This is a genomic window from Stenotrophomonas sp. STEN020 (assembly GCF_056760195.1).
On the sequence record NZ_JBRREI010000028.1, the window covers coordinates 1 to 54,780 of the forward strand.

At 64.1% G+C, this 54,780-nt stretch carries 57 protein-coding genes (1 of these 57 only partly in view); 32 read left to right on the forward strand and 25 right to left on the reverse strand.

Features of this window, described 5'->3' with window-relative positions; translation table 11 throughout:
- Window positions 1-214 precede the first annotated feature (214 nt).
- The 3 genes from hemP (at window position 215) to ACVOLZ_RS12830 (ending at window position 3,779) form a co-directional block, all read left to right on the forward strand.
- Window positions 215-409 carry a hemin uptake protein HemP gene (gene hemP / locus ACVOLZ_RS12820; protein ID WP_282273037.1) on the forward strand — a complete coding sequence of 65 codons (195 nt, stop codon included), beginning with the start codon at window positions 215-217 and terminating at the stop codon, window positions 407-409.
- A 148-nt stretch (window positions 410-557) separates the two neighbouring features.
- A complete protein-coding gene (locus tag ACVOLZ_RS12825) occupies window positions 558-2,762 on the forward strand; it encodes a TonB-dependent hemoglobin/transferrin/lactoferrin family receptor (RefSeq protein ID WP_481516491.1) in 2,205 nt (734 codons plus the stop codon).
- A gap of 90 nt (window positions 2,763-2,852) precedes the next feature.
- Complete coding sequence (locus ACVOLZ_RS12830) at window positions 2,853-3,779, forward strand: DUF6607 family protein (RefSeq protein ID WP_481516492.1); 927 nt, start codon at window positions 2,853-2,855, stop codon at window positions 3,777-3,779.
- Window positions 3,780-3,921: 142 nt separating this feature from the next.
- Here the strand turns inward: ACVOLZ_RS12830 and ACVOLZ_RS12835 are convergent, their stop codons facing one another.
- Window positions 3,922-4,275, reverse strand: a complete 354-nt coding sequence (locus ACVOLZ_RS12835; RefSeq protein ID WP_481516493.1) for a DMT family protein — start codon at window positions 4,273-4,275, stop codon at window positions 3,922-3,924.
- 164 nt (window positions 4,276-4,439) lie between these two features.
- Between ACVOLZ_RS12835 and ACVOLZ_RS12840 the strand changes: the two genes are divergently transcribed.
- The 10 genes from ACVOLZ_RS12840 to ACVOLZ_RS12885 all read left to right on the forward strand — a co-directional run bounded on the left by ACVOLZ_RS12840 (window position 4,440) and on the right by ACVOLZ_RS12885 (window position 12,616).
- Window positions 4,440-5,153 carry a response regulator transcription factor gene (locus ACVOLZ_RS12840; protein ID WP_057630720.1) on the forward strand — a complete coding sequence of 238 codons (714 nt, stop codon included), beginning with the start codon at window positions 4,440-4,442 and terminating at the stop codon, window positions 5,151-5,153.
- 144 nt (window positions 5,154-5,297) lie between these two features.
- Window positions 5,298-6,560, forward strand: a complete 1,263-nt coding sequence (locus ACVOLZ_RS12845; protein WP_481516494.1) for a sensor histidine kinase — start codon at window positions 5,298-5,300, stop codon at window positions 6,558-6,560.
- A 148-nt stretch (window positions 6,561-6,708) separates the two neighbouring features.
- Window positions 6,709-7,089: a diacylglycerol kinase gene (locus ACVOLZ_RS12850; RefSeq protein WP_481516495.1), complete on the forward strand. Its 381-nt coding sequence runs from the start codon at window positions 6,709-6,711 to the stop codon at window positions 7,087-7,089.
- A gap of 54 nt (window positions 7,090-7,143) precedes the next feature.
- Entirely contained in the window at window positions 7,144-7,893 is a 750-nt protein-coding gene (locus ACVOLZ_RS12855) for a TerC family protein (RefSeq protein ID WP_481516496.1), read from the forward strand.
- 429 nt (window positions 7,894-8,322) lie between these two features.
- A complete protein-coding gene (locus ACVOLZ_RS12860; protein WP_481516497.1) occupies window positions 8,323-8,955 on the forward strand; it encodes a LemA family protein in 633 nt (210 codons plus the stop codon).
- A 10-nt stretch (window positions 8,956-8,965) separates the two neighbouring features.
- The gene (locus ACVOLZ_RS12865; RefSeq protein ID WP_481516498.1) at window positions 8,966-9,868 is read left to right on the forward strand and encodes a TPM domain-containing protein; all 903 of its coding nucleotides are present in this window, start codon (window positions 8,966-8,968) and stop codon (window positions 9,866-9,868) included.
- On the forward strand, window positions 9,868-10,359 hold the full coding sequence (locus tag ACVOLZ_RS12870; protein WP_481516499.1) for a TPM domain-containing protein: 492 nt from the start codon (window positions 9,868-9,870) through the stop codon (window positions 10,357-10,359). Before ACVOLZ_RS12865 ends, ACVOLZ_RS12870 begins: the two co-directional genes overlap by 1 nt.
- A 66-nt stretch (window positions 10,360-10,425) precedes the next feature.
- Complete coding sequence (lgt, locus tag ACVOLZ_RS12875; protein WP_481516500.1) at window positions 10,426-11,334, forward strand: prolipoprotein diacylglyceryl transferase; 909 nt, start codon at window positions 10,426-10,428, stop codon at window positions 11,332-11,334.
- Complete coding sequence (locus tag ACVOLZ_RS12880) at window positions 11,331-12,125, forward strand: thymidylate synthase (protein WP_481516501.1); 795 nt, start codon at window positions 11,331-11,333, stop codon at window positions 12,123-12,125. The genes lgt and ACVOLZ_RS12880 overlap by 4 nt, the downstream gene beginning before the upstream one ends.
- Window positions 12,125-12,616, forward strand: coding sequence for a dihydrofolate reductase (locus ACVOLZ_RS12885; RefSeq protein WP_481516502.1), 492 nt, complete (start codon window positions 12,125-12,127; stop codon window positions 12,614-12,616). The genes ACVOLZ_RS12880 and ACVOLZ_RS12885 overlap by 1 nt, the downstream gene beginning before the upstream one ends.
- Before the next feature lie 42 nt (window positions 12,617-12,658).
- On the opposite strand, the gene ACVOLZ_RS12890 is transcribed toward ACVOLZ_RS12885, so the two are convergent.
- The 12 genes from ACVOLZ_RS12890 to ACVOLZ_RS12945 all read right to left on the reverse strand — a co-directional run bounded on the left by ACVOLZ_RS12890 (window position 12,659) and on the right by ACVOLZ_RS12945 (window position 24,524).
- Complete coding sequence (locus tag ACVOLZ_RS12890; protein ID WP_481516503.1) at window positions 12,659-13,267, reverse strand: LysE/ArgO family amino acid transporter; 609 nt, start codon at window positions 13,265-13,267, stop codon at window positions 12,659-12,661.
- Window positions 13,264-14,202: a fatty acid desaturase family protein gene (locus ACVOLZ_RS12895; RefSeq protein WP_481516504.1), complete on the reverse strand. Its 939-nt coding sequence runs from the start codon at window positions 14,200-14,202 to the stop codon at window positions 13,264-13,266. Before ACVOLZ_RS12895 ends, ACVOLZ_RS12890 begins: the two co-directional genes overlap by 4 nt.
- A 387-nt stretch (window positions 14,203-14,589) precedes the next feature.
- Window positions 14,590-15,231, reverse strand: coding sequence for a DUF1287 domain-containing protein (locus tag ACVOLZ_RS12900; RefSeq protein ID WP_481516505.1), 642 nt, complete (start codon window positions 15,229-15,231; stop codon window positions 14,590-14,592).
- Complete coding sequence (locus ACVOLZ_RS12905) at window positions 15,228-16,283, reverse strand: symmetrical bis(5'-nucleosyl)-tetraphosphatase (RefSeq protein ID WP_481516506.1); 1,056 nt, start codon at window positions 16,281-16,283, stop codon at window positions 15,228-15,230. The genes ACVOLZ_RS12900 and ACVOLZ_RS12905 overlap by 4 nt, the downstream gene beginning before the upstream one ends.
- Window positions 16,283-16,666 carry a Co2+/Mg2+ efflux protein ApaG gene (gene apaG, locus ACVOLZ_RS12910; RefSeq protein ID WP_481514020.1) on the reverse strand — a complete coding sequence of 128 codons (384 nt, stop codon included), beginning with the start codon at window positions 16,664-16,666 and terminating at the stop codon, window positions 16,283-16,285. Before apaG ends, ACVOLZ_RS12905 begins: the two co-directional genes overlap by 1 nt.
- Before the next feature lie 49 nt (window positions 16,667-16,715).
- Window positions 16,716-17,522 carry a 16S rRNA (adenine(1518)-N(6)/adenine(1519)-N(6))-dimethyltransferase RsmA gene (gene rsmA / locus ACVOLZ_RS12915; RefSeq protein ID WP_481516507.1) on the reverse strand — a complete coding sequence of 269 codons (807 nt, stop codon included), beginning with the start codon at window positions 17,520-17,522 and terminating at the stop codon, window positions 16,716-16,718.
- Complete coding sequence (gene pdxA, locus ACVOLZ_RS12920) at window positions 17,519-18,499, reverse strand: 4-hydroxythreonine-4-phosphate dehydrogenase PdxA (protein WP_481516508.1); 981 nt, start codon at window positions 18,497-18,499, stop codon at window positions 17,519-17,521. Before pdxA ends, rsmA begins: the two co-directional genes overlap by 4 nt.
- Window positions 18,500-18,502: 3 nt before the next feature.
- Window positions 18,503-19,864: a peptidylprolyl isomerase gene (locus ACVOLZ_RS12925; RefSeq protein WP_481516509.1), complete on the reverse strand. Its 1,362-nt coding sequence runs from the start codon at window positions 19,862-19,864 to the stop codon at window positions 18,503-18,505.
- Window positions 19,861-22,296, reverse strand: coding sequence for an LPS-assembly protein LptD (lptD, locus tag ACVOLZ_RS12930; protein ID WP_481516510.1), 2,436 nt, complete (start codon window positions 22,294-22,296; stop codon window positions 19,861-19,863). The genes ACVOLZ_RS12925 and lptD overlap by 4 nt, the downstream gene beginning before the upstream one ends.
- Window positions 22,297-22,392: 96 nt before the next feature.
- Window positions 22,393-23,316 carry a histone deacetylase family protein gene (locus tag ACVOLZ_RS12935; RefSeq protein WP_481516511.1) on the reverse strand — a complete coding sequence of 308 codons (924 nt, stop codon included), beginning with the start codon at window positions 23,314-23,316 and terminating at the stop codon, window positions 22,393-22,395.
- A gap of 57 nt (window positions 23,317-23,373) precedes the next feature.
- A complete protein-coding gene (locus ACVOLZ_RS12940; protein WP_282270799.1) occupies window positions 23,374-23,928 on the reverse strand; it encodes a cob(I)yrinic acid a,c-diamide adenosyltransferase in 555 nt (184 codons plus the stop codon).
- 14 nt (window positions 23,929-23,942) lie between these two features.
- Complete coding sequence (locus ACVOLZ_RS12945; protein WP_481516512.1) at window positions 23,943-24,524, reverse strand: hypothetical protein; 582 nt, start codon at window positions 24,522-24,524, stop codon at window positions 23,943-23,945.
- A 114-nt stretch (window positions 24,525-24,638) separates the two neighbouring features.
- Here ACVOLZ_RS12945 and ubiH point away from each other — a divergent pair, with 114 nt between their 5' ends.
- Both ubiH and ACVOLZ_RS12955 read left to right on the forward strand, forming a co-directional pair.
- Window positions 24,639-25,850 (forward strand): 2-octaprenyl-6-methoxyphenyl hydroxylase, encoded by a 1,212-nt coding sequence (gene ubiH, locus ACVOLZ_RS12950; protein ID WP_481516513.1) that lies wholly within the window; start codon window positions 24,639-24,641, stop codon window positions 25,848-25,850.
- On the forward strand, window positions 25,847-27,025 hold the full coding sequence (locus tag ACVOLZ_RS12955; protein WP_481516514.1) for a UbiH/UbiF family hydroxylase: 1,179 nt from the start codon (window positions 25,847-25,849) through the stop codon (window positions 27,023-27,025). The genes ubiH and ACVOLZ_RS12955 overlap by 4 nt, the downstream gene beginning before the upstream one ends.
- 165 nt (window positions 27,026-27,190) lie before the next feature.
- Here ACVOLZ_RS12955 and ACVOLZ_RS12960 read toward each other — a convergent pair whose 3' ends face one another.
- From ACVOLZ_RS12960 to ACVOLZ_RS12980, 5 genes are all read right to left on the reverse strand, one after another.
- Window positions 27,191-27,592, reverse strand: a complete 402-nt coding sequence (locus ACVOLZ_RS12960) for an EF-hand domain-containing protein (RefSeq protein ID WP_481516515.1) — start codon at window positions 27,590-27,592, stop codon at window positions 27,191-27,193.
- A 90-nt stretch (window positions 27,593-27,682) separates the two neighbouring features.
- Window positions 27,683-28,405: a hypothetical protein gene (locus ACVOLZ_RS12965; RefSeq protein WP_481516516.1), complete on the reverse strand. Its 723-nt coding sequence runs from the start codon at window positions 28,403-28,405 to the stop codon at window positions 27,683-27,685.
- Window positions 28,406-28,467: 62 nt separating this feature from the next.
- On the reverse strand, window positions 28,468-29,466 hold the full coding sequence (locus tag ACVOLZ_RS12970; protein ID WP_481516517.1) for an SMP-30/gluconolactonase/LRE family protein: 999 nt from the start codon (window positions 29,464-29,466) through the stop codon (window positions 28,468-28,470).
- Window positions 29,467-29,608: 142 nt separating this feature from the next.
- Window positions 29,609-29,968: a hypothetical protein gene (locus ACVOLZ_RS12975; protein WP_481510610.1), complete on the reverse strand. Its 360-nt coding sequence runs from the start codon at window positions 29,966-29,968 to the stop codon at window positions 29,609-29,611.
- The gene (locus tag ACVOLZ_RS12980) at window positions 29,965-30,915 is read right to left on the reverse strand and encodes a hypothetical protein (protein WP_481516518.1); all 951 of its coding nucleotides are present in this window, start codon (window positions 30,913-30,915) and stop codon (window positions 29,965-29,967) included. Before ACVOLZ_RS12980 ends, ACVOLZ_RS12975 begins: the two co-directional genes overlap by 4 nt.
- A 147-nt stretch (window positions 30,916-31,062) precedes the next feature.
- On the opposite strand from ACVOLZ_RS12980, the gene prmA reads away from it, so the two are divergent.
- The 7 genes from prmA to purD all read left to right on the forward strand — a co-directional run bounded on the left by prmA (window position 31,063) and on the right by purD (window position 37,628).
- A complete protein-coding gene (gene prmA / locus ACVOLZ_RS12985; RefSeq protein WP_481516519.1) occupies window positions 31,063-31,977 on the forward strand; it encodes a 50S ribosomal protein L11 methyltransferase in 915 nt (304 codons plus the stop codon).
- A gap of 29 nt (window positions 31,978-32,006) precedes the next feature.
- Complete coding sequence (locus ACVOLZ_RS12990; protein ID WP_481516520.1) at window positions 32,007-32,888, forward strand: DUF3426 domain-containing protein; 882 nt, start codon at window positions 32,007-32,009, stop codon at window positions 32,886-32,888.
- Between the two features lie 99 nt (window positions 32,889-32,987).
- A complete protein-coding gene (fis, locus tag ACVOLZ_RS12995) occupies window positions 32,988-33,260 on the forward strand; it encodes a DNA-binding transcriptional regulator Fis (protein WP_481516521.1) in 273 nt (90 codons plus the stop codon).
- Window positions 33,261-33,476: 216 nt separating this feature from the next.
- A complete protein-coding gene (gene purH / locus ACVOLZ_RS13000; protein WP_481516522.1) occupies window positions 33,477-35,060 on the forward strand; it encodes a bifunctional phosphoribosylaminoimidazolecarboxamide formyltransferase/IMP cyclohydrolase in 1,584 nt (527 codons plus the stop codon).
- 22 nt (window positions 35,061-35,082) lie between these two features.
- Window positions 35,083-35,910, forward strand: a complete 828-nt coding sequence (locus ACVOLZ_RS13005) for a hypothetical protein (RefSeq protein WP_481516523.1) — start codon at window positions 35,083-35,085, stop codon at window positions 35,908-35,910.
- Entirely contained in the window at window positions 35,910-36,320 is a 411-nt protein-coding gene (locus tag ACVOLZ_RS13010; protein WP_481516524.1) for a hypothetical protein, read from the forward strand. Before ACVOLZ_RS13005 ends, ACVOLZ_RS13010 begins: the two co-directional genes overlap by 1 nt.
- Before the next feature lie 21 nt (window positions 36,321-36,341).
- A complete protein-coding gene (purD, locus tag ACVOLZ_RS13015; protein WP_481516525.1) occupies window positions 36,342-37,628 on the forward strand; it encodes a phosphoribosylamine--glycine ligase in 1,287 nt (428 codons plus the stop codon).
- 447 nt (window positions 37,629-38,075) lie between these two features.
- On the opposite strand, the gene ACVOLZ_RS13020 is transcribed toward purD, so the two are convergent.
- Window positions 38,076-39,071: an aldo/keto reductase gene (locus ACVOLZ_RS13020; protein ID WP_481516526.1), complete on the reverse strand. Its 996-nt coding sequence runs from the start codon at window positions 39,069-39,071 to the stop codon at window positions 38,076-38,078.
- Window positions 39,072-39,154: 83 nt separating this feature from the next.
- Here ACVOLZ_RS13020 and ACVOLZ_RS13025 point away from each other — a divergent pair, with 83 nt between their 5' ends.
- Both ACVOLZ_RS13025 and yccS read left to right on the forward strand, forming a co-directional pair.
- A complete protein-coding gene (locus ACVOLZ_RS13025) occupies window positions 39,155-40,075 on the forward strand; it encodes a LysR family transcriptional regulator (protein ID WP_481516527.1) in 921 nt (306 codons plus the stop codon).
- Between the two features lie 91 nt (window positions 40,076-40,166).
- A complete protein-coding gene (gene yccS / locus ACVOLZ_RS13030; protein ID WP_481516528.1) occupies window positions 40,167-42,335 on the forward strand; it encodes a YccS family putative transporter in 2,169 nt (722 codons plus the stop codon).
- 135 nt (window positions 42,336-42,470) lie between these two features.
- Here the strand turns inward: yccS and ACVOLZ_RS13035 are convergent, their stop codons facing one another.
- Entirely contained in the window at window positions 42,471-43,670 is a 1,200-nt protein-coding gene (locus ACVOLZ_RS13035; RefSeq protein WP_481516529.1) for an MFS transporter, read from the reverse strand.
- A gap of 97 nt (window positions 43,671-43,767) precedes the next feature.
- On the opposite strand from ACVOLZ_RS13035, the gene ACVOLZ_RS13040 reads away from it, so the two are divergent.
- The 5 genes from ACVOLZ_RS13040 (at window position 43,768) to ACVOLZ_RS13060 (ending at window position 47,833) form a co-directional block, all read left to right on the forward strand.
- Window positions 43,768-44,640, forward strand: a complete 873-nt coding sequence (locus ACVOLZ_RS13040; protein WP_481516530.1) for a LysR family transcriptional regulator — start codon at window positions 43,768-43,770, stop codon at window positions 44,638-44,640.
- A gap of 82 nt (window positions 44,641-44,722) precedes the next feature.
- Window positions 44,723-46,612, forward strand: a complete 1,890-nt coding sequence (locus ACVOLZ_RS13045; protein WP_481516531.1) for an MFS transporter — start codon at window positions 44,723-44,725, stop codon at window positions 46,610-46,612.
- Window positions 46,613-46,708: 96 nt separating this feature from the next.
- Window positions 46,709-47,041 (forward strand): hypothetical protein, encoded by a 333-nt coding sequence (locus ACVOLZ_RS13050; protein ID WP_481516532.1) that lies wholly within the window; start codon window positions 46,709-46,711, stop codon window positions 47,039-47,041.
- A 31-nt stretch (window positions 47,042-47,072) separates the two neighbouring features.
- Window positions 47,073-47,423 (forward strand): CD225/dispanin family protein, encoded by a 351-nt coding sequence (locus tag ACVOLZ_RS13055; protein ID WP_481516533.1) that lies wholly within the window; start codon window positions 47,073-47,075, stop codon window positions 47,421-47,423.
- On the forward strand, window positions 47,423-47,833 hold the full coding sequence (locus ACVOLZ_RS13060; protein WP_481516543.1) for a DUF2752 domain-containing protein: 411 nt from the start codon (window positions 47,423-47,425) through the stop codon (window positions 47,831-47,833). Before ACVOLZ_RS13055 ends, ACVOLZ_RS13060 begins: the two co-directional genes overlap by 1 nt.
- A 144-nt stretch (window positions 47,834-47,977) precedes the next feature.
- Here ACVOLZ_RS13060 and ampE read toward each other — a convergent pair whose 3' ends face one another.
- The 5 genes from ampE to ACVOLZ_RS13085 all read right to left on the reverse strand — a co-directional run bounded on the left by ampE (window position 47,978) and on the right by ACVOLZ_RS13085 (window position 51,498).
- Window positions 47,978-48,862 (reverse strand): regulatory signaling modulator protein AmpE, encoded by an 885-nt coding sequence (ampE, locus tag ACVOLZ_RS13065; RefSeq protein ID WP_481516534.1) that lies wholly within the window; start codon window positions 48,860-48,862, stop codon window positions 47,978-47,980.
- 66 nt (window positions 48,863-48,928) lie between these two features.
- Window positions 48,929-49,840 (reverse strand): NAD(+) diphosphatase, encoded by a 912-nt coding sequence (gene nudC, locus ACVOLZ_RS13070; RefSeq protein ID WP_481516535.1) that lies wholly within the window; start codon window positions 49,838-49,840, stop codon window positions 48,929-48,931.
- Between the two features lie 61 nt (window positions 49,841-49,901).
- Window positions 49,902-50,288: an iron-sulfur cluster insertion protein ErpA gene (gene erpA / locus ACVOLZ_RS13075; protein WP_282270651.1), complete on the reverse strand. Its 387-nt coding sequence runs from the start codon at window positions 50,286-50,288 to the stop codon at window positions 49,902-49,904.
- 32 nt (window positions 50,289-50,320) lie between these two features.
- A complete protein-coding gene (locus ACVOLZ_RS13080; protein WP_481516536.1) occupies window positions 50,321-50,755 on the reverse strand; it encodes a bactofilin family protein in 435 nt (144 codons plus the stop codon).
- A 2-nt stretch (window positions 50,756-50,757) separates the two neighbouring features.
- A complete protein-coding gene (locus tag ACVOLZ_RS13085; protein ID WP_481516537.1) occupies window positions 50,758-51,498 on the reverse strand; it encodes a DUF6776 family protein in 741 nt (246 codons plus the stop codon).
- A 168-nt stretch (window positions 51,499-51,666) separates the two neighbouring features.
- Here ACVOLZ_RS13085 and ACVOLZ_RS13090 point away from each other — a divergent pair, with 168 nt between their 5' ends.
- The 3 genes in view from ACVOLZ_RS13090 to ACVOLZ_RS13100 are tightly spaced (at most 17 nt apart) and all read left to right on the forward strand, a layout consistent with a single transcriptional unit that may run on beyond the window.
- Entirely contained in the window at window positions 51,667-52,308 is a 642-nt protein-coding gene (locus ACVOLZ_RS13090) for a DUF4126 domain-containing protein (RefSeq protein ID WP_481516538.1), read from the forward strand.
- A 17-nt stretch (window positions 52,309-52,325) separates the two neighbouring features.
- Window positions 52,326-54,146 (forward strand): EAL domain-containing protein, encoded by a 1,821-nt coding sequence (locus ACVOLZ_RS13095; protein ID WP_481516539.1) that lies wholly within the window; start codon window positions 52,326-52,328, stop codon window positions 54,144-54,146.
- On the forward strand, window positions 54,143-54,780 hold the start of the coding sequence (locus ACVOLZ_RS13100; RefSeq protein ID WP_481516540.1) for an ATP-binding protein. 1,786 nt of this gene lie beyond the right edge of the window; the window shows 638 of its 2,424 coding nt (coding positions 1-638); its start codon is at window positions 54,143-54,145; its stop codon lies off the right edge, out of view. The genes ACVOLZ_RS13095 and ACVOLZ_RS13100 overlap by 4 nt, the downstream gene beginning before the upstream one ends.

Below are 54,780 nucleotides of genomic sequence, written 5' to 3' on the forward strand. Positions count from 1 at the left end.
CCCCCCCCGCGCGCCGCGCCCCCCCCCCCCCTCCTCCACCGCGGCCCGGGGCCCCCGCCCCCCCCCCCCCGCCCCCCCCCCCCCCACTACAGGTGGAGCGAATGGCCCTGTCCGACAGGGTTTGGCTGCGGATTGTGGAGTTGTTGTAAATAGTTCTTGCATCGTTATTGAGAATCATTATCATCAACTCCGTCCCCAGCACGGAATCACGATGATGTCGGCCCAGCCCGTTATGCTTCGCCCCCGCACCCTCCACCTGCCGCAGCGCCCGGTCCAGTTGTTGCCGGTCGACGGCGTTGTCGATAGCGGTGCCCTGCTCAAGGGTCAGCGCGAGATCGTGATCCAGCATGGCGACAAGTTCTATCGCCTGCGGCATACCAGCAACGACAAGCTGATCCTCACCAAGTAAGCCGCAGCACGGCCGCATTCGCCGCAGCCAGCGTGCTCGCGCTTGGCCCCTGAGTGCACAGCTCTCTCCCCCCTTGACTGCAGTCTGGTTGCTCCGGCAACCGGGCTGTCTGTCAGGGGTTTTGTTCACTCCACGATTCCAGGCCTCCATGATCCGTCCAACTGTCTTGACTGCTGCCCTGTGGGCGGTGCTGTCGCCCGCGCATGCAGAAAACGCGGCCTTGCCCGTCGCCCATGAATTCGACCGCGTCCAGGTCACCGCCACTCGTACCGAGCGTGCACTCAGTGATGTCGCTGCCACGGTTGATGTGATCGACCGCGAGCAGCTGGACAAGCAGTTGGCCAACGACATCGCCGACCTGGTGCGTTACGAGCCGGGCGTGTCGGTCACCCGCAGCGCGACCCGTTTCGGCTTGGGTGGCTTCCGCATCCGTGGCCTGGACGCCAACCGCGTGCTGATCCAGACCGACGGCATCGCCATGCCGAAGAGCTTCAACATCGGCAGCTTCGCCAACAGCAACCGCAACTTCACTGATCTGGAAACGCTCAAGCGCGTGGAAATCGTGCGCGGCCCGGCCAGCTCGCTGTATGGCTCAGATGCACTCGGTGGCGTGGTGGCCTTCGTCACCAAGGATCCGGCGGACTACCTGAAGGACGGCAAGGACAGCTATGTCGGCCTGAAGTTTGGCTATGACGGTGAGTGGAAGGGCCTGCTGGCCGGTGCAACCGCTGCTTGGGGCGGTGAACATTGGAGCGGCATGGTCAACGTCAACCATCACCAGGGTCAGGAGACTGGCAACAAGGGTGATGTGCGCAGCATGGACTACACCCGCACCGCGCCGAATCCGCAGGAACGCGACGGCCGCAGCGTGCTGGCCAAGCTGGTCTATGCGCCGGATGAAAGCCAGCGCTTCCGCCTGACCGTTGAAGGTAACGAGGACAGCACCGATACCGACGTGTTTTCTTCAGTCAACAACAAGCATCCGGTGGCAGCGTCGCGTACCACCACCGACATGACCGCACACGACACCCAGAACCGCACGCGCCTGTCCTTCGCCCATGAAATGGATGCGCTGGACGCAGCCTTTGCCGACAGCATGAACTGGCAGATCTATCGCCAGAACAGCGAAACCAAGCAGGTCACCAACGAAGGCCGTACCAATGGCAGCCGCCGTCATCGCGCCTTCCATTTCGACCAGCTGGTGTACGGTGCGCAGCTGCAGTTCAACAAGGCCTTGCAGACCGGTTCGGTCGAGCACGCGCTGACCTGGGGCTTCGATGGCGCGCAGACCGACATCCGCCAGAAGCGCGATGGCTACCAGGTACTGGCCAACGGCACGATCAGCTCCAACATCTCGCCGGACAACTTCCCGGTGCGCGATTTCCCGATCAGCAAGACCACAGAACTCGGCCTGTATGTGCAGGACGAGATGCGTCTGGCCGATGGACGTCTGTCAGTTGTGCCTGGCCTGCGCGTTGACCACTACCGGCTCAAGCCCGAGCTGGATGCGATATTCAGGGAAGACAATCCGAACATGGCGGTCGCTTCGCTGACCAAGACCAGCGTATCGCCGAAGCTGGGCGTGGTGTGGCGTTTCGATGACCAGTGGTCGGTGTTTGCCGGTTACGCGCATGGCTTCCGTTCGCCGCCGTACAACGACGTCAACCTGGGTTTCACAAATCTGACCTTTCGTTACACCGCCATCCCCAATCCGGACCTGAAGCCGGAAACCAGCAATGGTGTGGAGCTGGGCGTGCGCTATGTCAGCCCGGTCGCTTACATGAGCGTCAGCGGCTACTGGAACGACTACCGCGACTTCATCGAATCGCAGCGCTATGTCGGCGTCAATGCGCAGGGTCTGATGGTGTTCCAGTCGCAGAACATCGCTGATGCGCGCATCTATGGTGCTGAGCTGAAGGCCGGTGTCGATTTCGGCCAGGTCAGTGATGCATTGAAGGGCTGGGGCCTCCGCAGCGCGGTGGCATGGGCGCATGGGCAGAACCGTACCGAAGACACTCCGCTGGATTCGGTGGATCCGCTGCGCGGCACCTTCGGCCTGATGTACGACCGAGATGATTGGGGCGTGGAACTAGCTGGCACCTTCGCCCGCCGCAAGGACCGCGTTGCAGTGGCCACGGCGTATCGTCCGGCCGGTTACGGCGTGATGGACCTGATGGCGCATTGGGACTTCGCACCGGGTGCCAAGTTCAATGTCGGTGTGTTCAACCTTACTGATCGCAACTACATCGACTGGTCCAGCATCACCTCGACGCTGGCTGGCAGCAGCACCGTGATTGATCGCTTCAGCAACCCGGGTCGCACCGTTTCGGCCAGCGTCTCGGTGTCCTGGTAAGCAACAACGTTAGCGGTTCCTCCAGGAGCCGGCGAAGGAGCGCATCGCGGCCACGGATGGCCATCCCTTCCATTCGCACAAGGAAAATCCATGAAACTGCTTTCCGCCAGCCTGCCGCTGCTGTTTTTCGTCAGCACCGCCGCCAGCGCCGCTACTGCCGATATCGCCCGTGACCACGACAGCATCCTGAAGATGCAGGGTGAGTACACGGTGGACTTCGCTTTCGATGAAACCGTGCTGCTCAAGCCCGGCTACGAACGCGCGTCGGCGATGCGCAGCGGTGGTGATGAAGTGGTGATCGTGGTTGAAGACACCCCGCAGCGCATCGTGCTGCAGCACCTGCTGGTCGATACCAAGAGCGGCCATGTCACCAAGCATTGGCGCCAGGATTGGGTCTACGAAGCAGCGCAGCGCTTCGAGTTCACTGCCGAGCAGACCTGGGCCGTGCGCGCGATTCCGGCCGCGTTGAACCAGGGTGCTTGGACGCAGTGCGTCTACGAAGTCAGCGATGCGCCGCGCTACTGCGGTACCGGCCGCTGGAGCTACAACAACAATGTGCCGACCTGGACCAGCGACCTGAGCTGGCGCCCGTTGCCGCGCCGCGAATACACCAAGCGCAGCGACTACAACGCGCTGGCGGTGGTGAACCAGCACACGCTGACCCCGAATGGCTGGACCCACGAACAGTTCAACACCAAGGTGCAGCGCAATGCGGACGGCAGCCAGGTGGAAATCGCGCGCGAGTTCGGTTTCAACGACTACATCAAGACCACCGAAGTGAACTTCAAGCCTGCACGCGATTACTGGGCTGCCACCGCACCGTTCTGGGCGCAGGTACGCCAGCGCTGGGATGGCTTCCTCGGCAAGGCACCGGGCGTGCATCTGAAGACCAAGCTCGATGGCATGGCGATGATCATGCCGCTGTTCCAGCAGGCCGAAGAGATCCAGGGCGGCGCGGCGCTGGACACCAGCAAGATCGATGCGGTGTTTGCCAAGTATGTGGAAGCCGCCAAGTAAGTTGGCCGTACCCGGCTTTTTTTGATCTTGTGGGAGCGGCGTAAGCCGCGAAAGCCACTGGTCTATCGGGTCACCGGCATGTCGGTGATTCTATTGATGCCAGCTTCGCGGCTGACGCCGCTCCCACATCACACTTCTGGGCCTATTCCTTGAACATCAGCAGCGCAGCCACCACGATCAGCGCGAACGCTGCCCAGTGGTTCCACTTCAGCGGTTGCCCCAGGTAGGTGGCAGAAAACACCGCGAACACCACCAGGGTAATCACTTCCTGCATGCCCTTGAGCTGCGGGGCCGAATACACCGCACTGCCCATGCGGTTGCCCGGAACCTGCAGGCAGTACTCGAAAAAGGCGATGCCCCAGCTGACCAGGATCACCGTCATCAACGGGGCTGTCTTGAACTTCAGGTGGCCATACCATGCGATGGTCATGAATACGTTGCTGGCAACCAGCAGCAGTACCGGGTAGAGATAGGCAGTAAAGGACGGGGCGGCCATATCCAGTTTCATTAAGGTGGGTCGATAGCATAGGGCGCGGACTGGCAAGCGCTTGTCTGTGCTGAATAAGTTTCAGTTGATACCAAAGATGCGTAAAGGCGTCTTCACACGAAATCCACCAGGAGTGCGGCATCTTTCACAAAGCTGAAGACTAAGGAGGCTCCATGCGACAGACCAAGGAATCGTCCGGGCTGGTATTGGTTGTCGAAGACAACCGCAACATCTCCGAGATGATTGGCGAATACCTGGAAGGCAAGGGGTTTGAGGTGGACTACGCAGCTGATGGCCTGGATGGCTACCGGTTGGCCGCCGAGAACAGTTACGACGTGGTGGTGCTGGACCTGATGCTGCCGCGCTTGGACGGCATCGAAGTATGCCGCCGCCTGCGTAACGAAGCACGCAAGTCCACGCCGGTGCTGATGCTGACCGCACGCGACACGCTGGACGACAAGCTCACCGGGCTTGGTTATGGCGCTGATGACTACCTGACCAAACCGTTCGCGATCCAGGAGCTGGAAGCACGCCTGCGTGCACTGATCCGCCGCGAGCGCCGTCAGGTGGGTGCTGAAGTGCTGAAGGTCGCCGATCTGGTGCTGGATCCGGTCAGCATGCGGGCCACCCGTGCCGGCAGCGAGCTGCAACTGTCGCCGATCGGCCTGCGCCTGCTCACCATCCTGATGCGCGAATCACCGCGTGTGGTGACCCGCCAGGAAATCGAGCGCGAGATCTGGGGCAATGGCCTGCCTGATTCGGATACCTTGCGCAGCCATCTGTACAACCTGCGCAAGATCATCGACAAGCCGTTTGACCGACCCTTGCTGCATACCGTGCAGAGTGCCGGTTACCGGATTGCCGACATCGGTCAGTCCATGGGCTGATCTGCAGGGGGCGTGTACTGGCACCTGTGTTTTGAAGAACCGCCGCAGAACATGAGTCGCGGCGGTTTTTTCATGTCAGGTATTTCTGTGGCTATGCCGCTCCAGTCCAGTCCCTATAATCACTCGGGCTTCTAGGGGGGGCGCATGTCGTACGGGTTACCGCGCAAGATCAAAATGGCGTTCATCCTGCAGGCCTTGCTGGCTAGTCTGGCGGTGTTGCTTGGTGGCTATCTGATGGCGCTGGTGATCAAGTACGGCCTGATCAATTCGGTCCTGCAGAACGAAGCGCAGTACTACTGGCAGCAGCGCGCGCAGGCGCCGGATATGGCGCCGCCCAATACTCTCCGTGTCCGTGGCTATCTGCAGCCTGCCGGGCAGCCCGCTGCGGTGGTGCCTGTGCAGCTGCGTGCACTGGCACTGGGCTTTCATGAGCTGGAGTCTTTCGATCAACTGGTGCTGGTGGATCAGCACCCGGAGGGGCGGCTGTATCTGGTGTTCCAGCGTTCGCCTGTGCACCGCGCGGCCGTCTGGGGAGGGGTGCTGCTGGTACTGCTGGCCATCCATGCGGCGTCCTGGCTGACCTATCGGTCCTCATCGCGGCTGGTTGCGCCAGTGAGCTGGCTGGCACGACGGGTATCGCTGTGGGATCCACGCCACCCCGATGCAAACGAGCTGGCACCGGAGCGCTTGCCGCCGGAGGTACAAGGCGAGACCCGGCAATTGGCGCTGGCCCTGCATGACATGGCCGGAAAGGTTGCCGACCACGTGGCACGCGAGCGCAATTTCACCCGCGATGCCAGTCATGAGCTGCGTACTCCGCTGACCGTGATCCGCATGGCCAGTGACATGGCCTTGGCCGATTCCGGGCTGACCCCACGATTGCAGCGCAGCCTGCAGCGCATTCAGCGCGCCGGGCGCGATATGGAGGCAGTGATCGATGCCTTCCTGCTGCTGGCCCGCGAGGTGGATGTGGAGCCGCAGTCGGAGCTGTTTGATGTCGGCGAGGTGGTGCGCTACGAGGCTGCCAACGTCGAAGAGCTGTTGCAGGGCAAGCAGGTACAGCTGCGGGTCGTGGTTGAAGGTAGCCAGATGCTGATGGCGCCGCCGCGGGTGATGCACGTGGTAGTGGCCAATCTGCTGCGCAATGCCTGTCTGTACACCGATGTGGGCGAGGTGGAGGTGCGGGTGATGCCGGGCCAGGTGGTGGTCCGCGATACCGGCATCGGCATGAGCAGCGAGGCGCTTGCGCGGATATTCGACCCCTTCTTCCGGGCCGACGGCGGTCGCCAGCTGGGCGTCGGGCTGGGCATGCCGATAGTGCGCCGGCTGTGTGAGCGCTGCGGCTGGCGTATAGAGATCGACAGCCGTGAGGGGCAGGGAACCACCGTGACCCTGCTCTATCGCTGAGGTGGGGCTTGGCGGCGGCCGCGGTAAGCAAGGGCCAGATGTGGCAAAATTGGCGGCTAATCTCACGCTACCGGTGTCATTCCCATGAGTGGTTGTTCAGCCTCCAAGGTTTTGCTCGGCCGCGCTGCGGCAACTGGCAAGGTGTCGCATGGCTGATCAGATCGGGCATATGCCGCGTGGCCCCGGGCGCATCCTCAAGGCCGCCAAGTGGTCCTGGCAGGGGCTTTGCGCTGCCTGGATGCACGAGTCCTCGTTCAGGCTGGAAGTCTGTCTGTTCGTGGTGCTGGCACCGCTGGCGTTCTGGCTGGGCCAGGGGCCGGTGGAGCAGGTGTTGATGATCGGCTCGATGCTGCTGGTGATCGCCATGGAGCTGGCCAACTCGGCCATCGAGGCGGTGATCGAGCGCTACGGCCCGGAGTATCACGTGCTGGCCGGCCGCGCCAAGGACATGGGCTCGGCGGCGGTATTCGTGCTGATGATGAACGTGCTGTTGTGCTGGGGCCTGATTCTGCTGCCGCGCGTTTTTTGACAAGTCAGCTGCCGGGTGGCGCTGATGCATTGGTTTTATTGAAGGATTGTTCGCATGTCTCTTGAGTTTCTAGCCGACCCGAACGTATGGGTCACCCTGTTCATGCTCAGCGCACTGGAAATCGTGCTCGGTATCGACAACCTGGTTTTCATTTCCATCGCGGTCGGGCGCCTGCCCGAGGAGAAGCGTCCGCTGGCGCGTCGCGTTGGCATCGCGGTGGCCTGCATCACCCGCATCCTGCTGCTGATCTCGCTGGCCTACCTGGCGCACATGGAGGCAAACCTGTTCACCGTGGCCGGCATGGGCATTTCCATCCGTGATCTGGTGCTGATCGTGGGCGGCCTGTTCCTGCTGTACAAGGGCGCGAAGGAGATCCGCGAACTGGTTACCGGCGGCGAAGATGAAGACCCGACCACGACCAAGGTGGCGTCGTCGTTCGGCATGGTGATCGCGCAGATCGCGGTGATCGACATCGTGTTCTCGCTGGACTCGGTGATCACTGCCGTCGGCATTGCCTCGCATGTGCCGGTGATGGTCTGTGCGGTGCTGTTGTCGGTAGCGGTGATGCTGCTGGCAGCCAACCCGCTGGGTCGTTTCATTGATGCCAACCCGACCGTGAAGCTGCTGGCGCTGGCCTTCATCCTGATGGTGGGTGCGGTACTGGTGCTGGATGGCCTGGACGTGCATGTGCCCAAGCCCTACATCTATGCGGCGATGGGTTTTTCGATCCTCGTGGAATGGCTGAACCTGCTGATGCGGCGCAATGCCAAGGCTCATCACGTACCGGGTTCGGACAACTGGTAAGTGTTTGATCGGCCGGCATCCCCGGCCGACAAAAGGATCCAAAGGGCCGGCTCTGCCGGCCCTTCGTTTTTTCTTGTAGGAGCGGGGGGGGGCCCGCCTCGGGGGGGGAGGTGGGTTTGTGGCCGGCGGGCAAAAGTAAGAGTTGGAGGGTATGGGGGGGCGCCCCGCGCCCCCCCCCCCCCCCCAAAAAACGCCCCACCCGGCCGCCCCGGCGGGCCCGGGCTTTTTTTTTTTACGGCGGGCCGCCCCCCGCGAAGCTGGCATAGCTGGAGTTTTGGACACTCCTGCAATCTGAAGGATGGCCTGCTTCGCGGCTGACGCCGCTCCCACAACCGCCTGGCCCGAGTGCGTTTCCGGCCCCCCCGTCTTTGCAAACCTTGAACAGGCAACGTGGCATGCTCGGCACTCCAGCCATCCAGGGTCCGACCCATGCGCCAGTACCTTCGCCTGATGTTGCTTGTCATCGCGGTGATTTCCATTTCCGGCTGTGGCTACAACGCCATCCAGCAGAAGGATGAGGCGGTCAAGGCCGGCTGGTCCGAGGTGGTCAACCAGTACAAGCGCCGTGCCGATCTGATCCCCAACCTGGTCAACACCGTGCAGGGCTATGCCCAGCAGGAGCGGCAGGTGCTGACCGAGGTCACCAATGCCCGCTCCAAGGTCGGGCAGATCCAGGTCAATGCCGACGATGCTGATTCGCTCAAGCAGTTCCAGCAGGCCCAGGGCGAGCTTGGCAGCGCGCTGTCGCGCCTGCTGGTGGTCAGTGAGAACTACCCGACGCTGAAGTCGGACCAGAATTTCCGTGACCTGCAGGCGCAGCTGGAAGGTACCGAGAACCGCATCACCGTGGCCCGCGGCCGTTACATCCAGCTGGTGCAGGACTACAACACCTATATCCGCTCGTTCCCGCAGGTGATCACCGCCAAGATGTTCGGCTATGCGGCCAAGCCCAATTTCACCGTCGACAACGAGGCGCAGATCGCGCAACCGCCGAGCGTGAGCTTCGGCAGCCAGCCGGCAGCGCCGCAGCAGACGCCGCCGCAGCCCGCGCCGGCACAGTGAGCTGCGCGCGATGAGCGCGTTGCTGCAGCGCTTCGGCTTGCTGCTGTGCCTGCTCGGCCTCGGCTGGGCAGGTCCGGTGCTGGCCCAGCAGCTAGCGCCGATCCCGCCGCTGGATTCGCCGGTGGTCGATACCACCGGCACCCTCGATGCGGCGCAAAAACAGGCGCTGGAGCAGCAGGCCATTGCCCTGCAGCAGCGCAAGGGTGCGCAGCTGCAGGTATTGATCGTGCCGACCACCCAGCCCGAGGACATCGCTCAGTACAGCACCCGCGTGTTCGACCAGTGGGCGATCGGCCGCAAGGGCGTGGATGATGGCGTGTTGCTGCTGGTGGCCAAGGACGACCGGCGGGTACGGATCGAGCCGGGTTATGGTCTGGAAGGTGCCATCCCGGATGCGATCGCCAACCGGGTTATCCAGGAATACCTGGTGCCGCACTTCCGCCAGAACGATTACGCCGGCGGTGTTACCGCTGCCAGTGCGGTGCTGGTCAAGATCATCGATGGCGAGGAACTACCGACACCGGTCAGCAGCAACCGTGATGGTGGCGGTGGCAGCGGTGATTCGATCTTCTTCTTCGCGATCATGATCGGTGTGTTTGCCTCCACCTTCATGCGCATGCTGCTGGCCAAGCTGCCGCGGCCGATCCGTGGCGTGGTCTCGGGCCTGATAGCCGGTGCGGCCGGTTGGCTGCTGCTGTCGGCGGTTGGCGGCGGTATCGCCGCGCTGGTGGCCTTCCTGTTGTCGCTGGGCAAGAGCTCCAGCGGTGGTTTTGCCAGCGGTGGTGGCTGGGGTGGCGGCGGCGGTTTTGGTGGCGGTGGATTTGGCGGAGGCGGTGGAGGCTTCGGCGGAGGTGGCGGTTGGGGCGGCGGTGGTGGACGTTCGGGAGGCGGTGGCGCCTCGGGGAGCTGGTGATGCGCTGGTTACGACATTTCTTTGCTCCCTCCGCGCATGCCGCATTTCCGGAGGCCAGCCTGGACCGGGTCGCCCATGCCATTGCCGATGGCGAGCGTCTGCACAGCGGTCAGGTGATGTTCGCGGTCGAGTCCGATCTGCCGCTTGCCCTGCTGTGGAAGAACACCAGCCCCCGCGCCCGCGCCGAGCACGCCTTCGCGCTGTTGCGCACCTGGGACACCGAGGCCAACAACGGCGTGTTGATCTATCTGTTGCTGGCCGACCATGCCATCGAGATTGTCGCCGACCGTGGCCTGCGGGCGCGGGTGGATACGGCGCAATGGCAGCTGATCTGCGATCACCTGCGTGAGCAGCTGAACGGGAATACCCGCGAGCAAGCGGTGCTGGCGGCGGTGGCCGAGGTCTCGCAGCTGCTGTCGGCGCACTTTCCACCGGATCCGGCGGGGCGCACCCGCAACGAGTTACCTGACCGCCCGCAGGTGTTTGGCTGAACCATGGGTTGAGTGGCAAGGGCTGCTACCCCGAGAATAGGGGCTGGTTCGCCTGACAGTGCCCGCATGCTCTTTCTTCATGACATAGATCCCATCGCTTTCTCGCTGGGTCCGATCGATGTGCACTGGTACGGCGTCATGTACCTGCTTGGCTTTGCTGCCGCTTGGTGGCTGGGCCGCTCACGCATCCTCGCCGGGCGCTTGCCAGGCGTGGATATGAACGGGTTCTCCGACCTGCTGTTCTACGCGATGCTGGGCGTGGTGCTGGGCGGGCGCATCGGCTACATGCTGTTCTACGCAACTGCCGACTTCCTCGCCAATCCGCTGATCCTGCTGCGGGTATGGGAAGGCGGCATGAGTTTCCACGGTGGTCTGCTCGGCGTGTTGATTGCCGGCTGGTGGTGGACACGCAAGCACAAGCTGCATTTCTTCGACACCATCGACTTCGTCGCGCCGCTGGTACCGCTGGGCCTGGGCTTCGGCCGTTTGGGCAACTTCATCGGAGGCGAGCTGTATGGCAAGTTCACCAATGCCGGCTGGGGCGTGATCTTCCCGCATTCGCCGCTGAAGGACATTCCGGCTGGCTTGCCGGCGATGGAGCAGCTGTTGTCGGCCGCGCAGATCCAGCAGGACTATGCTGCTGGCCTGCTCAGCCAGTACGCACGCCATCCCTCGCAGTTGTATGAAGCGCTGCTGGAAGGCCTGGTGATGTTCCTGGTGCTGTGGTTCTACTCGATGAAGCCGCGCCCGCGTTACGCCGTGTCCGGCCTGTTCGCGCTGATGTACGGCAGCTTCCGCTTCCTGGTCGAGTTCGTGCGCATGCCCGACAACGGCGTGTACGTAGCGTTTGATTGGTTGACCCGTGGCCAGATCCTGAGCCTGCCGTTGATCGTGCTGGGCTTGGTGTTGCTGGCAATGTCGCGCCGCGCGCCGGTGTTGCAGCCGGTGCTTCCATTGGAAGAGAAGAAGGCATGAAGCAATATCTGGATCTGCTGCAGCATGTGATGGAGCACGGCACCGAGAAGTCCGACCGCACCGGCACCGGCACGCGCAGCGTGTTCGGCTGGCAGATGCGCTTCGACCTCAACCAGGGCTTCCCGCTGGTCACCACCAAGAAGCTGCACCTGCGCTCGATCATCCACGAGCTGCTGTGGTTCCTGAAGGGCGATACCAATATCGCCTACCTCAAGGACAACAAGGTCAACATCTGGGACGAATGGGCCGATGCCAATGGCGATCTCGGCCCGGTCTACGGTAAGCAGTGGCGCAGCTGGGCCACTGCCGATGGCCGCGAGATCGACCAGATGCAATGGCTGGTGGACGAGATCAAGCGCAACCCGGATTCGCGCCGGCTGGTGGTCAGCGCCTGGAACGTGGGTGAGTTGTCGCAGATGGCGCTGATGCCCTGCCACAACCTGTTCCAGTTCTATGTGGTCGACGGCAAGCTCAGCTGCCAGTTGTACCAGCGCAGCGGCGACATCTTCCTCGGCGTGCCGTTCAACATCGCAAGCTACGCGCTGCTGACGCATATGGTTGCCCAGGCGACTGGCTTGGGCGTGGGTGATTTCGTGCACACGCTGGGCGATGCGCATATCTATTCCAACCATTACGAACAGGCACTCGAGCAGCTGTCGCGTGAACCGCGCGCGCTGCCCAAGCTGTGGTTGAATCCGGAAGTGACCGATCTGTTCGGCTTCCAGTTCGACGACATCCGCGTTGATGACTACCACCCGCACCCTGCGATCAAGGCACCGGTGGCGGTGTGATGAAGCTGTCGATGATCGCCGCGCTGGATCGCAACCGTGGCATTGGCCATGACAACGCGATGCCGTGGCATTTGCCGGATGACTTCAAGCACTTCAAGGCGCTGACCCTTGGCAAGCCCATCCTGATGGGCCGGAAGACCGCCGAGTCGCTGGGTCGCGCGCTGCCGGGGCGGACCAATCTGGTGTTGACCCGTAGCAGCCAGGTGCCGTTTGCCGGCATGCGTGCGGTGGCTTCGTTGGATGAAGCGCGGGCGATTGCGGTGGGCGAGGGCGCTGACGAGTTGTGCGTGATCGGTGGCGGCGAAATCTATCGGTTGCTAATGGATCAGGCGACCGACCTGCACCTGACCTGGGTGGATACCGAGGTGGCTGCCGATACACACTTCCCGGAAGTGGATCCGGCGCTGTGGCGCGAGGTGGAGAGCCAGGTGCATGCAGCCGATGAGCGGCATGCGTTTACGTTCCGGTTTGTGCACTACGTGCGCGTTTGAAGAGTTGCGTTTTCGCCTCCTGCTTCGGTGGGCAGACGCCGCCTAGGCGAAAACGCCAAGCAGCAGCTTTACAGCCAAAGCGCTCATTACCAGGCCGATCAGGAAATCCAGAACGCGCCATGCGCGCGGATTAGCAAATGCTGGCGCCAGCAGGCGCGCGCCGTAGCCCAGAGCGAAAAAGAATACGAACGAGGCCGTGATAGCACCCGCGCCAAAATGGAAGCGCTCAGCGCCGTAGTTGACCGAAATGGAACCCAGCAGGACCACGGTGTCGAGATAGACATGCGGATTGAGCCAGGTAAAGGCAAGACAGGTGAGAAGCGTGGCTTTCAGATCTGGCGCGCTTGTTTCCGCGGGATTGAGCGCTGCCTTGTGTCGCAGGGCAGAGTAGAAGCTTCTGCATGCGTAGAAGGCAAGGAATGCGGCCCCAGACAAGCTCATGACCGTTGCTATCCACGGGGCCTTGCCGATGATGGTGCCGAACCCGACGATGCCAAGGAAGACAAGTGCGGCATCGGACAGCGCACATGCCAGGCTGACCGCAAGCACATGTCTCCTCTGCAAACCCTGCCGCAGAACATATGCGTTCTGAGCGCCAATCGCCGCGATCAGGCTTAGACCAAGAAAAAATCCGGATAGCAGTGCATTCATGTGGGGCTCTGGTCGAAGTCGCGGTCATCCGGTGCTTCCGCTTCGCTGAAAGGTGTTCTCGTGCGCAGGTGATTTGCCCGGTAGTTGCTGTCTTCCATCAATCGGTCATGGCAGCGATGGAAATGCTCCACCGGTACCCCCGGGAAAAGGTGGTGCACCAAGTGGTAAGAGTCGTTCCTTGGGAAGAATACGAGCTTGGGCAACAGTGGGACCTTCATGTTTCTTGAGCGCCATATCTCGCCTTTGTTGGTGAGCAGTCCTCCATGGTCGATGCAGTCGGTCCAGTAATTCAGGGCGGGGTGAATCCATGCGAACGGGATGATGACGAAGGCTAGGGCCGCTGCGAATGAATCGAACGCATAGAAGGCTACTGCATAGAGAATCACGGCTTTCATGGCGGCGTAGCGGAAGCCGTCATTCAATGACAGATCGAACTGCAGGTATCTGCGCAGATGCAAGCCAAGCAGGGGTGTGATCGCGTGGCGAATGAGGGTCTTGGCCGTCACCGGCTCCTCAAGGCGGTATTCCTCGATGTTGCGAAAGTCCAGGTCCTGTTCGTAGTGGCCCAGATAGGCGTGATGTGTACGGTGTTCCAGCCGGTACGTGCGGAACGATTTCATCAGGATCGCCGATGCCAAGCAGCCATAGATGGCGTTCCATTTTTTTGAATGCGTGAATGAGGCGTGGCTGCACTCATGGACAATGTTGTTGATGCCCCTGAGCCGGGTTGCGATGAACACCGACAGCGCGGCGACGGTGATGTGCGCAAGCGGTGTCGATGCGTGGATTGAAATGGTTCCCGCGACGATGCTGCCGATGACCAACAACAGGTAGGCTAGCAATACGATTCCCGCGCGCATTGGGGTTTTCTTTGCGAGTGGGCGGAACACGGGTGCGTACTTTTTTCTGATTTCCTTAGTCGGGTCGTTGTTCATTTTTCAGCTACCTTCTTTTGGAGAGCCGCGGCTTCCGAAGCTGTGCTTTCCTGAGCCCATGCCATAGGCCGTCGCCCGGAGCACGCAGGTAGGAAAGCCGCCCTTCGCCGTGCTTGAGGTGAGGTAGCAGCTTCGGCGAGGGGTTTCCTATGTGCGAGTCATTGAATGCCGTGCGCGGGAGTAGGCAGGGCACCCTGAAGTCAGGCGGAAATCCCTTACCATCCTCCCTTGGCAAGCGTTCGAAGGAGGCAAGTCGAACCTGGTCGCAGAGGCAGGAGCTGGCTGTCCCCGCGTTACACGAGAAAGCGGGTGGTCGAATCGTTGGAAGGTGTTGTTGGGGCGATTGACGCGGCAACGGTCAGCGCTGTGTGCAGGGCGAGACCTGCTTCAGTTCGGCATCCGGTAATGCCCAATGATCGTGTGTCGGAACAACAGATCCTGCTCCTGCGTGCCGTTGGCGATGTTGTGCAGCACCAGCGGCGTGCCATCGTCCAGTCGTCTATCCGAGACGATGCCCACGTGCAGCAGGCCATTTCCATTGAGCTTCCACGCCACGATGTCGCCGGCGGCATAGTCGTCGGCGAGTGTGCTGATTGGTAGTTCCCAGCCGGCACGCTGGAACCAGTGCATCTGGTTGGGCACGCGGCGATGGTCGATGTTCCGGTCCGGTCGCGACAGTCCCCATAGCTGCGGATAGACGGTGAAGTTCCCGCGCATGTCTTCGTTGATGCGTTGCTGTAGATCTACGCCCTGCGTGCGCAGGGCGCGGATCACCACATCGGTGCAGACGCCGCGATCAGCGGGTGGATCGCCACCTGGATAGCCGAGGGAAAAGTAGGTCGGGTCGTAGCGGGTGGTAACCCCGATCTGCGCCCGTGCTGCCGCAACCAGAGGTGGTGAGACGGCTGCAGGCGCAGATTCGATTGCTGCATGCGGCGTCGGGTTGGTTGGCGCGTCGTCCGTCTGCGGGCGACAGCCAGCAAGCACTGCGATGGCCATCAGCAGCAGGGCTGATGGCCAAGGCCTCATGCCGCCGGTCCGTTGTTGTCCGACGTCGGAGTACTGTTGTTGCCGTTGCCGTTGCCGTTGCCGTTGCCGTTTCTTCCACGCGGACGATGGCGGCGTGGACGACGGCGCTGTTCGCCGCTGCGCTCGGGGCGGGGCGCTTCGCTGCGAGGTTCGGATTTGGCTTCAGGCTTGGCTTCCACCTTTGCCTCCACACGCGGCTTGCGTGGTGGGTGCTGGCCCGGTACTGGTACCGGTACATCGCGGCCCGGCACCTGCACGATGCGCAGGTCTTCGCTGTCCAGCTGCAGTGCGGTGAGCTTGCCACCCCAGACTGCGCCGGTATCGATGGCATGCACGCCCTGGGTGATGGTCAGGCCCAGCGCCGACCAATGGCCGCAGACCATCTTCAGTTCGCGCTCGACCCGGCCAGGTACTTCAAACCACGGGTACATACCCTGCGGCTGGGTGCCCGGGGTGCCCTTGTCTTCCATGCCGATGCGCCCACTTGGGGTGCAGTAACGCATGCGGGTGAAGATGTTGATGATGGCGCGCGAGCGGTCGTAACCGCTCAGGCCCGGCGACCATGCCGGCTTGTCGCCGTACATGTTGCGGAACAGCTTGCGGTAGCCATTGCCGTGCAGTTGCAACTCGACTTCGCGGGCGTGCTTTTCGGCCAGCGCCACGGTCCACTTCGGCGCGAGGCCGGCATGGAACATCATCCAGCCCAGCTCGCGATCGACGTGGGCCAGCTTCTGCATGCGCAGCCAATCCAGCAGCACGTCGCGGTCCTCGGCCAGCACGATGCGCTGCAGGTCCGGGTTGACCTTGCGCTGCTCCTCTTCGCTGCGGGCGCCAATGGCCAGCAGGGACAGATCGTGGTTGCCGAGCACGGTGACGCTGTGTTCGCGCAGCGAGTGCACCAGCCGCAGTGTTTCCAGCGACTGGCCGCCACGGTTGACCAGATCGCCAGCGAACCACAGTTTGTCTGCAGCCGGGTCGAAGTTGATCTTTTCCAGCAAACGCTGGGTGACGTCGTAGCAGCCCTGCAGGTCGCCAATTGCCCAGGTCGCCATCAGTGCAGCGTCCTTGGGATGGCGAGTACGAACGGCGCGATCGGTGCGGCGAACTCGGTGCCGTCGTCGGCGATCATGTCGTAGTGGCCTTGCATGGTGCCGCGCTCGGTGCCGAGCATTACTCCGGAGGTGTAGCGGAACTCCTCGCCGGGGCGCAGCCGTGGCTGCTCGCCGACCACACCATCGCCATCGACGATCTCGACCCGGCCTTCGCCGTCGGTGATGCGCCAATGACGGCTGATCAGCCGTGCCGGCATGGTGCCGCGGTTGTGGATGCGGATCGTGTAGGCGAACGCAAAGCGGCCGTCTTCAGGGGCCGACTGGTCGTCGATGAAACGAGGCGAGACCTCGATCTCGATCGCGTAGTGGCGGGTGTCTTCCATGGGAGGAGTGTAAGCAAAAGCAGGTGATCGGATTGCGTGTTTGCAGCGCTTATTCGTGCGGCAGGTTGGCAAGCCTGATGAAGTCGGCAACTTCCAGCTGTTCGGCGCGGACATCACTGCGTACGCCGGCGGCTTCGAACTGGGCCTGGTCGATGACCCCGTTGAGGGCGTTGCGCAGGGTTTTGCGGCGTTGGCCGAAGGCGGCGCGCACCACGTCGGCGAAGCGCTTGCGGTCGTTGATGCCAACCGTGGCCGGATCACGCGGAATCAGCCGGACCACGGCCGAATCCACCTTCGGCGGCGGCCGGAACGCGCCCGGCGGCACCACGAACAAGGCACGCACCTCGCAGAACGCCTGCAGCATCACGCTGAGGCGGCCGTAGACCTTGCTGCCCGGGCCGGCGGCCATGCGGTCGACCACTTCCTTCTGCAGCATGAAGGTCATGTCCGAGATCGCGGCGGCGTGGTCCAGCGCGTGGAACAGGATCGGCGAGGAGATGTTGTAGGGCAGGTTGCCGACCAGGCGGATCGTGGAGCCTGCGGCCAGTTCGGTGAAGTTCACCCGCAGCACGTCGCTGTGGACGATGGTCAGCTCACCCAGCGGCGCGGCGGCTTCGGTCAGCGGTACGATCAGGTCACGATCGAACTCGATGACGGTCAGCTTGGGATGGCGGCGCAGCAGCGGGAAGGTGATGGCGCCTTGGCCCGGGCCGATCTCGACCAGACGGTCGTCGCCCTTCGGGTCGACCGCCAGGACGATCTTCTCGACGTAATACTTGTCCGCCAGGAAGTGCTGGCCGAGCTGCTTCTTGGCCGGGGCGGTGAAGCCCGTGCGCGGGGAATGATCTGAATTCATGTGCTGATTTTACGTTGTGCAGCCAGCTGCGCGCATAAAGCTGTTGCCGCAAACAGGCTGGAGGGGTCGGCCACGCCCTTGCCGGCGAGGTCCAGGGCGGTGCCGTGGTCCACCGCGACGCGCGGGTAGGGCAGGCCCAGGGTGATATTGGTGGCCTGCTCGAAGCCGCTGTACTTGAGCACCGGTAGGCCCTGGTCGTGGTACATCGCCAGCACAGTGTCGAAGCCGGCCAGTTTGGCTGGCAGGAAGGCGGTGTCGGCGGGCAGCGGGCCAATCAGGTTCAGGCCTTCGCCGCGCATCTGCTCGAGCAGCGGGATGATCAGGTCCAGCTCTTCACGGCCGAGATGGCCGTCTTCGCCGGCATGCGGGTTGAGCCCCAGCACGGCGATACGCGGCTGCATCAGGCCGAAATCGCGGCGCAGGGCCGCATCGGTGGTGCTGATGACCTTGCGCAGGCTGTCGGCGCTGATGGCGTCGGCGACGTCGCGTAGCGGCAGATGGGTGGTGGCCAGGGCCACGCGCACGATGTCATTGGCCAGCATCATCACCACTTCGACGCCGGCCTGGTTGGCCAGCAGCTCGGTGGTGCCGCTATAGGCGATACCGCCCTGGTTGATCACCGCCTTGTGCACCGGGCCGGTGACTACACCATCAAGGCTGCCATCCAGGCAGGCCTGGCCGGCGCCGAGCAGGGCATCGATCACCGCGTGCGCATTGCGTGGGTCGGCGTGCCCGAACTGCGAAGGGGTGGCATTGCGGACTTCGCGCAGGCGCAGGTCGCCCGGGCGGCTGGCAGTGGCATGTTCTGGCAGCAGCTGCAGCGGCAGGTTCAGCGCGCTGGCGGCGGCCTGCAAGGTATCCGGGTCCGCAAACGCCAACAGCCGGCAGTCACTGCGCGGCTGTTGGGCAAGACGTATGCAAAGTTCCGGGCCGATCCCGGAGGGCTCGCCCGGAACCAGAGCGAGCTGGGCAGTCATGGATCAGGGCTTGGCCGGCTCGGCCGGGGTGCTGGTCGAGTCGGCAGTGCCCTCGGCGCGGTCGCCACTGCGGAAGCTGACGTAGGCTTCGCCACGCAGTTCCTGCAGGTAACGGTTGTACTCGTCGTCCAGCTTGCGGCGGCCGATCTGTTCACGGACCTGGGCGCGCTTGTTGTTGTCGCCAACGTCGGTCTGACGGCTGGCCACACGCTGCACGATATGCCAGCCGGCGTCGGTGCGGAACGGAGTGCCCACGCCGTTGTCAGTCAGGCTTTCAACCTGCTTGCCGAAGTCCGGGCCAAAGGCATCGGCCGGGAACCAGCCCAGATCACCGCCTTGGCCGCGGCTGTTGGTGTCGTCGGAAGACTCCTTGGCCACGGCCTGGAAATCGGCGCCACCAGCGATGCGTGCACGCAGGGTTTCGATCTTGGCCTTGGCTGCAGCGTCGTCGACCTGGTCGGTAACGCGCACCAGGATATGGCGGGCGTGGTATTCGGTGACCTTCTGGCCGCTGTCGCCAGCGCCGCCGGCATCACGGGTTTCCACCAGTTTGAGCAGCTGGAAGCCGCTCGGGCCACGGATCGGGCCCAGCACGTCGCCGGCCTTCATGGTCTTGATCTGGTTGGCAAACGCGCTGGGGATTTCGTCGGCACTGCGCCAGCCCAGGTCGCCGCCTTCCAGCGCGTTGGGGCTGTCCGAATAACGGACGGCTGCAGCAGAGAAGTCCAGTTCGCCCTTGTCGAGCAGGCCCTTGACGCCGTCAACCTTGCTCTGGCCGGTAGCGATCTGCTCGGCAGTCGCGCCTTCCGGCACGGCAATCAGGATGTGCGCCAGGTGGAACTGGGCACCGCCTGCGTTCTGCTGGGCCAGCGCGGCATCCACTTCGCCTTCGCTGACGCTGATGCGGCTCTGCGCAAAGCTCTGACGCAGGCGCTGGGTGATGATTTCCTCGCGCACCGAGTTACGGAAGTCGGAGAAACCGATACCGTCCTGGCTCAGGCGCTGACGCAGGCCATCGACGTTGGTGCCGTTCTGCTGGGCAATGCTGCCGATGGCGTGGTTGAGTTCTTCATCGCTGACGCGAATGCCGCTGCTTTCGGCGCGGGCCACCTGCAGCTTGACCAGCACCAGCCGCTCCAGCACCTGACGCTCCAATACCGATTCCGGCGGCAGCTGGGCTTCACGCCCGGCGTACTGGCCCTTGATGTTGGCGACCGCACGCTGCAGTTCGCTCTGCAGGATGACGCCCTCGTCGACGATGGCGGCAATGCGATCCAGCGGTTGCGTCTGCTGCGCAACAGCCGGGGCGGCAACGCCGGAGAACGCCAGCAAGGTGGCGAGGACTGCAGGAAGGGTCTTGGTCATGGAATCTGGTTGGGATCGTAGTCGTCGTCGTTCGCTTCGATGTTGCTCGGCGGAACGAGGTAGAGGTCGTCTCGGTTGTAGCCGAGAATAGCACGGCGCAAGGTGCGGTCCGTGTTCTGCCCGACCGAGCTCAGGCCCTTGAGCACGAACTCGATCTGGAACGAATTGTTGAGGTCACCGTCGCGGTTTTTGACGTAGCGGCGGGCCAGTGCACGCACCGCCAGGCAGCAGCTGTCCCACTGTACGCCGCCGATGATTTCCAGCGGCTTGCTGTCTACCATGGAGTAGTAATAGCGGCCAACGACGCTCCAGCGCGGGTTGATCGGATACAGGAAGGAGAAATCAGCTTGCTTGAGCTGCTCCTGACCGGTGGTCGGGTTGCCGCGGTAGCGGTAGCTCAGGTTGATCACGCCGTCTTCGGGCAACAGGTAGCGCGCACGTACGCTGGCCAGGTCTTCCTTGCGGAACTTGGGGTTCCACTGGTAGGTGGTGCCTAGGGTCCAGCGGTCGGTCATGGCCCAGTTGACGTCGGCCACCCAGGCGGACTTGCTCTCGCTCACCACCGGGTCGCCGGGGTTGACGGTGACCCGCGAGTCTTCGAAATAGCTGATCTGACCAATGCTGGCCGAAAGCTTTTCGCGGCCATCAGCCTGACGGATCAGGCGGGTGGTCAGTGCCGTGGTCAGCTGGTTGGCATCGTTCTGGCGGTCGGCGCCGGTGAAGCGCGAGTCGCGGAACAGCTGGCCCCAACTGAAGGTGAAGGCGCGGGTGTCGAGCAACGGCAGGTCCGACTGGTCACGGTACGGGGTGTTCAGGTAGAACAACCGCGGTTCCAGCGTATGCAGATAGGACTTGCCTTTGAGCGTGGTCTCACGATCGAAGAACAGGCCCATGTCGATACTGGCAATGGGCAGGCTGCGGTGGGGCGAGGTGTTGCCGCGCAGCTGCTCCGGGGTGGCAGTGGCTGGATTGATGCCGGCTGCGCGCAGCTGCTGGGCGCGGATGTCGTCGGCCAGGCCACGTTCCAGGTCATAGGCGGTATAGCGCCAGGCCAGGGTCGGGGTGACGTACCAGGCTGCGCCGCCCAAGGGCATCGAGACGTAGGGCTTGATGTCCAGTCGCGAGCCGCCAAACATCTGGGTGACGTCACCGGTGCGGACATATTCACCATCTGCATCCCGCACCTTGTAGCGGATGTCATCGTGGGTGAAGCGCACCGCTTCGGCATACACGCCGGCTTCGAACCAATGGCCGAAGCTCTCATCCCAGGTGGCGAACAGACGCGGCTGGCGGTTGTAAGGCAGGGATTGTTCGGTCAGCGTGTAATCGGTCAGCTGCCACTCGTCGGCCATGATGCCGGCGGTCCAGGCGCGACCTGTACCGTACAAGCCGGCAGTGCTCTGTATGTTGGAGGCGGTGATGCCGTTCAGACGGTTGGAAAAGTCCTCGACGTAACGCTCGTCGCTGACCCAGGCCATGTTGGCGCGGGCCTGCCAGTTCTTGTCGATGTTGTGATAGCCGCTGAACGACAGGCTGCCGCGATCGCGGTCGCGTAATGTGTCGTTCGCCATATAGGTGGTATCCAGCTGGCCACGGCCGCCGGAGTACAGATAGCGGAACTCGTTGTCGAGCAGGAGCCCGCGCTTGCTCATATAGCGCGGGGTCAGGGTGTCGTCGTAGTTCGGCGCCAGATTGAAGTAGATCGGCTGCGCGTAGTCAAAGCCGTTGCGCCCGGACAGGCTGATCTTCGGATAGAGCAGGCCGGTCATGCGACGGTCGTCGATCGGGAACTTGAAGTAGGGCATGTACAGCACGGGCACCTTGCCCACGCGCAGCACCGCATTGCGGGCAGTGCCGAAGCCTTCTTCATTGTCGACATCGATCTGCGGTGCCACCAGCTTCCAGACCGGCTGCGAGGGATCGCAGGTGGTATAGCTGGAGTGGTGCATCTGCCCGGTCGAGCCCTGCAGGTCGACCGAATCGGCCGAGCCGTTGCCGCGACGGGAAACCAGTTGGTAGCGGATATCGCTGATCTTGTGCGAGTCCGTTTCCTGATTGCCTTCGGCGCGCTCGGCGACCATCCGGATCGACGAATCTGAATATCGGACATTGCCCTCGGCAATGTAATTGCCGCTTTCGGTATCCAGGCGCAGGCTGTCGGCGCCCATGAACTGGTCGCCACGCTTGAGCAGCACATTGCCTTGGTATTGCGGTACGGCGCTGGTGCCAGTGAGCTCGTTGCCTTCGATGTCGGTGGGCAACTTCTCGCGGTTCGCTGCGGCGGCGGGATCCGCCGGCGGCGCCTCGTCAAAGGCGGGAAGCGTGTCGGTAGCCGGGCACAGGCCCCAGTTCACCGGCTTATCGTCGGCCCAGGCGGGCAGGCAGATGGCAATGCCCAAGGGCAGGGGTAGCAGGCGGAGAGCTTTGCGCACGCGGTTCGCATTCGGGGGAAAACGGCCGCTAGCTTGCCGCATCGTCTGCATGGGGGCAATGAAAGCCTGCCGGATGGGCCGGGCAGGGTTCATCCATCAACGGCTTGCGAGCAGTTCCTGGACGTGCGCGACGCTGCATTCGCGCAGGGCCTGCAGGTCGTAGCCGCCTTCCAGCATGGATACCACCCGGCCGCTGGCGTGGCGTTGGGCGAGCTTGACCAGCTCGGCGGTCAGCCAGCCGAAGTCCTCGGTTTCGACCATCAGATCGGCCTGTGGGTCGCGCATGTGGGCATCGAAACCAGCCGAAATGAACAGCAACTGTGGCCGGAATGCCTCGATCTGCGGCAGCATCTCGTCGGCCCAGGTGTTGCGGAAGCGGAAACCGCCACTCCCCGGCGGCAGCAGGATGTTGCAGATATTGCCGACCCCGCGCTCGCGCATATTGCCCGAATACGGGAACAGGCCCGACTGGTGGGTGCTGTAGTAGGCGATCTTGGGCTCGGTTTCGAAGATGGCCTGGGTGCCATTGCCGTGGTGTACGTCGAAATCGACGATGGCGATGCGCTCCAGGCCGTACTTGTCGCGGGCGTAGGCCGCGGCCACGGCGACGTTGTTGAACAGGCAGAAGCCCATCGCGGTATCGGCGGTGGCGTGGTGGCCTGGCGGGCGTACCGCGCAGAACACGTGCTTGTTGCCTTCTTCCAGCATCACCGCGTCGACCGCGGCGACGCCGGCGCCGGCCGCATGCAGGGCCGCGCTGGCCGAACCGGGCGAACTGAAGGTGTCCAGATCGATACGCCGCAGTGGCGCGGTCTGCTGCTGCAATACCGAATCGATCAGCTCACGGGTATGCACCCGGGCCAGTTCGCCGAGCTTGGCTGGCGGCGCGTTGCGCCATTCCAGCTGGTCCGGGAACTCGCCGCGCAGGGCTGAGATGACGGCGTGCAGGCGCTCCGGCGACTCGGGGTGATCGATGCCGGGGTCATGTTCAAGGCAGGCGGGGTGGGTGAATACCAGCATGGCCGCACTGTAACCGTCGACGCCGCGCGGGGCGCGGCGTCGTATGGGAGGGGGGGATCAGCCGTGACGGCGTTCGTGGTTCCACAGTACTTCGCCATGGCCACCGGCCCGGGCAAGTACGCGGGACAGCACGAACAGCAGGTCGGACAGGCGGTTCAGATAGCGCACCGCTTCGGCACGGATGTCTTCGACGCGGGCCAGTGCCACGGTTTCACGCTCGGCGCGGCGGACGATGGTGCGGGCCAGGTGGCAACGTGCCGCGCCTTCGCCGCCAGCTGGCAGGATGAAATCCTTCAGCGGCGGCAGGTCGTCGTTATAGCGGTCCAGGTGCTGCTCCAGCGCGTCGATGTCGGCGCCATGGATGGCGGCGTGCCCGGGGATGCACAGCTCACCACCGAGGTCGAACAGCTGGTGCTGGATGGTGGTCAGTAGCGTGCGCACGTCCTCGGGCAGGTCCACCGCCAACAGCACGCCGATGGCCGAATTGGCCTCGTCGACGGTGCCGTAAGCGTTGACCCGCAACGAATCCTTGCCGGTGCGGCTGCCATCACCCAGGCCGGTGCTGCCATCGTCGCCGGTGCGGGTGTAGATCTTGGAAAGGCGGTTACCCATTGCTCAGCGCGCCCTTAGTGGGCAACGCGGCCAGCGGCCGGCTGCTTGCTGACGGCTTCAGCCACAACCTGTACCAGCGCGGCAGCACCGATGTACATGGCAGCGCTCTGCATGTAGGGCAGCAGCCAGTCGCTGTAGTTCTTGGCCCAGCCAGCGAAGGTCGGCTCGGCGACCGAGGCGCTGATCCAATAGAAGCTGCCCTGGGCGATCAGGTGGCACAGCGCGACCGAACCGATCACGGTGGCGGCAAGCATGCCCAGCGACTTGAGGCTGGCGCTGCGGTAGTAGCGACGCAGCAGCATGCCGCCGGTCCACATCGCGAAGTAGGCCGGGATCAGCATCCAGTAGGCGGCCGAGACGCAGTAGTGCTGCCAGAAGCTCATGCCCTGGTTGGAGATCACCACCCAGTCAATCACCACCGCCAGGCCCATCAGCAGCGGGAACGCCCAGCGGGTCCAGTTGCGCAGATAGAAACCGCCAATGAAGAACACCGCCCACGAAGCATCCGGGATCGGCGCGAAGTGGTTGAGGCGGGTGCCGGCCATCAGCAGCACGAGCAGGGACAGGATGATGGCGCGTTGAGCGTTGGCGGTCATGGTGGCGATTTCCGTTAATCAGACGGCCATTCTAGCCGCAGTGGGGGTGAACAGGCGGTTGCACTGCGGCAAGGGGCGGCGACCGGGCGGGTGCAGCCCCGTTATCATTGGCCCATGAGCAAGAACCATGACGTAGTGATCGTCGGTGGTGGGCTGGTTGGTGCCAGTCTGGCCATCGCATTGGACCGGTTGGGGCTGGATGTAGGCCTGGTCGAGGCGACCCCGGGCGGCGCGCTGCCGGCGGTGTTCGACCAGCGCAACCTCAGTTTCGCCGCCGCCACGATCAACGCGCTGACCGCGTTGGGGGTGATGCAGAAGCTGGCCAACCCCGGTGGCCCGATCCGTCGCATCCATGTCAGCCGTGCCGGTGATTTCGGCCGTGTGCTGATGCAGGCCGCCGATTACGGCCGCGAGGCGTTCGGCCAGGTGGTGGTGGCGCGCGATTTTGGTGAGGCGCTGGAAGCGCGGCTGGGCGAGCTGCAGCAGCTGACCCGCTACCGCCCGGCCAAGTTCGTCAGCCTCGGCGAGAGCAGCGACGGTCGCCGCGAGGTATTGATTGCCGATGGCAGCGGCGAGCAGCGCCTGCAGGCCCGGCTGGTGATTGGCGCCGACGGCACCCGCAGCGCGGTTCGGCAGGCGCTGGGGATCGACGTCAGCGAACACGACTACCAGCAGACACTGTTCGTGGCGCGGCTGCGTGCGGCCAAGGCGCCGGACGGCTGTGCCTATGAGCGCTTCACCGATACCGGCCCGACTGCATTGCTGCCGCGTGGCGACCGCCATTACGGTGTAGTCCATGGTGTCGCCCGCGACGAGGCTGACACGGTGATGGCCTTGGATGACACGGCGTGGCTGGCGCGGCTGCAGGATGCCGTGGGTTGGCGTGCCGGGCGGCTGCTGGAAAGCGGCCCGCGTAGCGCCTACCCGCTGATCCAGGTGCTGGCGCAGAAGCTGGTTGGCGAGCGCGCGCTGTTGCTGGGCAATGCCGCGCAGACCATCCATCCGCTGGGTGCGCAGGGTTTCAACCTTGGTCTGCGTGACGCGCTGACCCTGGCCGAATTGATCGGCGATGCGGCACGCGACCCTGGTAGTGAAGAGCTGCTGCAGGCGTATGTGGCGCGGCGTGGCCCGGATCGCGAGCAGACGCTGGCGTTCTCCGATGGGCTTGCCCGTTTGACCAGCAATGCCACCCCGTTGATCCGGCCGCTGCGCAGCCTGGGTTTTGTAGCTGCGGCGCAGGCCCCGGCGGTGCAGTCATTCCTGGTTGGCGGAGCGATGGGCTTCCGCGGGCAAGTGCCCGAGCTGTGCAGGAGTGAGGCGCGATGAGCCGCCGCGGACAGTGGGACGCCGTAATCGTTGGCGGTGGCGTGGTTGGTGCGGCCTGCGCACTGGCGCTGGCAGGCGAAGGCCTGCAGGTGGCGGTGGTGGAAGGCCGTGAGCCGCCAGCATGGTCGGCACAGAAGCCGGACCTGCGTGTATTCGCGTTTGCTGCCGATAATGCCGCGCTGCTGGAGTCGCTGGGCGTGTGGAAGCAGGTGGACCAAGCCCGCGCCCGCGCCTATCGGCGCATGCGGGTGTGGGATGCCGCTGGCGGCGGCGATCTGACCTTTGACGCCGACACGCTCGGCCGGCGCGAGCTGGGCTGGATCGTCGAGAACGGCTTGTTGGTGGATCGGCTGTGGGCGGCATTGCCGGCTGCCGGCGTGCAGTTGTATTGCCCGGCACGGGTGGAAGCAATGGAGCAGGATGCGCAGGGTGTGCGCCTGCGCCTGGATGATGGCCGTCGTGTTGAAGCCTCGATCGCGATTGCTGCCGATGGTGCCGAATCTACCCTGCGTACGCTGGCGGGGTTGGAAGTCAGCCGACATGACTATGGTCAGCGCGGCGTGGTTGCCTATGTGGACAGCGTGCTGCCTAACGAAGACACCGCCTGGCAGCGTTTCCTTGATACCGGCCCGTTGGCGGTGCTGCCGTTCGAGCGCAACCGCAGTTCCATCGTCTGGACCCTGCCGGATGCCGAAGCCGAGCGCGTGCTGGCATTGGATGAGGACAGCTTCAATCGCGAGCTGACCAACGCGTTTGCCGGGCGTCTGGGTGAGATGCGCTTGGCCTCGACGCGCGCGGCGTTCCCGCTGCGCCGTCAATTGGCTAGTGCATATGTCGCCGGGCGCGTGCTGACCTTGGGCGATGCGGCGCACGTGGTGCATCCGCTGGCCGGGCAGGGTGTGAACCTGGGCCTACGCGACGTGGCCGGCCTGCGTGATCTTGTGCGCGAAGCCAAGCAGCGTCGGCAGGATTGGAGTTCACCGCACCGCTTGCAGCGCTGGGCGCGTACCCGGCGCAGCGAGAACACGGTAGCCGCTTACAGTTTCGATGCGATCAACAAGGTGTTCTCCAACGACGAGATGCACCTGACCCTGGCGCGTGGCGCGCTATTGGGTCTGGCGGGCAAGATGCCGCCATTGATGTCGATGTTCTGGAAGCGCGCCTCAGGCCTGTAGGTAATGTGGTGCCGAACCATGTTCGGCAGAGGCTTTACCAGCAATGCGAATGTAGTGCCGAGCCATGCTCGGCAGGGGCTTTCTCGGTAATGCCCCATGCCGAGCATGGCTCGGCACTACAGGTGAAGCGGCTGCCGAGCATGGCTCGGCACTACAGGTGACGCTTCAGCGCAACCAGCCCGCCAACTGCTCGCGCGACAACTTGCCGCGACGCGCCGTATCCAATGCATTGAACTCGTCAGCCAAGGCTGGATTGGCCTGCGCTTCGGCGCGGCTGATGAAGCCATCACCATCCACATCCATCGCGTCGAAATCGATGCGGTAATTGCCGATCACGCTGTCCGGCTGGATCGATCGCACGGTGACCTGGGCCTGGTCGGTGGGCATCAAAATCTGCGTGGAGTGGGTGACCTTGCCAGTCGCCAGCGATTGCTCGCGCACATGCACCGGCGCATCGTTCAGCGGCATGCTGACCGCAGGCTCAGGGCGCGGCACGGTCTGGGCGTTGGCAACAACGGGCAGCAGGATGGCGAACGCCAACGGCAGGGCAATACGAAGCACAGACATGGCACGACTCATCGTTGGTGGAAACAGGGCCCGCCACGCGGGTGGCGGCAGTTGTGATGGTAGTGCGCAGCAGCTGAACGGGCGAGCCGCTCAGCCCGGGATGAACGGGAAGACCAGTTTCAGCAAGCCCTTCAAACCACCTTCGGCGGTAGAGCTGATCGCCTTCGCGCCCAAGCTGTTGAGCGCGCGACGCAGGTCGATCCAACGCAGTTGGGTGACGTCCTTCTTCAGCAGGTCGGCGACTTCCTCCGAGGCCGGGGCCAGCTTCTTCAAGGCATCCAGCGTGGCCTGCGGATCGGGCTGCAGGTAATTCCAGCGTTCGGCGATGTTGAGCAGAGTGTCGAAGCGCACCGCCACCACTTCGCGGTTGCGCTCATAGACCGGAATCGCACCGACATCGAGGATGGCCTGCTCGAAGCGCTGGGCATCGTCGGGGTGCTCGATGCGGATCGCGAGAAAACCTTCCTTGCGGCTGCGCTCGCTGACGTGCTTTGCCCCGGAGCGCAGGTTGGCCTCGGTCAGCACCGCGCCGACGATGCGCTGCAGGGCGGCCTCACCTTCCTCAGGCACCAAGGCCCGCCAACGCGCATAGCCATCGCGACGCAGGCCTTTGACCTTGGCCGGAGTGACCCGCAGCTGCAGGGCAACGGCGGCGTTGGAGTCGCTGCGATTTATCGCGCCATCGCGTTCGATCAACACGAAGATCAGCAATTCCAGGTCGCGCTTGGTCAGCGACTGGAAACCCTGCATCAGGGTCAGTCGCAGAAACTCATTGCCGAAGCTGGCCGGGTCCTTCAGTTCGATGCTGTGCATTGCGGTTCCTCCCATGACCTACAGCATGCCTGATATGGATTGCAGCAGCTGAGACTGGGGCCTCAGGGTTTGGCAGATGGTTGCAAACCGTATTCACGGCCGGGGTGGTCGGCCTGGAAGGTTTCCACCGCGCCCCGGTCCTGCAGGGTGACGAAGACCTGGCGGCCATCGCTGCCGCCAAAGGCGAGATTGCTGGGCTTGCGGCCTTTGAGCGGCACCTCGCGTAGCAGCTTGCCATCGGGCGAGACCACAGCAATCACACCGGCGTCGTAACGGGCGATATAGAGATTGCCGTCTGCGTCGCAGCGCATGCCATCCATGCCGTGGTCATCGAAGCGGATCAGCAGGCGCTTGTTGGCCAAGCTGCCGTCGGCGGCACGGTCGTAAACCCAGACATTGCGCTGCACGCTTTCGTTGACGTAGAGGCGTTGGCCGTCGGGACTGACCTCGATGCCGTTGGTAGTGCCCATGCCGGATTCCAGCAGGTGCACGCTGCCGTCGCGGTCGACGCGCCATAGCTGGCCATCGTCGGCCTTGGCCCAGTTAGGGTCGCTGGCGTAGAGCGTGCCGTCCGGGGCGAGGGCGATGTCGTTGGGCTGGTGCGCATCGGGAAGGTGCGCGAACACGCTGACGTTGGTTGAGCCTGGCGCTACGCGCAGGATGTTGTGGCGTGGGTAGTCGGCGATATACATCGTGCCATCGCTGCCGAAACGGATGCCGTTGCCGACGCTGCCTTCGGGCAGGGTGAGGAAAAGCGTTGCCTTGCCGGTTTCATCGACGCGGCCGATGGTGCCGTCCTTGCCGAGATTGACCACGTACAGCGCGCCGTCAGGACCAGTGGCCGGGCCTTCGATGCCGGTGGTAAAGGTGCCATCGCTGACATGGTCGCGGGCGACGAAGGTGTCGGCGGCCAGTGCGGTGCTGCTCAGGGTGATGAGCGCGAAGCTGGCGATGCGGGCAAGGCAGGTCTGGCGAACGATGGCGGCGACTTCCGTGTTGGTGGAAGCGCGAGTGTGCCAGAGCGTGACGGTGGAGCGGAGTGTGGTTGCTTGGGCAACCATGGGGGTCAGGTAGTGCCGAGCCATGCTCGGCATGGGCATTACCAGCAGAGCCCCAGCCGAGCATGGCTCGGCACTACGGAAGCAAGCGCGCACAAAAAAGGCGGGAATCCCCGCCTTTTTTGTGCCTGATGGAAACGCCGACTTACTCGGCGTCTACCGCGCTGCCCTTGAGCGGCTCCGTGCCCAACGGCGAGGACGGATCAACCACCGTCACCGTTTCCACCGAACCGTCCGGCCAGACGATCTGGAAACTGCTGCCCGGCTGCAAGGTATTGAACGGCATGCCGCTCTGCGCGCGATACACCGCTGCGGCCTGGGTAGCACCAGCACGGCGCAGATCCGCATCGGATTTGACGCTGGTCAGCTTGACCTTGGACAGCGTTCGGTAACGGTCTTCATAGGTGTCGATCAGCACCACGCCAACCGCACCCGCCGAATAGGCCACAAACAGCACAACCCATATCCAGAACTTTGCCCCGTGCATGAAACGACGGTAGTTCATCGCACACCTCGCTGCGCCTTGCGCAAGCTGTTGATCATTTCGTTCATCTTTTCCACACCCTGCCGCGGTACCGCAGCGTCGTAAACGAATGACTGAAAATCCTGCTGCGGATCGCGCGAGCAGATCCCGCCATTGGCGCAATAGGCCACCATCAAGGCACTGTTGGGTCCACACGCCAAACCGAGTTGGCAGGCAGCCACCTGCCAGGCCAACTGACTGAACTGGCTACCGGCAACCATGCCCTTGTAGGCATCATCGCCAGCGGCTGCGGTACCCATCGCACCGGAGATCGCCAGGAAGGCTTCCGGGTCCTGCGAGGACTGCACCCGCTCCACCAGCTCACGCCGGTACTTGGGGCTCTCGTCCAAGGGTTCACCCATCGACAACAGGGCTGCCTCGGCTGCCAGATTGCCGGCCTTGGCCGAGGCCAAGCGCTGTTGCAGCAGACGCGCGCGGCCCAGCCCATCGGCAGCGGTAAAGCCCGCGCAGCCCTGGCGCACCTTGCCGCGTGCGGCCAGCATCGCGGAAATGGCATCCAGATCCATGCGCTGCAATGCGGCACTGTCCAGCGCGTAGCCCGAGGGGTCCATCGCAAACACGCCGCAGTAATCGTAAATGCGGCTGGCCATCCAGCCGGCCTCGGCATTACCCGCATCCGCAGCGGCCTGCAGTTGCCGGGCATAGGCAAACAGATCGCTGCCGTTCTCAAATGCGGCGCGCAGATCCAGCGGCAAGCCCGCCGCCACGGCGGCGGTTTGCTCAGGCATCGAAGTAGCGGCACTCAAGCTTGGCCCGCCAAGTTCGGCGGGATTGCCGCCATTGGCCGCAGCAACTTCTGCCGTGTCCCCATGCAGGAGGTTGCCACTGCGAACACCCAAGGCAACCATCAGCACCGCCGCAGGCAGCACCAATAGATACCAGGGCTTTCTGGCAAGCAAAGCGAGCATGGGAGAGAGACAGCCTGCTACACAGTCACGGGTACGGAATTCTATCAATACCGGCTGCCGCAGCGGATGAACCAGCCAGCTGAACGGGCAATTGGTGCCCAGCTCGTCTAGGATGCGTGCCCTGTCCCGCCGTTGCCGTACGCCGCCATGCCCTTCCTCGAACTGACCCTGCGCTGCACCGAAGCCACCCAGCCCCGCTACGAGAACGCCCTCGATGACGTCGGCGCTTTGGCGGTGACCATGCTCGATGCCGACGCTGACACCAGCAACGAGCGCGCGATCCTGGAACCGGGCGTGGGCGAAACCCCGCTGTGGAACGAGCTGACCCTGAGCGCACTGTTCCCAGCCGACACCAACGCATTGGCCCTACTGGCCGCACTGGAATCATTCGACCCGGGCCTGGAGTGGACCCAGGCCAGCTTCCGCGCCGTCCAGGACGAAGACTGGGAACGCGCCTGGCTGGACCAGTTCCAGCCGATGCAGTTCGGCCAGCGCACCTGGATCGTGCCGTGGAACCATGAGCTGCCGGAAGCTGCACAGGCCGCTGACGCCGCCATCGTGCGCCTGGACCCGGGTCTGGCCTTCGGCTCGGGCACCCATCCGACCACCGCGCTGTGCCTGCGCTGGCTGGACCAGCTCTCGGCCGAGGGCAAGCTGGTCGGCAACACCGTGCTCGATTTCGGTTGCGGCTCCGGCATCCTCGCCCTGGCCGCGCTGAAGCTGGGCGCCGCGGCGGCCGTGGGCGTGGACAACGACCCACAGGCGCTGATCGCCACCCACGACAACGGTGAGCGCAACGGCGTGCATATCGCCGCCTATCTGCCGGAAGACGAACCGGTCGCCACCTATCCGGTGGTGGTGGCCAACATCCTCGCCTCGGCACTGGACGCACTGGCAGAGTTGCTGGCCGCGCGTGTCGCGGCGGGTGGGCAGATTGCCCTGTCCGGCATCCTGCACGGCCAGGAAAGCGAGCTGCTGGAACGCTATGCGGCCTGGTTCGACCAGCTCGAAGCTACCCAGGATGGTGACTGGATGCGCATCACCGGCGTGCGCCGTGCTTGAATGGGGCCAGTGCCTCAGCCTGCCCTGCCATGACTGACGAAACCGCGCCTACCCAGCCTTCCCTGGCGACCTTCCTGCAAGGTCCGGCCAACAGCACGTCCAAGCCAGGCTCGCCCGAAAGCGCGCCGGCGGCGTCGGCGGCCGATGACACGCAAGCCACGCTCGCACTGGATCTGCCTGTACCGGCAGATCCAGCCGACGTGGTGCAGCCTGACGCCGCACAGGCTGACGTCGAACGGACTGAAGTCGAAGGATCAGCAATTGAGCGCGCTGAAACGTCACCGCCTGCGGCAGCGCAAGCCGAGCTCGTCATGCCGGAAGCCGCAGCCGTCAGCGACAGCCCCGGCATCGAGGACGCGGAGCCGACGGAAGACAGCGCGTCGCAGGCTGCAGCCGCACCCAGCTTCGCGCGCCAGAACCGCGCACAGGCAGCAGCACCGGTTGACACCCCGCGCTGGCAATGGGGTCTGGTACTGGCATTGGCATTGCTGCTCGGCCTGCAGATCATTCTTGCCGACCGTGCCAAGCTCGCCGCCGATGCTGGCACCCGGCCGCTGGTCAGCGGCCTTTGCAGCGTGCTGCGCTGCACCCTGCCGCCGTGGCACGAACCCAGCGCGTACAGCATGCTCAGCCGCGACATCCGTCCAGTCCCTGGGCAGGCTGGCGCCCTGCAGGTACAGACCAGCTTCCGCAATGACGCCCGCTGGGCACAGGCTTGGCCGGCGCTGCGCTTGTCACTGTCCGATGCCGATGGCCGGGTGATCGGCCGGCGTACCCTGCAGCCGGCCGAATACCTGGGCCCAGGCGCTGATCCGTTGGCGCGATTGGAGCCCGGACAAAGCGCGCAGGTGTCGTTCCGGCTGCGCGAACCAGCCGCTGCCACCGTCGCCTTCAGCTTCGAATTTCAGTAAACGCGGGACAATGGCGTGGCAGGCCGACGGCCCACGCGCTAGACTCCCTCCCCCATGCCGGGCCAACGCGCCCGACTTTGCTGAACCCGGGAACTCTCCTTGAACGCTGCCCTCACCCGTCCTGACACCAGTCGTGGCGCTCCGAAGCCACCGCTTCGCGAACACGTTGCCCAGTCCGTACGGCGCTACCTGCGCGATCTGGACGGCTGCGACGCCGACGACGTGTACGAGATCGTGCTGCGCGAGATGGAAATCCCGTTGTTCGTAGAAGTGCTGAACCATTGCGAAGGCAACCAGAGCCGCGCCGCGGCGTTGCTGGGCATACACCGCGCCACCCTGCGCAAGAAGCTGAAGGAATACGGGCTGGCGTAAGCCCCGGGCTGTCTGTAGTGCCGAGCCATGCTCGGCAGAAGCGTTACCGGTAATCCCCGCCGTCGTACATTGCTGGGAAGGCCCTTGCCGAGCATGGCTCGGCACTACATTGCATTGCTGGGAAAGCCTTTGCCGAGCATGGCTCGGCACTGCACCTGCTTCTCTGTGACCGCGCGGCTACAATATGGGCCCGCTTCCGCTTCCCCCTGCCTCCCCATGTCTTCTGATCTGCTGCCCGTACGCCGGGCTCTGCTGTCCGTTTCCGACAAGACCGGCCTGATCGATCTGGCCCGTGCCCTGGCTGCCCGCAACGTCGAGCTGCTGTCCACCGGCGGCACCGCCAAGGCGATCCGCGAGGCCGGCCTGCCGGTCAAGGACGTGTCCGATCTCACCGGCTTCCCGGAAATGATGGACGGCCGGGTCAAGACCCTGCACCCGATGGTGCACGGTGGCCTGCTCGGCCGCGCCGGCACCGATGACGCGGTAATGGCAGAACACGGCATCGCCGCGATTGACCTGTTGGTACTGAACCTGTATCCGTTCGAATCGGTCACCGCCAAGGCCGACTGCACGCTCGCCGACGCGGTGGAGAACATCGACATCGGCGGCCCGGCGATGCTGCGCAGCGCAGCCAAGAACTTCGCCCGCGTCGCCGTGGCAACCAGCCCGGACCAGTACGACGCCTTGCTGGCCGAGCTGGCCAGCAACGACGGCAAACTGTCCGCCGCCAAGCGGTTTGAACTGTCGGTGGCCGCGTTCAACCGCGTCGCCCAGTACGACGCGGCGATCAGCAACTATCTGTCGGCCGTCACCGACACCAGCGCCGCTGTGCCGGTGCGCAATGAATACCCGGCGCAGATGAATTCCTCCTTCATCAAGGTCATGGACCTGCGCTACGGCGAGAACCCGCACCAGAGCGGCGTGTTCTACCGCGACCTGTATCCGGTGCCGGGCACCCTGGCCACCTTCGTGCAGCTGCAGGGCAAGGAACTGAGCTACAACAACCTGGCCGACGCCGATGCCGCATGGGAATGCGTGCGGCAGTTCGAGGTGCCGGCCTGTGTCATCGTCAAGCACGCCAACCCGTGCGGCGTGGCCGTGGCTGCCGATGTTGGCGCCGCTTACGAGATGGCCTACAACACCGACCCGACCAGCGCATTCGGCGGAATCCTTGCCTTCAACCGAACGTTGGATGTGGCCACCGCCAAGGCCATCCTCGACCGCCAGTTCGTCGAAGTACTGATTGCACCGGACTACGAACCGGCCGCACTGGACTACGCCACCAAGAAAGCGAACGTGCGCGTGCTGCGCATTCCGGCCGGTGATGCGCGCAACAACTACGACACCAAGCGCATTGGTTCGGGCCTGCTGATCCAGAGCGCCGACAACCGTGGCATGAGCGCTGACGAATTGAAGACCGTTACCCAGCGCGCGCCGACTGCCGCTGAAACGCGCGACCTGCTGTTCGCCTGGCGCGTGGCCAAATACGTCAAGTCCAACGCGATTGTTTACGCCAAGGACGAGCGCACCATTGGTGTTGGCGCTGGCCAGATGAGCCGTGTGTACTCGGCACGTATCGCCGGCATCAAGGCCGCCGACGCAGGCCTGGTGGTGCCGGGCTCGGTGATGGCATCGGATGCATTCTTCCCGTTCCGTGATGGCTTGGATGCAGCAGCCGAAGCCGGCATCACCGCGGTGATCCAGCCGGGTGGCTCGATGCGTGACAACGAAGTGATCGCCGCTGCCGACGAACATGGCATCGCCATGGTATTCACCGGCGTGCGCCACTTCCGTCACTGATTCCCTCACCGAGAGCTGGCACATGGCGACCAGGGTTTTCCCGCGTTTGATTTCCCTGCTCGCCGTCGCCCTGCTGGCTTCGTGCCAGCAGGGCACGCCCGCACAGGGCGACGCTCCGGCAGCGAAGCCGAAACTCAGCTACGAGGCCGGGGTGATGGCGGCACTGCAGGAGCGCTATGGCAGCGCTGTGCAGCTGCAGGGGCAATGGTCGCAGCAATTGAGTGATGCCGATCTGGGGCAGGCGCGCGCAGTGCACCGCGATATCTGCGCCGACCAGAGCATCAGCGTGCAGAACGGCAACTACCGCATGCTGGCGATCTGCACCAGCTACGACGATGCCAGCCCGATTGAACTGGGCAGCACCGATTTCATCGTCCTGCGCCGCGCCGCCGACGACGGCATCAGCATCGCCGCCGAACTGCTCGGCCAGGGCAGCGGCACCGGCGGCAAGCCGGGCAGCGTCACCACGCTGCAGATGGGCGCAAACGCCTGGGGCTTCCAGGTCGACGACGAACTGGTGGTGGTCGGCGCGGCAATGCGCAACCGCGCCTGGTATGTGTTCGACGGCGACAAGAAGTTGTCCAGCGCAGGCTGGCTGCGTAGCCACCTGGATGATCGCAACGCCATCGACTGCAATGCGTCGGGCAACTGTTCGCATGGCCGCCTGGATCTGAACTTCGATGCAGCACCTGACAACAGCCAGCCGCAGCTCGCCTACTGGCCGCTGCGCGTGCAGGAGAAAGGTCGCGGCTGCGGTGGTGCAACCAACAAGAACCACAGCATCGACTACGACAGCGCACAATCGCGCTACCTGATTCCTTCCACCATGCAGCTGGAGGCTTGTAACTGATGCGCAACGCAATTCTCGCAGTCACCGCCGGGCTTTGTGCCGTCCTGCTCGCCGGCTGTGGTACCAGCAAGCTGACCGACGCCCAGCACTCCGCGCTTGCCACCCTCGGCAAGCAATTGCCCAAGCCCTACCGCGATGGTTTGATCACCGAATCGGCACATCGTCATGCTGACGACATCGTGTTCGTGGTGCGTTTTCCCGGCGCAAGCGTGGCCATGGCCAAGGCCAAGCCCGACGTGTTCGAGGCATTGCGCCGTGACGAGGACGAGGCCATCACCGAGCTGTGCAGGGAACCGGCGCTGCAGCCGGTCTATGCCGCCGGCGGCGGCGTGCGGCGGCGCTTCGTGGATGCCGGCGGTGCGACGTTCTTCGAAGTCACGCTGAAAGCCTCCCATTGCCTTCCCAATTGATGCCCCACAGGAACTGACCCCATGAAAATCCTCGTCATCGGCTCTGGCGGCCGCGAACACGCACTTGCCTGGAAGTTGGCGCAATCGCCGCGCGTAAGCGAAGTGATCGTCGCCCCCGGCAATGCTGGCAGCGCCACCGAAGGCAAGTGCCGCAATGTCGCGATCAAGGTCAACGACATCGAAGGCCTGCTGAAGCTGGCGCAGGACGAGTCCGTGGGCCTGACCGTGGTCGGCCCGGAAGTGCCGCTGGTGCTGGGCGTGGTGGATCGCTTCCGTGAAGCCGGCATGCGCATCTTCGGGCCGACCGCTGCTGCCGCGCAGTTGGAAGGCAGCAAGGCCTTCGCCAAGGATTTCCTCGCCCGTCACGGCATTCCTACCGCGTACTACGCCGTGCATACGGAAGTGGACGCGGCGCTGGCCTATCTGCATGAGAAGGGCGCGCCCATCGTGATCAAGGCCGATGGTCTTGCTGCCGGCAAGGGTGTGATCGTGGCGATGACCATGCAGGAAGCCGAAGCCGCCGTACATGACATGCTCAGCGGCAATGCCTTCGGCGATGCTGGCGCACGCGTGGTGATCGAGGAATTCCTCGAAGGCGAAGAAGCCAGCTTCATCTCGATGGTCGATGGCCGCATCGCATTGCCAATGGCCACCAGCCAGGACCACAAGCGCGTTGGCGATGGCGATACCGGCCCGAATACCGGCGGCATGGGCGCTTACTCGCCGGCACCGGTGGTAACCCCGGAAGTGCATGCACGGGTGATGCGCGAAGTGGTTGAACCCACCGTCGCCGGCATGATCGCCGACGGCGTGCCGTTCACCGGCTTCCTGTATGCCGGTTTGATGATCGATGCCGACGGCGCGCCGAAAGTGATCGAATTCAACGTGCGTTTCGGCGACCCGGAAACCCAACCGGTGATGCTGCGCCTGCAGTCGGACCTGGTGGATCTGGTTGAAGCGGCCATTGATGGCGCGCTGGCTGGTGTGGAAGCGCAGTGGGACCCGCGTCCGTCGCTGGGTGTGGTGCTTGCTGCCAAGCCTTACCCGGAAACGCCGATCGTCGGAGATGTGATCAGCGGATTGGCTGATGTGCCGGCCAGTGCCAAGGTATTCCATGCGGGTACCGCACTGGATGCTGACGGCAATGTGGTCAGCGCCGGCGGCCGTGTGCTGTGTGTTGCTGCATTGGGTGACAGCGTTGGCGATGCGCAGAAGCATGCGTATGCAGGTGTTGCAAAGATCCACTGGGCCAATGAGTTCCACCGCAACGACATTGGCTGGCGCGCGATTGCGCGCGAGCAGCAGTAAGCAAAGCGCACGAAACGGTAGTGCCGAGCCATGCTCGGCAAGGGGCTTTATCGGTATTGCCGCAAAAGCTACCCCTCCCCAACCCTCCCCTGCACTTCGTGCAAGGGAGGGAGCCGAAACGTAGTGCCGAGCCATGCTCGGCAGGGGCTTCACCGGCAATGCCGCAGAAGCTACCCCTCCCCAACCCTCCCCTACGCCTACGGCGCAAGGGAGGGAGCAGAAATGTAGTGCCGAGCCATGCTCGGCAGGGGCTTCACCGGCAATGCCGCAGAAGCTCCCCTCCCCAGCCCTCCCCTGCACTTCGTGCAAGGGAGGGAGCCGACGTAGTGCCGAGCCATGCTCGGCAGGGGCCTTGTCGGGAAAGCTTCAGCCGAGCATGGCTCGGCTCTACATTTGCAGGCCGCAACCGAGCATGGCTCGGCTCTACATGTGAAGCAGAGCTCAGCGCTACCGATGCACGCTGCCAATGCTCGCCGCCGGATAACGCAAACCCGCCGCCGCATCCACCGGGAATACCGCGTCAATCCGCGCCAGGTCCTCAGCACTCAGCAACACATCCAGCGCACCCAGATTCTCTTCCAGATACGGCAAGCGCTTGGTCCCGGGAATCGGCACCAGGTCATCGCCCTGCGCCAGCACCCAGGCCAAGGCCAATTGCCCCGGCGTCACACCCTTGTCGGCGGCAATCGCATTGACCTGCTCCACCAAGGCCAGGTTCCGATCGAAGTTCTCGCCCTGGAAGCGCGGCGAATTGCGCCGGTAATCACCGTCCTCGAAATCGGCAGGGCTGCGGATCGCGCCAGTCAAAAAGCCACGCCCCAACGGCGAGTACGGCACGAACCCAATACCCAGCTCACGCACCGTCGCCAGTACATCGTTCTGCTCCGGCTCGCGTGACCACAGCGAATACTCGGTCTGCAGCGCGGTTATCGGGTGCACTGCATGCGCGCGGCGGATCGTCTCTGGCGCGGCCTCGGACAGGCCCAGATAACGCACCTTGCCCTGCTCGACCAGTCGCGCCATCGCACCCACGGTGTCCTCGATCGGCACCAACGGATCAACCCGGTGTTGGTAGTACAGGTCGAGATGATCAACGCCCAAGCGCTGCAAGCTGGCCTCGCAGGCAGCCTGCACATACTCCGGCCGGCCGTCGACACCACGCGCCTGCGGATCATTGGCATCCAGCCGCACACCGAACTTGGTGGCCAGGAACACTTGCCCACGACGATCGGCAATCGCCTTGCCCACCAGCACCTCGTTGGTATGCGGGCCGTACATATCGGCGGTATCCAACAGCGTCACGCCACGCTCCAGCGCGCGGTGGATCACCGCAATCGAGGCGGCGTCATCACCACGGCCGCCATAGAACGCGCTCATGCCCATGCAGCCCAGGCCAAGCGCGGAAACGACAGGACCATTGCGGCCCAGAACTCGGGTTTTCATCGGCGACTCCAACGGGGGAAAGGACGGAGGCAACTGTAGGCCCTCGCCACTATGTCGATAAAGGCGGATACTCCGCACTGACCATGAAGCCTGACTTCACAGTAGATCCAGCCCTGTTGCCGGCCTTGGCGGCCTTCGCCTGCGTGGCCAGGCATGCCAGCTTCCGCCAGGCTGCGATCGAACTGGCGGTATCACCGTCAGCCTTGTCGCAGACCATCCGCAATCTGGAACGCCGTCTCGGCACCCGTCTGCTGCAGCGGACCACGCGCCGGGTCGGTCTGACCGAAGCCGGCCAACGCCTGCTGCTCGACACCGCGCCGGCGCTGGCCCGTATCGGCGAGGCACTGCATGCGATGGAAGCCAACCGCGATGTCGCCACCGGTCAGCTGCGCATCACCGCGCCGCGCTTCGCCATCGAGTACCTGCTGCTGCCGCATCTGCCCGCCTTCCATGCCGCCTACCCGCAGGTGGAAGTGGAACTGGCGATGCAGGCAGCGATGGTCGATGTGGTCGGCGAAGGGTTCGATGCCGGCATTCGCCTGGGCGAATCACTGGCTGACGGCATGATCGCGGTGCCGTTGGGGCCGCAGCTGCGCTGGACCGTGGTCGCCGCGCCAAGCTATCTGGATCGCCATGGCACACCGCAGACGCCCGAAGCCCTGCTCGGCCACGCCTGCATCCGCCACCGCAGCAGCAGCGGCCGGGTAATGCCGTGGGAGTTCAGCCGCGATGGCCGTGACTTCAGCCTCGATGTAAGCGGACCGCTGCTGCTCAACGACAGCACGCTCGCCCTGCAGGCCGCGCGTGATGGCCTGGGCCTGTTGCAGGTCTTCGAGCCCATCGCCCGCGCCGACATCGACGCTGGCCGCCTGCGCAGCCTGCTTGATGCCTGGCAGCCGCCCTATGCCGGCTTCCATCTTTACTACCCCTCGCGCGAACAACTGGCGCCCAAGCTGCGTGTCTTCCTTGATTTCATGCGCGCCGCCAACGTAGCTGCAACGTGATCAAGCCGCTTCAAGACGTATCGCGCTTGCCTGCATCGCGATGGCACCGCAAGCTGACAGTCCATTGACTCCGCGAGCTTCCGCTTCCGGCATGCGCCGCCTCGACCGTCACCTCGGCCAACTCTGGGCCCACGAAAAAGCCAGCTACGGGCTGCGCGTGTTCATCGCGCTCACCGCCGCCATCGCCTATGGCTGGTACGACGGCCACCTAGAAGCCATTCCTGGTCTGTTCCTGGGCATCATCGCCAGCGCCATCGCCGAGACCGACGACAACTGGTGGGGCCGCACAAAATCGGTGGTGTTGTCGTTGCTGTGCTTTGCCGCTGCTGCGGCGGCGGTCATCGCACTCTTCCCCTACCCCGTCCCCTTCATCAGCGCTTTGGCGTTGACCGCCTTCGGCCTGACCCTGCTCGGGGCGCTGGGCGAGCGTTATGCCTCCATCGGCCAGGCCACGGTGACGCTGGCCATTTACGCGATGATCGCGATGGACCAGCACCACAACGTCAGCCAGCAACAGGCGCTGCGCGAGGTGATCCCGCTGTTGGTCGGCGCCGCCTGGTACGGCCTGCTGTCGATCCTGTGGACAGCGATGTTCGCCAACCGCCCGGTGCGCGAGCGGCTGGCGCGGCTGTTCTTCGAACTCGGCCACTACCTGCAGCTCAAGGCCGACCTGTTCGAGCCGGTGCGGCAAGGCAACCTGGAGGCACGCCGACTGGCCCTGGCCGAACAGAACGTGCGCGTGGTGCAGGCACTGAACATCGCCAAGACCGCCATTCTCAGCCGCTTCGGCCGCTCCGGCCGGCCCGGCGTGCAGTCAGGCCTGTACTTCCGCCTGTATTACATGGCGCAGGATTTCCACGAACGCGCCAGCTCCTCGCACTACCCGTATGAAGCGCTGGCCGATGCCTTCTTCCACAGCGACGTGCTGTTCCGCTGCCGGCGCCTGCTGTCGCTGCAGGGCAAGGCCTGCCAGACGCTGGGTGAGGCCATCCGCCTGCGCCAGCCGTTCGACTATGGCGAACGTACCCGCGTCGCCGGCCAGGACCTGCAATCTTCTTTGCAGTACCTGCGCGAGCAGCGCAACCCGCAATGGACGCGCCTGCTTGGCTCGCTACAACTCCTTGCCGCCAACCTGACCAGCATCGAACGACAGTTGTCCGAAGCTGCACTGGCGGATACGCCGCTGGAAGGCATCGATACCCGCCTGCGCGATTCCTCACCGCACACCTTGCGTGAGATGGGCACGCGCCTGCGCCAGGCATTGACGCCTGGCTCGCTGCTGTTCCGCCATGGCGTGCGCATCGCGCTGGCGCTGATCGCCGGTTACGCGCTGCTGAAGCTGGTGCACCCGGAGAACGGCTACTGGATTCTGCTGACCATCGTCTTCGTCTGCCGGCCCAACTTCGGCGCCACCCGCCTGCGGCTGGTGCAGCGTATCGCCGGCACCCTGCTCGGCCTGGGCGTGACCTGGGCGCTGATGCAGTTGTTCCCAGGCACCGGCCTGCAGCTGCTGTTGGCCTTGACCGCTGCCTTGCTGTTCTTCATCACCCGCACTGATAGATATCTGCTGGCGACCGCTGCGATCACGGTGATGGCGCTGCTGTGCTTCAACCTGATCGGCAACGGCTTCGTGCTGATCTGGCCACGCTTCCTCGACACTTTGATCGGCTGCGTCATCGCTGCCATCGCCTCGCTGCTGATCCTGCCCGACTGGGAAGGCCGGCGCCTGCACAAGGTGATGGCGCAGGTGATCGCCACCAGTACCGCCTACCTGGATGAAGTGCTGGGCCAGTACCGCAGCGGCATGCGCGACGACCTGCCCTACCGCATCGCCCGCCGCGACATGCACAACGCCGACGTCGCACTGTCGGTGGCCTTGGCGAACATGCTGCGCGAGCCTGGCTATGCGCGTGGCAACCTGGATGCGGGCTTCCGTTTTCTCGCCCTGTCCAACACCTTGCTTGGCTATCTGTCGGCCTTGGGCGCGCATCGCGCGCGGGCTGAAGCGGTCAATGAAGATGCGCTGGTTGCTGAAGGGCATCGACAACTGCAGCAGTCACTGGCTGCGTTGGCCCTAGCCTTGGGCAAGCGTCAGCCAGCGGAACCGCAGGAAGATGAGATCGCGCTGGCAGATGCGCTGGAGCAGATGCCGGACGAGATCGATGAGAAGTCGCGGCTGGTGCGCACCCAGCTGGCCTTGATGCTGCGGCTGTTGCCGAAGCTTAGGGCAGCTGCGGAAGAGGCGATGTTGCCGGCGTAGTGGCCGTTGCTTCTACCCCCTCCCTTGCGCGGAGGGCTGGGGAGGGGTGCTGTTGATCTTGCCCTTGGTTTTACCTTCAGCAAGGGCAAGCCTTGCAGCGCAACCCGCGAGCGGAACCATCACCAGCTTCGCGGCTTACGCCGCTCCTACAGCAGCACGACGTACCGGCATGAAGTACACCAGCAGGCCGATCGCGGAAACCATGCCACCCAGCACGCAGACACCCGTCCAGCCATAGCGCGCCCAGGCCACCGTGCTCAATACCGAGCCGCTGGCACCGCCGATGAAATAGCAGGTCATATACGCCGAGGTGATGCGGCTGCGGGCACTTTCATCCAGCTGATAGATCACGCTCTGGTTGTTGATATGCACCGCCTGCACGGCGATATCCAGCAACAACACGCCTACCACCAAAGCCGCCAGCGACACCGGCGAAAATGCCAGTACCACCCACGACAGCAGCATCATCAACAATCCGCCGACGGCCACCGCGCGGCCATGGCCACGATCGCTCAGCTTGCCGCCGCTGCTGGCAGCCAGCGCACCGGCCGCGCCGATCAGACCAAACAAGCCAATCGTGGCGATCGAGTAACCATAGGCCGGGCCGGACAACAGGAACGCCAGCGGCGTCCAGAACACACTGAAGGCCGCGAACGACAACGCCCCCAACAGCGAGCGCTGACGCAGCAGCGGCTCATCACGCAGCAACACCAGCACCGAACCAATCAGGCGCGGGTAAGACAGCGTGGCGCTGGGCTGATGCGCGGGCAGCAGCCGCGCCAGCACCACCGCCAACAGCAGCAGCGCCACGCAGGCCACCCAGTAAATGGTGTGCCAGGAACCCAATCCAGTCAGCACACCGGAGGCGGTACGCGCCAACAGAATGCCCAGCAGCAAGCCGGCCATGATGGTGCCCACCACCCGGCCACGTTGCTCCGGTTCGGCCAGACCCGCCGCGTGCGCCACGATGATCTGCGCCGCCACCGCGCTGAGCCCGGACAGCGCCGTACCCACCAGCAACTGCATGAAGTGCGTCGCGGTCGCGCTGATCGCCAAACCCACTGCCGCCAGCACGAACAGCACAACGATCAGCCGGCGCCGCTCCAGCCTGTCGCCCAGCGGCACGATCAGCATCAGGCCAACGGCATAGGCCAACTGCGCCACCGTCACCGCCCAGCCGGCCTGCTCGGCGCTGATCTGGAACTCCTGCGCCAGGATCTGCAGCAAGGGCTGTGCGTAATAGTTGCCGGCCACGATCAGGCCGGTGGCTGCGGCCAGCAGCAGCACCTGTGCCTGGCTCAAGGGGCGATGGGATGGGGATGCGGGGGTATTCATGGGGGAGACCACAGCGGGAACAGGGGCAAGTCTGGGCCGATGCCATCAATGACGCCAATGTATTGTTTTCATCTCATCCATCTGTTTCAGTGATGGCATGTTTACTTTGCGCCAGCTCGAATTCGCCGTCGCCGTGGCCGAGGAAGGCGGTTTCACCGCTGCCGCCGCCCGCTGCCACACCGTGCAGTCGGCGCTGAGTCACCAGATCGCGCGGCTTGAGAACGCCTTCGGCACGCGCCTGTTCGAGCGCAGCCACCGGCTTGTACGGCCCACCGCGGCTGGCGAGGTGTTCCTGCACAACGCTAGGCTGACCCTGCAGGCGGCCGCCCGCCTGCAGGAGGAAATGGCGCTGACCCTGGGCACGGTGCGTGGCCGCATCAACATCGGCCAGATCACCTCACTCAATGTGGTCGATGTACCAGCACTGCTGTCGGCGTTCCGGGCCGCCCACCCTGCCGTCGAAGTACACCTGAAGGCCGGGATGAGCGATGTGCTGCTGGCCGAACTGGAGCAAGGCAGCCTGGACGTGGCACTGGTCGGCGTCGGCCCGCAGATCACCCTGCCGCCACAGCACCGCCTGTTGCATGAGGAAGGTCTGTCGCTGGTGATGCCTATCGATCATCCCTTGGCCAGTCTCGCGGCTATCCCGCTGCAGGCGCTGCAAGGCCTGCCCTTGGCCGCCCTGGTGCCCGGTGCCGGGGTGCGGCGCATGCTGGATGACGCCCTGCGCGAACGTGGCATCCTGGCCCAGCTGCAATACGAGGTCACCCATAGCGAGTTGCAGCAGCAACTGGTCGCTGCCGGCCTGGCGGTGGCGGTGGTGCCGGACAGCATGGCCGCGCGCATGCAGCGCACGCTTGTGCGGCCGCTGGCTGAGCAATTCCGCTTCCGCACCTGCGCGGTGTGGCGGGCCGATCCAACCCCGGCGGCGCGTGCGCTGCTGGGCCTGTTACCCGCCAGCGACGCTTGAGAGACGTCTGCAAGGCGCCCCCAGCTTGACCAATACGATCATGCGGTTCTGCTAATGTGCCGCGCAGCACCGAGGAGACACGATGTCCGGCCACAATCAGTTCGCCCTGCTCAAGCAGCGCCGCTTCCTCCCGTTCTTCATCGTCCAGGCGCTGGGTGCGTTCAACGACAACATCTATCGCCAGGCAATCATCGGCCTGCTGTTCTACCTGGGCGTCAGCAGCGAAGAACGCACGCTGTACACCAATCTGGCACCGGCACTGTTCATCCTGCCCTACTTCCTGTTTTCGGCGTTGGCCGGGCAGATCGCCGAGAAGCTGGAAAAACAGAAGCTCATCGTCATCACCACCACCATGGAAATCGTGGTGATGTCGCTGGCGGCAGTCGGCTTTCTCACCCAGAACATGCCGGTACTGCTGGTCGCGCTGTTCTGCACCGGCCTGCAATCGACCTTGTTCGGCCCGGTCAAATACTCGGTGCTGCCGTCCATCCTCAAGCCTGAGGAATTGACCGGCGGTAATGGTCTGGTGGAAATGGGCACTTCCATTTCCATCCTCAGCGGCATGATTGCCGGCGGCATGATCTTCGCGCTGGCCGGTGCCCATGGCCCGATCGTTGCCGCCGTCGCGATCATTGCGCTTGCGCTGATAGGCAACATCACCGCGCGCATGATTCCGCGCGTGGACGCGGGTGCACCGGAACTGAAGATCAACTGGAACCCTATCAGCGAATCGCTGGTGGTGCTGCGCCTGGCCAAGAAGCAGAAGGCGGTACGCAACGCCATCCTCGGCGTGTCCTGGTTCTGGTTCTTCGGCACCGTGCTTACCTCGCAGCTGCCGACCTACGCGGTGGTCAACCTCGGCGGCAACGACATCCTCTATATCTTCACGCTGGCGCTGTTCTCGCTGGGTACCGGCGTCGGCTCGCTGCTGTGCGAAAAGCTGTCCGGGCGCATCGTCGAAATCGGCCTGGTGCCGCTGGGCGCCTTCGGCATGAGTGCGTTCCTGCTGGATCTGTATTTCGCCCGTACCGGCGCGGTCACCGCAGCTGGGCTGGATGTTGCCGGCTTCATCCAGCAGCCCGGCAGCTGGCGCATCATCATCGACCTGCTCGGCATCGGCCTGTTCACCGGCTTCTTCGTGGTGCCGCTGTTCGCGCTGATCCAGAGCCGCACGCCGAAGTCGGAAATGTCACGTGTGTTCGCCGCGCTCAACATCCAGAACTCCGGCTTCATCGTGTTGGCTGCGGTGCTGGGCCTGATCACCCAGAGCGTGTTCAAGTGGAGCATCCCGCAGCTGTTCCTGGCGCTGGCCATCGCCAATATCGTGGTCGCGGTCTACATCTTCAGCATCGTCCCCGAGTTCCTGATGCGCTTCCTCAGTTGGGTGATGGTGCGCACCCTGTACCGGCTTCGGGTCAAGGGCGTTGAAGACAATGTGCCGGATGAAGGTGCCGCGCTGATCGTCTGCAACCACGTCAGCTACATGGATGCGCTGATCCTGTCGGCGGTGATCCCGCGCCCGGCGCGCTTCGTCATGTATTACCGGATCTTCAACGTGCCGGTGATGCGCTGGATCTTCAAGACCGCCAAGGCCATTCCGATCGCCAGCCCCAAGGAAGACGCCGCGCTGATGCAGCGCGCCTTCGACGAGGTGGATGCGGCGCTGGCTGAAGGCGAGCTGGTCTGCATCTTCCCCGAAGGCGCCTTGACCAAGGACGGCGAGATTGCCGCCTTCAAATCGGGCGTGGAGAAGATCCTGGCCCGGCGCCCGGTGCCGGTGGTGCCGATGGCGCTGAAGGGCATGTGGTCCAGCATGTGGAGCCGCCGTGATAGCCGACTGGGGCAGATGCGAGTGCCGCGTCGCTTCCGCGCACACATCGAGGTTGTGGCCGGGCCTCCGGTGGATGGCGCCCAGACCGATGCCTCGCAGCTCGAAATTCTGGTCCGCAAGCTGCGTGGTGATGAAGCCTAAGTAGGGAAACCCACTTTCCAGAAATAGGACAAGTGGCTAGGCTAGCCCCCTATGTGCCTGCCGGGGACCGCAGCACAGCCAAGGAGCAAGGGGACAATGGACAACGCCACGCCATCACTGCCAGCCGTGCCACCTGCGCCACCAACGGCGCCGCAGCAGGTGCACCACTACTATCATCCGCAGAAATCCGGCGGGATAGCAGCGTTGCTGGAGGTGCTGCCGGGGTTTTTCCAGGTTTTCGGCATTGGTCACCTGTACGCAGGCAACGTCGCCACCGGGCTGATCATCATGTTCGGCTACTGGGCAATTGCCTTCATCAACTTCCTGCTGTGCTTTGTCTTCATCGGTTTCATCACGTGGCCCCTATGCTGGATCGCCACAATGATCATCTCGCCGCTGACTGCGGCGAATGCCTGCAAGTCACGTTAGCTTCCTCTTCTCCCTCCAAAAGGACTTACCAATGAATGACGTTGCGCCGCAGAGCACAAACACCCCGAACTATCTGGTCTGGTCGATCACAGTCACCGTACTGAACTTCCTGGTCTGCTGTCTGGCGTGCTGGAACTTCCCAGGCATCGTCACCGGTATTGTCGGCATCGTGTTCGCCTCCAAGGTCAACTCCAGACTCGCCGTGGGTGATATCGCTGGTGCCCAGGCCGCTTCCCGCAACGCCAAGATCTGGACCTGGGTAACCACCGGCTTCCTGATCCTGGGCGTGCTGATCGCCGTGGCCTCGCTGATCTGGCTTGGCACCGACGGCTACATGGACAAGGTCAACGAATTGCGCCAGCAGATCGAAGCGGCCGGGTGATAGCTGCACGGCGCTGGTTGCTGATCGCCTCGCTCCCGGCCACGCTTGTGGCCGGGACCGGCGTCTGGGCGTTGCGCACATTTGACCCCAACCTTCCGGGCAACCCCTTCCCACCCTGCATGTTCCTGCTGGTGACTGGCCACTACTGTGCAGGCTGTGGCCTGACCCGGATGCTGCATGCACTGGTGCATGGCGACTTGGCCACAGCCGTCCACATGAACGTGCTGGCCATGCTGCTGCTGGTGGCAACGCCCTTTACCGTGGCGTGGCTTGCAGGCTGGAAGCCCGCATTCCTGCTACCAATGGCCAGGTTGATGAGCTCGGCGTGGTTCTGGGGGGTGTTGTTCATCGGTTTCTGGATCGCCCGCAACCTGCCTTGGTATCCATTCAATCTGCTGGCGCCGGGCTGAAAGCCGGACGCGGCAAACGCGTAGCCTGGGCGAGCACGGCGCACCCGGGAAGCAGGTATCCAGTGGTAAATCAGGCTGTCGGTCAAGTGCCCCGGGTGCGCTGCGCTTACCCGGGCTACGGTCGCATCCAAGCTGCCGCTTGGCTCAGCCCACCCAACCAGCAATAACCAGCAAGGCCAGCAACGCCATCCACAGCAGCAGCATGCGCCAGACCAGACTCATCGCATCGCGCAGTTCCGGATAGCGTTCGTCTGCCGGGACCTGCCCGGCCAGCCGCGCTTCTTCAGCCTCCTCGACCAGCTCGGCGCCAACGCTGGCGCGTGCGGCCTCGGCCAGAAAACCAAGCTGCAGCGCCCAGCGATTGCCAGCAGCGCGACGCCAGGCCGAAAACACCGTGTCGAAATTGCCGACCAAGGCCATCGACAGCGTCATCAGCTGCGCTACCGGCCACTCCAGCACGGCCAGCAACACATCACCGGCATGCCGCTCTTCGCTGGACAGGGTTGTTGATTGCAGACCCTGCGAGGATTGCGCCAGCAGCCTGTACAACACCGCGCCCAATGGCCCCAGCAACAGGAACCAGAACAGCGGTGCAAACCAGCGCCGCAGTGCATTGATCGCGGTCGCCTCGACCAGCCCCGGCGCGTCTTCGCGCATGCTGCCGCCAGCGGCCTGCAGCCTGGATGCCGCCAACGCAGCAGCGGCCTCGTCTTCGGCATCGATCACCGCCTCGACATCTCGATCCAGGTCGCGCGGGCCCCAGCACAGCGCCAGTACCGCAATGCCGAACAACAGCGCCGGCAGACCGAACAGACGCTCAGCCAGGGCCCATTGCAGCAAGCCGATCAACAATACGCAGGGCGCGATCAGCAGCAACACACTGTAGTGCGCGGCCGATTCGCCCAGCTGCGCACGCAACCAGCCCAGGCAACGCCCGAACCAGCGCCAATCCCGCAACGTGGCCAGCAGCGTGGGGGCCAGGTGGCCGAGCACCAGCGCGGCGATTACCGCTACCAAGGTTGTGAACATGCGATCCCTCCGGCCTGTGATTGTAGGCCCTGCCAACGTTGCAACGGCTGGCAACCGATGCGGCGATCAGTCCTCACGGTGCTGACTCTGGTACCACTGCTCGATCAGGGTGCGCGCGATCGACAGCCGCGGCGGCAGCAGGATGCCCTGTCCGTCGTCGTTGTTCTCACGCTGCAACGCCGCGCCGACCTCCTCGACGCTGAACCAGCGCGCGTCTTCCAGCTCACCATCCACGGTCGGCAGGTCGTCATGCGCAGTCGCGCGAAAGCCCACCATCAAGGCGCCCGGGAACGGCCACGGTTGGGTGCCCTGGTACTGCGCCTGGATCACCCGCACCCGCGCTTCCTCGAATACTTCCCGGGCCACGGTCTGTTCGAAGGTTTCACCGGGCTCGACAAACCCGGCCAGCACCGAATAGCGGCGCGCGACCCAGCTGCTTTGCCGGCCCAGCAACAGGCGGCCATTGTTTTCGACCGCGACGATCACCGCCGGGTCCACGCGTGGGTAGTGCTCGGTGCGGCATTGGTCGCAATGGCCAATGAAACCGAAGCGACCAAAGCGCACCGGCGAGCCACAGACGCCGCAGAAACGATTGCGCGAATGCCAGTACGACATCCCGCGCGCATAACAGAACACGTCGGCCACCTCGGCCGGCCAGGTCACTGCGGCCTGGCGCAGGTCCATGCGCTGCGGTGCCTGCACGCTCAGCGTTGCCGCTTCGGCGACAAACCAAGCGCGGCCTTCACGCAGTCCAAGGAAGATCGCCGTGCCCGGGCCACCGCCCAGATCGGTGCCACTGAACAACGCCGGCTGCCGGTCATCATCGGCAAACGCGGTGCCATCAACGTCCAGTACCAATACCTGCGCCGTCGGCCATAAAGCGGCCAATGCATCGGCATCAGCACGCAGCGCATCGGCACGGTCCAAGGGCGCGCCAACAAAGGCGTGCCCGACAAAGCGGGATTCAGAATTCAGCATCCGCAAGAGCCTGACGACAAAGCCGCACAAGCGCAACCAGCCGCAGTACGGCCGGAACGGCTTAGACCGAGAAGCTGCTACCGCAGCCGCAGGTGGTGCGGGCGTTGGGGTTGCGGATCACGAACTGGGCACCGGTCAGGCTTTCGCTGTAATCCACCTCGGCACCCATCAGGTACTGCAGGCTCAGCGGATCGACCAGCAGGGTCACGCCTTCGGTGACCACCGCCAGATCGTCTTCGGCACGGTTTTCATCGAACTCGAAACCGTACTGGAAGCCGGAACAGCCGCCACCCTGGATGTAGACACGCAGGGCGAGCGCAGCGTTGCCCTCGTCCTGGATCAGCTCACGCACCTTGGAGGCAGCCGCCGGAGTGAAATTCAGCGGACGGTCCAAGGACTGGTAATCAGGCGCCGGCTGTACGCCGGGCAGGGAAACTAAGGTGCTCATGGCGCTCAGGATGGGGGCGGTAAGCCCCTGTTTCAAGCCGCAGTGGCTTCAGCTTTCTTGGACTTCTCGGCGGTTTTGGCTTCCGGCGCCGGCAGTGCGGCCATCGCCGCGGTGTGCAGCAGGCGGCCGTTGAGCTGGGCACCGGCGCTCATTTCCACCACCGTGTAATGCACGTTGCCGGTGACACGAGCGCTGGGGGTCAATTCGATGCGCTCACTGGCATGGACGTCGCCTTCCATGCTGCCGCTGAGCACCACCACGGCGGCGCGGACTTCGCCTTCAATGCGGCCTTGTTCAGCCAGGGTCAGCATCGCCTTGGCGCCTTCCTCGGCAATTACCTTGCCGATGATGCGGCCTTCCACATACAGGCTGCCGCTGAATACCACGTCGCCGCGGATTTCCACCTGGGAGCCGATCAGGGCGTCTACGGCCAGGTCGGTATCGTGCTTGGACTTGCTTTTGAACATGTTTATTCCCCTCTGCCGTTGCCAGCGAGTTTCCAATCGAATGTCTGGTTGGAGCCCCCCCCGGATCCGGACAGGGAGACTCGCACACGTTGCGGTGTGAAATCTCGGGGCAGCATCACGCTACCGTCCAGCTGTTGAAAATAACGGAAGGAATAATCCTGCCCCGGCGCGCCTTTGCGCTGATGTAGGTCATCCCAGCTCACGGTTGTCAGCTTTCCATCCTTCACACCCTCAACCGAGAACCGCATCTGGCCCTGGCTGATCGCGCCGCGATTGAGATTCTGGGTCAACACCACGCTGTAGTGCCAGGTGCCTGCGGCTTCCGGGGTGAACTCCACCGAGTGGGTGTTCAGTCCTTTGCGCTGGCTGGTGGAACCGACCAGGCGTTCATAGAAGGCGACGTCGGCGCGCAGGCCGGCAATCTCTTCATCGCGCTCGGCAAGCGAGGCCTGCACTTCGCTGTTGGCAGCGCGGCTGATCTTGTCCGATGCCTCCAGCGTGGCCTGGCGCTGGCGCAGCTCTTCCAGCTGACTGCGCTGCTGGCTTACCAAGGCCTCGCTCTGGCGCAGCTTCTCGCGCATGCCACCGGCATCAGGCGAGGCATAGCGCGCTACCAGCCAGCCAACCAGCAGCAGCGACAGCAGCCATGCTGCCGCAAGAACAGCAATCGGCACCCAGCCTGGGCGCGGGGTCGCGCCACCACGCGGGGTGATCTGGAAACGTGAAGAAGGTCGGTTGGTCATGGCAGGCTCCAGTGCTCCCGGAAGGGCGACACCCGTGCTCGATCTGGAACGACGGGCCAGTGTAAACGACAGCAATGCACACGCGCTTGCGCGCTGGCGGCTGGCATTCACCGCAGGCATGCTCGATAGTTGCGATCCTGCTCACAGTATCCGGCCGAACCACCTCCCATGACCGAAGCCCACGTATTCGTCATCGGCATCCTGCTGGCCTGGCTGGCCGGCATCCGTGTCTATCTGACCGTGTTCGGCGTCGGTATGGCCGGACTGATGGGCTGGGTAGACCTGCCGCCGGCATTGCAGGCCACCGAATCCTGGTGGGTGCTGGGCACTTCCGGCGCCTTGGCCGTGGCCGAGTTCTTTGCCGACAAGATCCCGGGCGTGGATTCGATCTGGGATCTGCTGCAAACCCTGGCGCGGGTCCCGGCCGGCGCCTTCCTCGCCGCTGCCACGCTGTCACCCAATGGCGAACTGAGTACCGGCGTATTGGCCGCGGGTGCCGGCATCGCGCTGACCAGCCATGGCCTGAAGGCCGGCACCCGTGCCCTGCTCAATACTTCACCGGAACCGGCCAGCAACTGGGTAGCCTCGTTCGCCGAAGACAGCGTGGTGATCGGCACCTTGGCGCTGGCATTGGCGCACCCGTGGCTGGCACTGATCTTCGTACTCAGCGCCAGCATCATTGGCGCGCTGACGGTATGGCTGGTGTGGCGCATGCTATGGCGCGGGCTCAAACGTATGTTCGCCAGCACCGACACACCAGCTTCAGCACTGCCCAAGCCCGGTGACCATTCGCTGCCACCCGCCCCGTGACCACATAATCCCCATCGATGGCCAGCAACGACACTCTTACCGCCGCTAACCGCCCGCTACGCGCGGAAACACCACCAGCCGATTACTGGCAGCGCTGGAGCGTGCGCAATGCGCCGCCCACCGAAGCCGTGCAGGCACAGCTCAAACCCGGCGCCGACGCAGCTGCGGCAGCCATGGCCAGCGATGTCGGCGATGACACGCCCTACCGCGTGCTGATCGTGGAGGACAACCGCTCGCAGGCACTGTTCGCGCAAAGCGTGCTGCATGGCGCCGGCATGCAGGCCTTCGTGCAGATGGAAGTGGAAGGCGTGCAACAGGCCATCAGTGAACACCGCCCGGACCTGATCCTGATGGATCTGCACATGCCCGGGCTCGACGGCATGCGCCTGACCGCGATGATCCGCCAGCAACCACACCAGCAACTGCTGCCGATCGTGTTCCTGACCGGCGAAGCCGACCCCGACCGCCAGTTCGAAGTGCTCGACTGCGGCGCCGACGACGTGCTGGTCAAACCGATCCGGCCGCGCCACCTGGTCGCCGCCGTCGCCAACCGTATCCGCCGCAACCGCATGCAGGCGCCGGGCAAGGCCGACGCCGGCCCGCTGATGAACAACCCCGAGACCGGCCTGCCGACCCGTCACAACGTGATGCAGCAACTGCAGACCGCCATCACCGAGCGGCAACCGGCCGGCCTGATGTTCATCGAGATCGCCAGCGCGCTGGGTCTGCGCGAGCGCTATGGCTATGCCAGCTACGAGCGCTTGATGGTGCAGGCCGGGCAGCGCCTGGCCGAGAACCTGCGCCCGCACCAGCTGGCCCGCCTCAATGACAACAGTTTCCTGCTGCTTACCCGCGGCATCGAAGAAGCGGCAGTGCCGGCGTTGGCGCAGCAGGTCCGTGATGGTCTGTCCGCGCAGCCCTTTGCGCCACGCGAAGATGAATCCGTGTTCCTGCGCTGCGTGGTCGGCCACGCCAACCTGTCGCAGGACCTGAACGATGCCGACGCCGCGCTGGAAGCGGTGGAACGCACCGCCCTGCAGGCGCGCCTGAGCAGCACCGGCATTGCGGCCTACGAAAGCAACGACGTCGCCATCAACAACGAACACCTGGCCCTGCTCGATGGCCAGATCGAACTGGCTTACCAGCCTATCGTCGCGGTCGCCGGCGGCGACACCGCGCAGTACCAGCTGCTGCTGCGCCTGCGCCAGAGCAACGGCACCTTGCTGTCTGCTGGCCAGGTGATTCCCGCAGCCGAAGCCGCTGGGCGCATCGCCGACCTTGACCAGCAGGTAGTCGAACACGCGCTGGGCCTGCTGCATCTGTATCAGTTCGCGCAACCGCCAATGCGCCTGTTCGTCTCGCAGTCGCTGCGCTCGCTGTCACGCAGCGCCTATGCCGAATGGCTGCTCAATGCGCTGCAGGAACGACAGGTAGCCGGCAACGGGCTGGTCATCGATGTGCGCCTTTCCGACGCACTGGTGCATGCGGTAAGCCTGCAGCAGTTCTGCGCGCAGCTGATGCCGGCCGGTGTGCAGTTCTGCCTGAGCCAGTTCGAGCCCGGCGCCGAAGCCAATGCCCTGCTGAGCCAGCTGCCGCTGAGCTTCGTGCGCATGGCCGCACGCTACGCCGAAAGCCATACCAACCAGAAGCTGCGTGACGAACTGCGCGGCACCATCGACCTTGCCCACCGCGCCAACCTGCAGATCATCGGCCAGCAGATCGAAGATCCGCAGGCCGCTGCCGCGATGTGGATGGGCGGCATCGACTTCATCCAGGGCAACGTGGTGCAACGCGCTGGCAGCGAGCTCAACTTCGACTTCCAGAACGCGGTGCTGTGAGCGCGGCCACGTCGGGCGCTGCGCGCGCTTGGGCACTGCTGGCAGCGGGCTGCGCCGCTGCCGTGTGCGCGATCAGTTTCATTCCCGCTGTCCCTGCAATCGCCGCCACTGCCAGTGCTGGCGTCGCAGCGGTCGCCGCGCTGCTGGCAGCCGTCAGCGCCAGCCGGCAACTGCGGCAGGCGCATGCCCAGCAATTGCAGCTCGAAGAACGAGCGCTGGAAAACACCCGCCTACGTGCTGCCGCACAGGACCACAGCACACTGCAGGAGGCACTGCTGCAAGCCAAACAGGCCGCCGAAGCCGCCACCCTGGCCAAGGGTGAATTCCTGGCCACGATGAGCCATGAAATCCGCACACCCTTGAACGGCATCCTGCCGATGTTGGAACTGGTGGCACAAGGCCCGCTGAGCCTGGACCAGCGCAACATGCTCGATACCGCCACCGACAGTTCACGGCAGCTGTTCCGCATCGTCGACGACATCCTCGATTACTCCAAGCTGGAAGCGAACCGCCTCGAGCTGGAAATCACCACCTTCAACCTGCGCGAAACCCTGGACGGCATGTTGCGGCTGATGCAACGCGCGGCCGAGCACAAAGGTCTGCGCCTGTCGCTGCACATCGACCCTGCGGTGCG

Bases quoted from the DNA above. Each gene is read 5' to 3' on its own strand.
- ACVOLZ_RS12835 (WP_481516493.1), bottom strand. From the start codon at position 4,275: ATGGCCGCCCCGTCCTTTACTGCCTATCTCTACCCGGTACTGCTGCTG.
- ACVOLZ_RS13050 (WP_481516532.1), top strand. From the start codon at position 46,709: ATGGACAACGCCACGCCATCACTGCCAGCCGTGCCACCTGCGCCACCA.
- ACVOLZ_RS13045 (WP_481516531.1), top strand. From the start codon at position 44,723: ATGTCCGGCCACAATCAGTTCGCCCTGCTCAAGCAGCGCCGCTTCCTC.
- ACVOLZ_RS12860 (WP_481516497.1), top strand. From the start codon at position 8,323: ATGCGCCAGTACCTTCGCCTGATGTTGCTTGTCATCGCGGTGATTTCC.
- ACVOLZ_RS12895 (WP_481516504.1), bottom strand. From the start codon at position 14,202: ATGAACAACGACCCGACTAAGGAAATCAGAAAAAAGTACGCACCCGTG.
- yccS (WP_481516528.1), top strand. From the start codon at position 40,167: ATGCGCCGCCTCGACCGTCACCTCGGCCAACTCTGGGCCCACGAAAAA.
- ACVOLZ_RS12925 (WP_481516509.1), bottom strand. From the start codon at position 19,864: ATGACCAAGACCCTTCCTGCAGTCCTCGCCACCTTGCTGGCGTTCTCC.
- ACVOLZ_RS12975 (WP_481510610.1), bottom strand. From the start codon at position 29,968: ATGAACTACCGTCGTTTCATGCACGGGGCAAAGTTCTGGATATGGGTT.
- erpA (WP_282270651.1), bottom strand. From the start codon at position 50,288: ATGAGCACCTTAGTTTCCCTGCCCGGCGTACAGCCGGCGCCTGATTAC.
- ACVOLZ_RS13005 (WP_481516523.1), top strand. From the start codon at position 35,083: ATGGCGACCAGGGTTTTCCCGCGTTTGATTTCCCTGCTCGCCGTCGCC.
- purD (WP_481516525.1), top strand. From the start codon at position 36,342: ATGAAAATCCTCGTCATCGGCTCTGGCGGCCGCGAACACGCACTTGCC.
- hemP (WP_282273037.1), top strand. From the start codon at position 215: ATGTCGGCCCAGCCCGTTATGCTTCGCCCCCGCACCCTCCACCTGCCG.
- ACVOLZ_RS12890 (WP_481516503.1), bottom strand. From the start codon at position 13,267: ATGAATGCACTGCTATCCGGATTTTTTCTTGGTCTAAGCCTGATCGCG.
- apaG (WP_481514020.1), bottom strand. From the start codon at position 16,666: ATGGAAGACACCCGCCACTACGCGATCGAGATCGAGGTCTCGCCTCGT.
- ACVOLZ_RS12825 (WP_481516491.1), top strand. From the start codon at position 558: ATGATCCGTCCAACTGTCTTGACTGCTGCCCTGTGGGCGGTGCTGTCG.
- ACVOLZ_RS13095 (WP_481516539.1), top strand. From the start codon at position 52,326: ATGGCCAGCAACGACACTCTTACCGCCGCTAACCGCCCGCTACGCGCG.
- ampE (WP_481516534.1), bottom strand. From the start codon at position 48,862: ATGTTCACAACCTTGGTAGCGGTAATCGCCGCGCTGGTGCTCGGCCAC.
- ACVOLZ_RS12960 (WP_481516515.1), bottom strand. From the start codon at position 27,592: ATGTCTGTGCTTCGTATTGCCCTGCCGTTGGCGTTCGCCATCCTGCTG.
- ACVOLZ_RS12880 (WP_481516501.1), top strand. From the start codon at position 11,331: ATGAAGCAATATCTGGATCTGCTGCAGCATGTGATGGAGCACGGCACC.
- ACVOLZ_RS12845 (WP_481516494.1), top strand. From the start codon at position 5,298: ATGTCGTACGGGTTACCGCGCAAGATCAAAATGGCGTTCATCCTGCAG.
- ACVOLZ_RS13020 (WP_481516526.1), bottom strand. From the start codon at position 39,071: ATGAAAACCCGAGTTCTGGGCCGCAATGGTCCTGTCGTTTCCGCGCTT.
- ACVOLZ_RS12970 (WP_481516517.1), bottom strand. From the start codon at position 29,466: ATGGTTGCCCAAGCAACCACACTCCGCTCCACCGTCACGCTCTGGCAC.
- ACVOLZ_RS12965 (WP_481516516.1), bottom strand. From the start codon at position 28,405: ATGCACAGCATCGAACTGAAGGACCCGGCCAGCTTCGGCAATGAGTTT.
- nudC (WP_481516535.1), bottom strand. From the start codon at position 49,840: ATGCTGAATTCTGAATCCCGCTTTGTCGGGCACGCCTTTGTTGGCGCG.
- ACVOLZ_RS12990 (WP_481516520.1), top strand. From the start codon at position 32,007: ATGACTGACGAAACCGCGCCTACCCAGCCTTCCCTGGCGACCTTCCTG.
- purH (WP_481516522.1), top strand. From the start codon at position 33,477: ATGTCTTCTGATCTGCTGCCCGTACGCCGGGCTCTGCTGTCCGTTTCC.
- ACVOLZ_RS12940 (WP_282270799.1), bottom strand. From the start codon at position 23,928: ATGGGTAACCGCCTTTCCAAGATCTACACCCGCACCGGCGACGATGGC.
- ACVOLZ_RS13025 (WP_481516527.1), top strand. From the start codon at position 39,155: ATGAAGCCTGACTTCACAGTAGATCCAGCCCTGTTGCCGGCCTTGGCG.
- ACVOLZ_RS12900 (WP_481516505.1), bottom strand. From the start codon at position 15,231: ATGAGGCCTTGGCCATCAGCCCTGCTGCTGATGGCCATCGCAGTGCTT.
- lgt (WP_481516500.1), top strand. From the start codon at position 10,426: ATGCTCTTTCTTCATGACATAGATCCCATCGCTTTCTCGCTGGGTCCG.
- ACVOLZ_RS12945 (WP_481516512.1), bottom strand. From the start codon at position 24,524: ATGACCGCCAACGCTCAACGCGCCATCATCCTGTCCCTGCTCGTGCTG.
- ACVOLZ_RS12865 (WP_481516498.1), top strand. From the start codon at position 8,966: ATGAGCGCGTTGCTGCAGCGCTTCGGCTTGCTGCTGTGCCTGCTCGGC.
- ACVOLZ_RS13035 (WP_481516529.1), bottom strand. From the start codon at position 43,670: ATGAATACCCCCGCATCCCCATCCCATCGCCCCTTGAGCCAGGCACAG.
- ACVOLZ_RS12885 (WP_481516502.1), top strand. From the start codon at position 12,125: ATGAAGCTGTCGATGATCGCCGCGCTGGATCGCAACCGTGGCATTGGC.
- ACVOLZ_RS13055 (WP_481516533.1), top strand. From the start codon at position 47,073: ATGAATGACGTTGCGCCGCAGAGCACAAACACCCCGAACTATCTGGTC.
- ACVOLZ_RS12980 (WP_481516518.1), bottom strand. From the start codon at position 30,915: ATGCTCGCTTTGCTTGCCAGAAAGCCCTGGTATCTATTGGTGCTGCCT.
- prmA (WP_481516519.1), top strand. From the start codon at position 31,063: ATGCCCTTCCTCGAACTGACCCTGCGCTGCACCGAAGCCACCCAGCCC.
- ACVOLZ_RS13040 (WP_481516530.1), top strand. From the start codon at position 43,768: ATGTTTACTTTGCGCCAGCTCGAATTCGCCGTCGCCGTGGCCGAGGAA.
- ACVOLZ_RS13090 (WP_481516538.1), top strand. From the start codon at position 51,667: ATGACCGAAGCCCACGTATTCGTCATCGGCATCCTGCTGGCCTGGCTG.
- ACVOLZ_RS12955 (WP_481516514.1), top strand. From the start codon at position 25,847: ATGAGCCGCCGCGGACAGTGGGACGCCGTAATCGTTGGCGGTGGCGTG.
- ACVOLZ_RS12855 (WP_481516496.1), top strand. From the start codon at position 7,144: ATGTCTCTTGAGTTTCTAGCCGACCCGAACGTATGGGTCACCCTGTTC.
- pdxA (WP_481516508.1), bottom strand. From the start codon at position 18,499: ATGACTGCCCAGCTCGCTCTGGTTCCGGGCGAGCCCTCCGGGATCGGC.
- ACVOLZ_RS13085 (WP_481516537.1), bottom strand. From the start codon at position 51,498: ATGACCAACCGACCTTCTTCACGTTTCCAGATCACCCCGCGTGGTGGC.
- ACVOLZ_RS12935 (WP_481516511.1), bottom strand. From the start codon at position 23,316: ATGCTGGTATTCACCCACCCCGCCTGCCTTGAACATGACCCCGGCATC.
- ACVOLZ_RS12850 (WP_481516495.1), top strand. From the start codon at position 6,709: ATGGCTGATCAGATCGGGCATATGCCGCGTGGCCCCGGGCGCATCCTC.
- rsmA (WP_481516507.1), bottom strand. From the start codon at position 17,522: ATGAATTCAGATCATTCCCCGCGCACGGGCTTCACCGCCCCGGCCAAG.
- ACVOLZ_RS12905 (WP_481516506.1), bottom strand. From the start codon at position 16,283: ATGGCGACCTGGGCAATTGGCGACCTGCAGGGCTGCTACGACGTCACC.
- ACVOLZ_RS13010 (WP_481516524.1), top strand. From the start codon at position 35,910: ATGCGCAACGCAATTCTCGCAGTCACCGCCGGGCTTTGTGCCGTCCTG.
- ACVOLZ_RS12870 (WP_481516499.1), top strand. From the start codon at position 9,868: ATGCGCTGGTTACGACATTTCTTTGCTCCCTCCGCGCATGCCGCATTT.
- ubiH (WP_481516513.1), top strand. From the start codon at position 24,639: ATGAGCAAGAACCATGACGTAGTGATCGTCGGTGGTGGGCTGGTTGGT.
- ACVOLZ_RS12840 (WP_057630720.1), top strand. From the start codon at position 4,440: ATGCGACAGACCAAGGAATCGTCCGGGCTGGTATTGGTTGTCGAAGAC.
- ACVOLZ_RS13080 (WP_481516536.1), bottom strand. From the start codon at position 50,755: ATGTTCAAAAGCAAGTCCAAGCACGATACCGACCTGGCCGTAGACGCC.
- ACVOLZ_RS12830 (WP_481516492.1), top strand. From the start codon at position 2,853: ATGAAACTGCTTTCCGCCAGCCTGCCGCTGCTGTTTTTCGTCAGCACC.